This is a genomic window from Mucilaginibacter flavus (assembly GCF_030409315.1).
GTDB classification, from domain to species: Bacteria; Bacteroidota; Bacteroidia; order Sphingobacteriales; family Sphingobacteriaceae; genus Mucilaginibacter; species Mucilaginibacter flavus.
In genome coordinates, this window is the sequence record NZ_JAUFPS010000090.1 from 1 (window position 1) to 57,498 (window position 57,498).

The 57,498-nt window shown below is 42.4% G+C and carries 42 protein-coding genes; 28 read left to right on the forward strand and 14 right to left on the reverse strand.

The window, feature by feature from the left end:
* Window positions 1–85: 85 nt before the first annotated feature.
* Entirely contained in the window at window positions 86–937 is an 852-nt protein-coding gene (locus QWZ17_RS25740; RefSeq protein ID WP_290308209.1) for an SDR family NAD(P)-dependent oxidoreductase, read from the forward strand.
* A gap of 71 nt (window positions 938–1,008) precedes the next feature.
* Window positions 1,009–1,932, forward strand: coding sequence for a helix-turn-helix domain-containing protein (locus QWZ17_RS25745; RefSeq protein WP_290308210.1), 924 nt, complete (start codon window positions 1,009–1,011; stop codon window positions 1,930–1,932).
* A gap of 85 nt (window positions 1,933–2,017) precedes the next feature.
* Here QWZ17_RS25745 and QWZ17_RS25750 read toward each other — a convergent pair whose 3' ends face one another.
* A complete protein-coding gene (locus QWZ17_RS25750) occupies window positions 2,018–3,826 on the reverse strand; it encodes a glycoside hydrolase family 35 protein (protein ID WP_290308211.1) in 1,809 nt (602 codons plus the stop codon).
* A gap of 471 nt (window positions 3,827–4,297) precedes the next feature.
* Between QWZ17_RS25750 and QWZ17_RS25755 the strand changes: the two genes are divergently transcribed.
* The 3 genes from QWZ17_RS25755 (at window position 4,298) to QWZ17_RS25765 (ending at window position 6,747) form a co-directional block, all read left to right on the forward strand.
* A complete protein-coding gene (locus QWZ17_RS25755; protein ID WP_290308212.1) occupies window positions 4,298–4,456 on the forward strand; it encodes a hypothetical protein in 159 nt (52 codons plus the stop codon).
* 6 nt (window positions 4,457–4,462) lie between these two features.
* On the forward strand, window positions 4,463–5,845 hold the full coding sequence (locus QWZ17_RS25760; RefSeq protein ID WP_290308213.1) for a DHA2 family efflux MFS transporter permease subunit: 1,383 nt from the start codon (window positions 4,463–4,465) through the stop codon (window positions 5,843–5,845).
* A gap of 293 nt (window positions 5,846–6,138) precedes the next feature.
* Window positions 6,139–6,747 carry a TetR/AcrR family transcriptional regulator gene (locus QWZ17_RS25765; RefSeq protein WP_290308214.1) on the forward strand — a complete coding sequence of 203 codons (609 nt, stop codon included), beginning with the start codon at window positions 6,139–6,141 and terminating at the stop codon, window positions 6,745–6,747.
* A gap of 393 nt (window positions 6,748–7,140) precedes the next feature.
* Here QWZ17_RS25765 and QWZ17_RS25770 read toward each other — a convergent pair whose 3' ends face one another.
* Window positions 7,141–7,626 (reverse strand): hypothetical protein, encoded by a 486-nt coding sequence (locus tag QWZ17_RS25770; protein ID WP_290308215.1) that lies wholly within the window; start codon window positions 7,624–7,626, stop codon window positions 7,141–7,143.
* On the reverse strand, window positions 7,623–8,960 hold the full coding sequence (gene tilS / locus QWZ17_RS25775; RefSeq protein ID WP_290308216.1) for a tRNA lysidine(34) synthetase TilS: 1,338 nt from the start codon (window positions 8,958–8,960) through the stop codon (window positions 7,623–7,625). The genes QWZ17_RS25770 and tilS overlap by 4 nt, the downstream gene beginning before the upstream one ends.
* 51 nt (window positions 8,961–9,011) lie before the next feature.
* Here tilS and QWZ17_RS25780 point away from each other — a divergent pair, with 51 nt between their 5' ends.
* Window positions 9,012–11,579, forward strand: coding sequence for an OstA-like protein (locus QWZ17_RS25780; RefSeq protein WP_290308217.1), 2,568 nt, complete (start codon window positions 9,012–9,014; stop codon window positions 11,577–11,579).
* An 81-nt stretch (window positions 11,580–11,660) separates the two neighbouring features.
* Here the strand turns inward: QWZ17_RS25780 and QWZ17_RS25785 are convergent, their stop codons facing one another.
* Both QWZ17_RS25785 and QWZ17_RS25790 read right to left on the reverse strand, forming a co-directional pair.
* A complete protein-coding gene (locus tag QWZ17_RS25785; RefSeq protein ID WP_290308218.1) occupies window positions 11,661–12,665 on the reverse strand; it encodes an LLM class flavin-dependent oxidoreductase in 1,005 nt (334 codons plus the stop codon).
* 101 nt (window positions 12,666–12,766) lie between these two features.
* Entirely contained in the window at window positions 12,767–15,136 is a 2,370-nt protein-coding gene (locus QWZ17_RS25790) for a glycoside hydrolase family 127 protein (RefSeq protein WP_290308219.1), read from the reverse strand.
* 327 nt (window positions 15,137–15,463) lie between these two features.
* Between QWZ17_RS25790 and QWZ17_RS25795 the strand changes: the two genes are divergently transcribed.
* The 6 genes from QWZ17_RS25795 to QWZ17_RS25820 all read left to right on the forward strand — a co-directional run bounded on the left by QWZ17_RS25795 (window position 15,464) and on the right by QWZ17_RS25820 (window position 27,405).
* Complete coding sequence (locus QWZ17_RS25795; RefSeq protein WP_290308220.1) at window positions 15,464–18,487, forward strand: SusC/RagA family TonB-linked outer membrane protein; 3,024 nt, start codon at window positions 15,464–15,466, stop codon at window positions 18,485–18,487.
* A 25-nt stretch (window positions 18,488–18,512) separates the two neighbouring features.
* The gene (locus QWZ17_RS25800; protein WP_290308221.1) at window positions 18,513–19,898 is read left to right on the forward strand and encodes a SusD/RagB family nutrient-binding outer membrane lipoprotein; all 1,386 of its coding nucleotides are present in this window, start codon (window positions 18,513–18,515) and stop codon (window positions 19,896–19,898) included.
* 381 nt (window positions 19,899–20,279) lie between these two features.
* Window positions 20,280–21,176, forward strand: a complete 897-nt coding sequence (locus QWZ17_RS25805; protein WP_290308222.1) for an AraC family transcriptional regulator — start codon at window positions 20,280–20,282, stop codon at window positions 21,174–21,176.
* 408 nt (window positions 21,177–21,584) lie between these two features.
* Window positions 21,585–24,587, forward strand: a complete 3,003-nt coding sequence (locus tag QWZ17_RS25810) for a SusC/RagA family TonB-linked outer membrane protein (RefSeq protein WP_290308223.1) — start codon at window positions 21,585–21,587, stop codon at window positions 24,585–24,587.
* A gap of 65 nt (window positions 24,588–24,652) precedes the next feature.
* Window positions 24,653–26,239: a RagB/SusD family nutrient uptake outer membrane protein gene (locus QWZ17_RS25815; protein WP_290308224.1), complete on the forward strand. Its 1,587-nt coding sequence runs from the start codon at window positions 24,653–24,655 to the stop codon at window positions 26,237–26,239.
* A gap of 80 nt (window positions 26,240–26,319) precedes the next feature.
* On the forward strand, window positions 26,320–27,405 hold the full coding sequence (locus QWZ17_RS25820) for a phosphatidylinositol-specific phospholipase C1-like protein (protein WP_290308225.1): 1,086 nt from the start codon (window positions 26,320–26,322) through the stop codon (window positions 27,403–27,405).
* 59 nt (window positions 27,406–27,464) lie between these two features.
* On the opposite strand, the gene QWZ17_RS25825 is transcribed toward QWZ17_RS25820, so the two are convergent.
* Both QWZ17_RS25825 and QWZ17_RS25830 read right to left on the reverse strand, forming a co-directional pair.
* Window positions 27,465–28,625: a trans-sulfuration enzyme family protein gene (locus QWZ17_RS25825; protein WP_290308226.1), complete on the reverse strand. Its 1,161-nt coding sequence runs from the start codon at window positions 28,623–28,625 to the stop codon at window positions 27,465–27,467.
* A 2-nt stretch (window positions 28,626–28,627) separates the two neighbouring features.
* Window positions 28,628–29,962, reverse strand: coding sequence for an APC family permease (locus QWZ17_RS25830; RefSeq protein ID WP_290308227.1), 1,335 nt, complete (start codon window positions 29,960–29,962; stop codon window positions 28,628–28,630).
* Between the two features lie 326 nt (window positions 29,963–30,288).
* Between QWZ17_RS25830 and QWZ17_RS25835 the strand changes: the two genes are divergently transcribed.
* The 9 genes from QWZ17_RS25835 to QWZ17_RS25875 all read left to right on the forward strand — a co-directional run bounded on the left by QWZ17_RS25835 (window position 30,289) and on the right by QWZ17_RS25875 (window position 43,147).
* Window positions 30,289–31,314 carry a LacI family DNA-binding transcriptional regulator gene (locus tag QWZ17_RS25835; RefSeq protein ID WP_290308228.1) on the forward strand — a complete coding sequence of 342 codons (1,026 nt, stop codon included), beginning with the start codon at window positions 30,289–30,291 and terminating at the stop codon, window positions 31,312–31,314.
* Between the two features lie 638 nt (window positions 31,315–31,952).
* Window positions 31,953–35,204, forward strand: coding sequence for a SusC/RagA family TonB-linked outer membrane protein (locus tag QWZ17_RS25840; RefSeq protein ID WP_290308229.1), 3,252 nt, complete (start codon window positions 31,953–31,955; stop codon window positions 35,202–35,204).
* A gap of 30 nt (window positions 35,205–35,234) precedes the next feature.
* Window positions 35,235–36,725, forward strand: coding sequence for a RagB/SusD family nutrient uptake outer membrane protein (locus tag QWZ17_RS25845; protein ID WP_290308230.1), 1,491 nt, complete (start codon window positions 35,235–35,237; stop codon window positions 36,723–36,725).
* 18 nt (window positions 36,726–36,743) lie between these two features.
* Window positions 36,744–37,433, forward strand: coding sequence for a hypothetical protein (locus QWZ17_RS25850; protein ID WP_290308231.1), 690 nt, complete (start codon window positions 36,744–36,746; stop codon window positions 37,431–37,433).
* Between the two features lie 25 nt (window positions 37,434–37,458).
* Entirely contained in the window at window positions 37,459–38,427 is a 969-nt protein-coding gene (locus QWZ17_RS25855; RefSeq protein ID WP_290308232.1) for a DUF5007 domain-containing protein, read from the forward strand.
* An 89-nt stretch (window positions 38,428–38,516) separates the two neighbouring features.
* Entirely contained in the window at window positions 38,517–39,188 is a 672-nt protein-coding gene (locus QWZ17_RS25860; RefSeq protein ID WP_290308233.1) for a basic secretory protein-like protein, read from the forward strand.
* 23 nt (window positions 39,189–39,211) lie between these two features.
* On the forward strand, window positions 39,212–41,509 hold the full coding sequence (locus QWZ17_RS25865) for a GH92 family glycosyl hydrolase (RefSeq protein ID WP_290308234.1): 2,298 nt from the start codon (window positions 39,212–39,214) through the stop codon (window positions 41,507–41,509).
* A 391-nt stretch (window positions 41,510–41,900) separates the two neighbouring features.
* On the forward strand, window positions 41,901–42,350 hold the full coding sequence (locus tag QWZ17_RS25870) for a hypothetical protein (protein ID WP_290308235.1): 450 nt from the start codon (window positions 41,901–41,903) through the stop codon (window positions 42,348–42,350).
* 104 nt (window positions 42,351–42,454) lie between these two features.
* Entirely contained in the window at window positions 42,455–43,147 is a 693-nt protein-coding gene (locus QWZ17_RS25875; protein ID WP_290308236.1) for a head GIN domain-containing protein, read from the forward strand.
* An 80-nt stretch (window positions 43,148–43,227) separates the two neighbouring features.
* Here the strand turns inward: QWZ17_RS25875 and QWZ17_RS25880 are convergent, their stop codons facing one another.
* Genes QWZ17_RS25880 through QWZ17_RS25890 form a run of 3 tightly spaced genes read right to left on the reverse strand, consistent with a single transcriptional unit; the run spans window position 43,228 to window position 45,316 of the window.
* Complete coding sequence (locus QWZ17_RS25880) at window positions 43,228–44,088, reverse strand: Rpn family recombination-promoting nuclease/putative transposase (RefSeq protein ID WP_290308237.1); 861 nt, start codon at window positions 44,086–44,088, stop codon at window positions 43,228–43,230.
* Between the two features lie 54 nt (window positions 44,089–44,142).
* Window positions 44,143–45,018, reverse strand: a complete 876-nt coding sequence (locus QWZ17_RS25885; RefSeq protein ID WP_290308238.1) for a glycoside hydrolase family 25 protein — start codon at window positions 45,016–45,018, stop codon at window positions 44,143–44,145.
* A gap of 49 nt (window positions 45,019–45,067) precedes the next feature.
* Entirely contained in the window at window positions 45,068–45,316 is a 249-nt protein-coding gene (locus tag QWZ17_RS25890; RefSeq protein ID WP_290308239.1) for a group III truncated hemoglobin, read from the reverse strand.
* Between the two features lie 316 nt (window positions 45,317–45,632).
* Here QWZ17_RS25890 and QWZ17_RS25895 point away from each other — a divergent pair, with 316 nt between their 5' ends.
* From QWZ17_RS25895 to QWZ17_RS25905, 3 genes are all read left to right on the forward strand, one after another.
* A complete protein-coding gene (locus QWZ17_RS25895; protein ID WP_290308240.1) occupies window positions 45,633–46,070 on the forward strand; it encodes a MarR family winged helix-turn-helix transcriptional regulator in 438 nt (145 codons plus the stop codon).
* A gap of 29 nt (window positions 46,071–46,099) precedes the next feature.
* Complete coding sequence (locus tag QWZ17_RS25900; protein WP_290308241.1) at window positions 46,100–47,365, forward strand: MFS transporter; 1,266 nt, start codon at window positions 46,100–46,102, stop codon at window positions 47,363–47,365.
* 78 nt (window positions 47,366–47,443) lie between these two features.
* The gene (locus tag QWZ17_RS25905) at window positions 47,444–48,010 is read left to right on the forward strand and encodes an isochorismatase family protein (RefSeq protein WP_290308242.1); all 567 of its coding nucleotides are present in this window, start codon (window positions 47,444–47,446) and stop codon (window positions 48,008–48,010) included.
* Between the two features lie 78 nt (window positions 48,011–48,088).
* Here the strand turns inward: QWZ17_RS25905 and QWZ17_RS25910 are convergent, their stop codons facing one another.
* From QWZ17_RS25910 to nhaA, 3 genes are all read right to left on the reverse strand, one after another.
* Window positions 48,089–48,487, reverse strand: coding sequence for a hypothetical protein (locus QWZ17_RS25910; RefSeq protein WP_290308243.1), 399 nt, complete (start codon window positions 48,485–48,487; stop codon window positions 48,089–48,091).
* Between the two features lie 42 nt (window positions 48,488–48,529).
* Complete coding sequence (locus QWZ17_RS25915; RefSeq protein ID WP_290308244.1) at window positions 48,530–48,691, reverse strand: hypothetical protein; 162 nt, start codon at window positions 48,689–48,691, stop codon at window positions 48,530–48,532.
* Between the two features lie 224 nt (window positions 48,692–48,915).
* On the reverse strand, window positions 48,916–50,214 hold the full coding sequence (gene nhaA / locus QWZ17_RS25920) for a Na+/H+ antiporter NhaA (protein WP_290308245.1): 1,299 nt from the start codon (window positions 50,212–50,214) through the stop codon (window positions 48,916–48,918).
* 152 nt (window positions 50,215–50,366) lie between these two features.
* On the opposite strand from nhaA, the gene QWZ17_RS25925 reads away from it, so the two are divergent.
* From QWZ17_RS25925 to QWZ17_RS25940, 4 genes are read left to right on the forward strand one after another with little or no spacing between them, the layout of a single operon-like run.
* A complete protein-coding gene (locus QWZ17_RS25925) occupies window positions 50,367–51,020 on the forward strand; it encodes an ABC transporter ATP-binding protein (protein WP_290308246.1) in 654 nt (217 codons plus the stop codon).
* Window positions 51,021–51,329: a hypothetical protein gene (locus QWZ17_RS25930; protein ID WP_290308247.1), complete on the forward strand. Its 309-nt coding sequence runs from the start codon at window positions 51,021–51,023 to the stop codon at window positions 51,327–51,329. It abuts the gene before it with no gap.
* Window positions 51,319–51,927, forward strand: coding sequence for an HAD family hydrolase (locus tag QWZ17_RS25935; RefSeq protein ID WP_290308248.1), 609 nt, complete (start codon window positions 51,319–51,321; stop codon window positions 51,925–51,927). The genes QWZ17_RS25930 and QWZ17_RS25935 overlap by 11 nt, the downstream gene beginning before the upstream one ends.
* A gap of 56 nt (window positions 51,928–51,983) precedes the next feature.
* On the forward strand, window positions 51,984–53,495 hold the full coding sequence (locus QWZ17_RS25940) for a S41 family peptidase (RefSeq protein WP_290308249.1): 1,512 nt from the start codon (window positions 51,984–51,986) through the stop codon (window positions 53,493–53,495).
* A 108-nt stretch (window positions 53,496–53,603) separates the two neighbouring features.
* Here the strand turns inward: QWZ17_RS25940 and smc are convergent, their stop codons facing one another.
* A complete protein-coding gene (gene smc / locus QWZ17_RS25945; protein ID WP_290308250.1) occupies window positions 53,604–57,143 on the reverse strand; it encodes a chromosome segregation protein SMC in 3,540 nt (1,179 codons plus the stop codon).
* Between the last annotated feature and the right edge of the window lie 355 nt (window positions 57,144–57,498).

A 57,498-nucleotide genomic window follows, 5' to 3' on the forward strand; every position in this document is an offset into this window, starting at 1 on the left:
CAAATAAAATCACAAATAAAAAACTCATAATCAGGTGGTTAAGCCATAAGGTTTCTAAAGCTTTTAACCCTTGATTCGCATTATTATGGAACAACAAAATGCAATTTCGGAACCTAAAGTTTGGTTTATCACAGGTGCTTCCCGTGGCTTCGGACGCGTTTGGACCGATGCCGCCCTTAAGCGTGGCGATAAAGTAGCGGCTACAGCGCGTAGTTTGGCAAGCATCACCGATCTCAAGGAAAAATACGGCGAAAATATACTTCCCTTGGAGCTTGACGTAACTAAGCCCGAACAGATAAAAGCAGCGGTTGCACAAGCGCATGCTCACTTTGGTAAGCTTGATATAGTGCTTAACAACGCCGGTTATTCACTGGTGGGTACCATAGAGGAGGCTACTGCCGAAGATGTGCGGGCGCTTTATGAAACCAATATTTTTGGCACCCTCGGGGTTATACAAGCCGCTTTGCCGTTTTTGCGCCAGCAGGGGTATGGGCATATATTGGGTACATCAAGCGGGCTTGGTCATGTTACATTGCCGGTTATCGGCTACTATTGCTCGTCAAAATGGGCGTTTGAAGCTATTCACGAAAGCCTCGCGGCAGAGGTTTTGGCCTTCGGGATCAAAGTAACCATTATTGAACCGGGGGCTTATGCTACGGAGTTTGGCAGCCCGGAATCTTTAAAATTTGCACCGGGACTTGACATTTATGCAGATTTTAAAGCGCAATTTGTTGAAAGGCTAAAAAATAGTGAAAGAGGAGATCCGAACGCAACTCCCCAGGCGCTTTTTCAAATTGTAGACGCCGAAAACCCGCCGCTACGGTTTAATCTTGGTAGTCACAATTTGCCTTGGGTGCGCGCTGCCTATGCAGAGCGGTTGTCAACCTGGGAAAAATGGCAGTCGGTTTCTGAGTCGGCGCAGGGGAGTTTAAAGTAATCTATTGGTAAACAATTAACAGTAGCCGGTAGTTTAAAACACTATCGGCTATTATTGTATTAAATTTCAGCATGAAAAAGGAAGAAAATATCCCTCACAGGTTTGATTCTTTGACGGAAGCGCACCGGGCTTTAGGGTTGCCTCAACCAAAGCACCCTTTAATCAGCCTGCTTAATAATACTACTACCAGGGCCGAGTTTAGCAGGCCGCCGCAGGCGCATGTGCTCAACTTTTATAAAATATCGTACCGGCCAAAACTGAGCCCGCCAATAAAATACGGGCAAGGGCATTATGACTTTGACGAAGGCGGCTTACTGTTTGCCGCGCCAAACCAGGTAATCGGTAGTAATAACAACGAAAATGCTGCCGAATGTTCCCTGTACACGCTTTTGATCCACCCTGATTTTTTGTGGAATTATCCTTTGGCCAAAAAAATCAAACAATATGGTTTTTTCTCCTACGCTGCTAATGAAGGCCTGCACCTGTCTGATCAGGAAAAGGCAACTATTATCTCTGTTTTTCAGATGATAGAAGAGGAGTTGAACAGCAGGATAGATGATCTTAGCCAGGATGTCATTATCTCGCAGGTAGAGTTGCTGTTAACCTATGCCGATCGTTTTTACAAACGCCAGTTTATTACCCGCAAAGCAATCGGTAGCAGTTTGTTACAACAACTGGAAGGGATACTGGAGGCGTATTTTAACAATGAAAAGTCGTTAACAGCGGGGATACCCACGGTGCAGTTTCTTGCGGAGAAACTTAACATTTCATCAAGTTATCTGAGTGATATGCTGAGGTCCCTCACCGGGCAAAACGCGCAACAGCATATACATGATAAACTGATTGAAAAAGCGAAAGAAAAATTATCTACCACCAATTTATCAGTGAGTGAGGTGGCCTACGCGCTGGGGTTTGAGCATCCGCAATCGTTCAGCAAGTTGTTTAAAACAAAAACTAATTTTTCCCCGCTTGAGTTCAGGCGCTCGTTTAATTGACGGGATATGGGGAAAGTTAAAGTTAAATGAAGAAAGCCATAGTTCACAAGAACTATGGCTTTCTTCATTTAATGATCAACCCTTATTATTTTAACGTCGCCGAGCTTGTCACAGCAGCAGCTGTTGATGATTGCATATCAAAAACAACAATATCATTTTTACCCTGTTTTAACCATGATGCCGGGCAATATAAATGTTTTTGAGGACCGCGGTTCCAAAACCTACCTAAGTTATGCCTGTTAACAAATACAACGCCTTTGGCATATTTGCTTAAATCAAAATAAGTATCGCCGGTTGTTTTCAAATCAAATTCGCCTTTAAAAAAGGTGGCCTTGTCATTGGGCGCGGTTTCTGTTGTTGATTTAAGGTTGCTTACAAATTGCTCATCAAGCGGGAGTTTGTAGGTATCCCAGTTCATGAGGGTCATGCCGTTAAGTACAACACGGTCGGTAATTCCTTTGCGGTCAATCATATACTGGGCAAAGTTTATATGCCCCATACCTTCTACCAAAATATCCAGCACAGGCTCTTTAACATCGGTTTGCGGTATTTTAACCGACCATTTGCCGCCATCGCGGTACACACTATCAACATATTTTCCGTTAATAAATATCAGCGCGAAATCATGCGGTTCGGTTATGGTAAGCATCCCGCTTTTATGTCCTATTAGTTTGGTGCGATACAGCATTAAGCCCTGGTTTTGATCAAAGGCCTCCATTGGTTTAGGTTGTGCCGTATGGATAGCTGCAGGCAGGTTTTGCCATATATTGGTAAATGACTGCATCTTTATTTCGGGGATAATGATAGTTTTTATTGGCTTGGGTATCTCCGGTATTTTATAGCTAACGTATTGCTTAATAAGCTTACGCATCATCAAATACTTTGGGGTAGCGTTGCCCTGCTCATCTATAGGCGCGTCATAATCGTAGCTGGTAACATCGGGCTGATACTCGGTTTCTTTAAAAGCGTTGGCCCCGGCTGTATACCCAAAGTTTGTGCCACCATGAACCACGTAAAGGTTAAACGAATGCTTGTTTTTTAACAGGAAGGTAAGATCCTTGCGAATGTCGGCGGTATCCGCGCCGGCCCATTTTTCGCCCCAATGGGTAAGCCAGCCGGGATAAGTTTCACTGCTAAAGGCTGGTGCGGTAGGATCGGCCTTTGCCGCTGTAGCAAAATCCGCATCGCTGCCGCCGCTGTCGAGACCAACGGCCGCGCCGGCTACATGCCCGGCATCAAGCATAAAATCTGTAGGGCCATCGGCAGTATAAAAAGGTACCTTTATACCATTACTTAACCATAGTTCTTTTAAGGCGTTTAAATATATTTTATCGTTACCGTAGCTGCCGTACTCATTTTCAACCTGCACCATCAGTATGGGGCCGCCATTTACACATTGCAGGGGCGCTATTTCTTTTGACAGGCTGTTAACATAACGTGTTAGCGGAGCCATATACCTGTCATCCATACAACGTACTTTTATATCAGGTGTTTTTAATAAATAAGATGGCAGGCCGCCAAAATCCCATTCGGCGCATACATATGGTCCGGGGCGTAGCAACACCCACATGCCTTCTTCCTTACAAATCTTTATAAACTCGGCAATGTTGTGGTTGCCGGTGGTGTAATCGAACACCCCGGGGCTGGTTTCCTGGTAGTTCCAAAAAACGTACGCAGCAATGGTATTGCAGCCCATAGCTTTTGCCATTTTTATACGGTGATGCCAGTATTCATGCGGAATGCGTGCAGGATGCATCTCGCCGCTGATGATTTGAAATGGTTTACCATCAAGACTAAAACCCGCGGGGCTTAAAGTAAACTGGTGGCTATCCTGTGCTTTTACTGATATCGAGCATATTAAAAGCGCTAATAGGAGCAGGGTGAGTTTTCTCATTATTAAAACGTAGCTGTGTTTATGTCACCGTCTTTACAGACAATGGTTCAAGTTTATTAAAAATTAAGGTTATTCCTTTGGTAATGTGTCAAAATTATCATCGCCTGGTATTACTGATATACAAATGAAAACATTGCAGGCTAAAAAAGAGTGTAAACTTTTGTGCAAACGTTAGCATAGATAAATTAAGCAGAAAATATTTTGCCGAAAACGACTGATTGTAACGATTATTTGTCGTAGCCAGCGACCACCTACTATCCTAAACTAATAAAATTGACACTCAATCGCTTCAATTCCTTGTATTAAAAATAAAAACACAGTCCAACATTGATCAACCAGCATCATTGCAAACGTTTGCGTAGTGTTTTACCCCAATCAGCCACAAAGTCTGTATCATTCCAATGTAATCATTCTATCAATTGTTTTAAACAATCGATTGATTAATTTTGTGCCGGATTTAATAATTGAACAATGGCAGAAACAGGCTTTAAAAAATGGATAATTACAATTACGGTGATCACAGCATCGTTACTTGAATTAATTGATACCACTATTGTAAACGTTTCTTTGCCCCAGATACAGGGCAATTTAGGGGCTACTTTAACAGACGCAGCGTGGGTGGTTACTTGATATAGTGTGGCCAACGTGATCATTCTCCCCATGTCGGGCTGGCTGGGTAGTTATTTTGGGCGCAAAAATTACTTTTTAACTTCTATAATTATTTTCACCATCGCTTCCTTTTTATGCGGTAACGCGCACAGTCTTTCAGAACTGGTAGCTTTTCGTATTTTACAGGGCATAGCAGGCGGTGGCTTAATTTCTACAGCGCAGGCCATTCTGTTAGATACCTGGCCGAAAGACCAGGTTGGTACCGCCACCGCTTTATTTGGTTTGGGTGCCGTAGTTGGGCCAACATTAGGGCCAACAATTGGTGGTTATATTACAGATCATGCCGCATGGCGCTGGATATTCTATGTGAATTTACCGGTGGGCGCCTTAGCCGCGGTTTTAACCTATATGTTTGTTAAAAGCACCCCTGCCGAAGGAAAAGGTAAACCGATAGACTGGTGGGGCATTTTTTTACTGGCCGTTTCTGTAGGCAGCCTGCAAACTATTTTAGAAAAAGGGGAGGATGAGGATTGGTTTTCAAAGCCATACATCATTGTGTTAACGGTTACCGCTGTGTTTGGCTTATTGCTTTTCATTTGGCGGGAGCTAACGGCATCAAACCCTATTGTTAATTTTCAGATTCTCAAAAAACGAAGCTTCTCTGCAGGCATGATGACTTCTTTTATATTGGGCGTGGGTTTGTACGGGTCTACTTTTGTGTTCCCGGTATTTTGTCAGTCGCTGTTAGGTTTCTCGGCCCAGCAAACTGGCTTGGTATTGCTGCCTGGCGGCTTATTTACTATTATAATGATGCCCTTTGTAGGTAAAATGCTTAACAAAGGTGTACCTGCACAACTGATGGCAACGGTAGGTTTAATCCTGTTCTTCGTTTTCTCCAACATGCTTAGCCATTCAACCTTAACCGTAGGTACAGGCGATTTCTTTTGGCCGTTGGCCATCCGTGGCGTTGGTTTGGCTTTATTGTTTGTTCCGCTAACTACACTTGCCATTGGCGATCTTAAGGGGCACGAGATAGGGCAGGGCACCGGCCTTAACAACATGATGCGGCAGTTGGGCGGTTCATTTGGTATCGCCGGTTTAACTACCCTTATCCACATCAGGCAGGCGGTTCATTGTAGCAACCTGTTAGAGAGCATTAATCAATATAATGGTTTTTTTACGCAACGTTTTAACGCCCTTACAGCAGGCTTTATGGCAAAAGGTAAAAGCGCTTTAGATGCCGCGCATATGGCTTACCAGGGCATTGATAATACCGTGAACAGGCAGGGACTTTTGCTTACTTATAATGATGCTTATTGGATTGTAGGTGTTATTATGATCTGCGCAATTCCCTTGCTTTATCTGGCACCGTTTAAAAAAGGGCAAAAAGCGGTTACGGATGCGCATTGATGATAGGGTGTTTGAACCTACCTCAATTTGCAGGCACCGACTTTCAGATTATCCAGACAGTAGATTATTGGGCTAAAGCCACTTACTATTTATCGCTATTAAACCGTTGGCTGAAGCCAAACGGCAATGAATAAAATAGTGATAACCAAACTCAAAATTCATTGCCGTCCCATTTATAGGGCGGTAAAATAGCAACCCTAAGGTGGCTTTAGCCACAATATACGCTCATTTTTTAAAAAACGATTGCGCTGTTTAAATCGCCCGGCATTGTCTAAATTTGTTACAAATAGCATATGGAGACAGTAGCAGAAGTTTCGGCCGAGGAGCGGATTAAAAAGGCAGCCAAATTAATTTTTACCAGGAAAGGTTTTTTGGCAACAACAGTACGGGATATTGCCACCGAGGCCGATATCAACGTGGCATCTGTCAATTACTATTTTCGTAGTAAGGAAAATTTGTTCCGACTTATTATGGCCGAAACCATCGATAAAACCTTTGCCGAAATAGAGCCGGTATTTTATAATACTTCTTTATCGCTGATACAAAAGATAGAATTAATGGCCGATCATTTTATTGAAAAGGCCTTAAACGACCCCGATTTGCCGCTCTTTTTAGTGCGCGAAGTAATGGCCGGCTCCAACAGTTTACCACTCATCAGGAACCTTCCTGCAATTATGGAATCTGATTTTGCCAACCAGGTACGGGCTTTAAGTACCGATGGCAAAATTCAACATAATCCCTTTCATATTATTTTGAACATGGGCAGCATGATGATTTTTCCGTTTTTAAGCCTGGCGCAGGTAACCAATTTTGGTGACGCTACAAAAGGAGAGTTTTTTGAGTTGATGAAAGAACGCAAAAAGCTGATACCGATGTGGATTGGGCAAATGATTGGGGCTTGAAGGTGATCTACCTGTTTTAATTCCCAGTTCTTCCACTCCTGATAAGTTAAAGAAGCCAGGGGTAGCTTTTAATCCCGCATACTTTGAAGTTGGGAATTACAATCGCTTTATCCTCACTGTCATGCCTATTACTTGTTTCGAATACACTTGCTAAGTATACACCATGCGGGATATTTGTTTCGCAAGCCCCTGAAACAAGCATGATGCCGGGCTTAAAAACTATTGCCATCTCCCTTTCACATTCCCCGGATTTTACAGATCCCTACTACGTTTTCTTTTTTGTGCAGCGCAAACAGTTTCTGAGATTTTAATCGCAGTATACAAAACATCAACAAGTCTTAAAATTAGCTTTTAATAATTGGTGCAATCCGAAAAAATCCGCGACAATTAGTGTTATCGCTTTTTCATTTCATCCTGTATGGCACGTAAAAATTCGTTGGCGTGCTGCGATCCTATGATGTACACCATGCCATCCCTATCGGTTAAGTGAATGGCATCATTGCCGGCGGCGTAAAAACGGATGGTGCCTTTAGTATGCAGGTTGTATACAGGGTTGTTAAACCAGTAGCGACTGTACGATCCCTTTTCGGCTTTAACAATGCCGTTCAGGTCTATTTTTACAATGCGGGTTGTCCACAAGCCGGCAAGGCGGATGCTTTTGTTTTCTACCCGGGTGCTAAAATGGAGCAGGAAACCCATTATAATGGATATAATGATGATGGCAAAGCCTACCAGTACCAGTAAATTGCCGTTATGCTCGCTCTCGTCGGTAAAAAAATAGGCGGCAAAGCAAAACATGGCCAAAACCAGGCGTATGGTTATGGGGATAAATTCCCTGCCCAGGTACTGTTTTTCTACAAATACGTTTTTTTCGCTCATGATAGTTTGTACATTTCGAAGATAGTAACTTTTTTAGTGTTATTGTTTACTTTATACCTTTCGTCGGCCCGGTAGCCGGCTATCCATATAATTTCGCCATTGCCGTTCACCAATAAGGGAATTTCCTCTTTCTGATGCAAGGCTATTTTCTGATTGATAAAATAATCGCTCAGTTTTTTACGTCCTTTCATACCCAGCGGGCAAAAATAATCTCCTTCCTGCCAGGCCCGTACCGTTAAGGGATAAATGAGCAAAGCCGCGTCAACCGATGTTGCCATGGGGTTATCTTTTACAATCAGCGGGCTATCGTCATGTAGTAAATTAAGCTTATAAGAACCGTAATTTATTTCATAATCCTGCTCGTTTATCATAACCGCCTGCTGCCCTCCGGCTTTTCTCGGCTTAATGATTAAATTATGCCTGTCAAGCACCAACAGGTGCCCACCCGATTCAAACACCCGTCCAGAATGTTTATCCAAAACCGATAGCACATCATCAACGGTGGTTTCGTTAAAACCGTATGGCTGTAATAACTTAAACAGCAACAGGCGGGCGGGGTTTAAGTTCTTGACATCAGCAATGGGCAAAAAAGTTTCATCACCTTGTTGCTTCAACATGCTTTTTCTAAGCCTGGTAACCTGGTTTTCTAATAAGATTTCCAGATCACGAAAATGTTTCAGGTTGTTCTCAAATGTTTTTTCGAGCGATGGGTTAAGCTCCTTCAGTTTGGGTACCACCTCCAGCCTTATTTTATTACGGGCGTACTTTGCCGATGCGTTTGAACTATCCTCCACAAAATCGAGCTTATCTTTAACCACAATGCTGGCAATTTCATCACGACCTAAAAACAATAGCGGACGCACCAGTCTTCCGTTTTTGGGCAATATACCATGTAAACCCGCTATACCCGTGCCGCGGGTAAGGTTTAACAATATAGTTTCAATAGTATCGTTTTGGTGGTGTGCAAGCGCAATGGTCTCGCAGCCTGTTTGTTTACATATGGTATCAAACCATTGGTAGCGCAGTTCGCGGGCGGCCATCTGGATAGATATTTTGTTGCCTGCGGCGTAGGCCGTGGTATCAAAATTGATGGTATGGAAAGGTATCCGCAGTTTGGTGGCCAGGTTATTGCAAAACTCCTGGTCGCGCAGGGCTTCATTGCCACGCAATTGAAAATTACAGTGGGCAATGCTAAAATCAATGCCGGCGGCTTTTAACAGATGCACCATTAAAACAGAATCCATGCCACCACTCACCGCAGCTAAAACCTTGCTGCCGGGTGCAAACAAGGCATTTTGTTCCATAAAATTAACAAACCGGGTAACTGGCAGCATTCATCAAAATTATTAATTTAATAACCCCAACAAAAAACTAATTTTGCCGCAGTGAGAAAATATGTTTTAAGCCTTCTGTTATTGACTGTTGCGGCCACTGTTATGGGGCAAAAAAAGTCGATTGTAAATCTGATACAATCGGAAGTAAGCACCGTTACCAAAATTAACGGGCGCGATGTTATTAAAGTTTATAAGGGCGTTTTTAAACAGGATTATTCCATTCTGAGATCGGACAGCGCCTACTTTTATCCGCAGGATAACGCCTTTGATGCATTCAGCAATGTAAACATTAACCAGGGCGATACCCTGAACATTTATTCAGATAAGTTAAATTACAACGGCAATACCAAAATTGCCATCCTTACCAATAATGTAAGGATGATTGATAGGGACGCCATTCTTACTACCAATTATTTAACATACAACACCGCTACCCGCATTGGCACTTACACAGGCGGCGGTAAGCTGGTAAATAAAGACAACGTGCTGGTGAGTAAAAACGGTTACTACTTTGCTCAATCGCGCGATTCTTATTTTAGGTACGATGTGGTTTTAACCACGGTTGATGCCATTATTAAAACCGATACCATGAAGTATAATACCGGCACCCGTATAGCATACTTTTATGGCCCTACCAATATCTACGGCAAAAAAGATAAAGATACCCTGTATACCGAAAACGGACTTTATAATACGGTTGTTGAGCAGGCCTTTTTTGGTAAAAAAAATCAATATAAACAGGGTACAAAATCATTAAAGGGTGATAGCTTGTTTTACGATAAGCTGAAAGGATACGGCCGCGCGGTTAAAAACGTAACTTTTGCTGATAAGGAACAAAAGATAACCATGAAGGGCGATTTAGCCACTTATTTCAGGGCAGATGAGCGCACCGTGGTTACCCAAAACGCTTACATGGTATTGGTTACTGAGCAAAAGGATACCACCCAAACCGACTCGGTACAGCCTAAGCCTTTACCTGCTACAACGAAAGCTAAAAGCAAGGAAATGCAGGCACCGCCCAATACCATGAAAATAACCAACATGGGCAATTTGGCCGGGCAGATAAAGCCAACAGGGATGGTAAGCAAAAAGGATTCAACCCGATTGGATTCGGTCGCGAGGAAAATATCATTAACCGATAACATGGTAACGCCCGGCAAAATTAAAAGCATAACCGATTTAGCAAACATAGCCAGCCAGGTAAAGCCCAATTTAAGCAAGAAGGATTCTGCAAAATCAGATTCGGCGGTTAAAAGTTTATCCAAGCAGGTCAAAAATATGAAGCCTGCCGATGCCGCAAGCAAAATAGGTAACCTGGCACAGGTTGCCGCGGCGGTTAAACCGGGTACCAAAGGTTCAAATAATGTAAAAGCCCCGGCAGATACTACCAAACCTGCAAAAATGAAACGCGACTCGGTTTTCATGACGGCAGATACGCTGGAAACCTGGATTACAACCTACAAAGACCAGAAGATATACCAGGAAAAACAACGCCAGGCTTATGCCTATGTGCGGGATACATCGGCAGCGGCAAGGAAGCAGGTACTTGAAAATAAAAAGAATGATAAAAAACTGGTAGCCCACAGTCTTGTTATCCCCAGGGATACCTCTTATAGACATCCATTGTTTTTTGGTCCGCCTAAAAAGGTGCCGGTAGATTCGGCGCAGATCAAGAAGGATAAGCTTTCGGCGATAAGAAAAGCCAGGCAGGATAGTGTGCGGGCCGAAGAGTATAAACGCGACCCGGTATTTGCTCAGCCCGTGATAAACCTGAAAGATACCGCCCGTGTAAGGATCGTTTTAGCACACCATCATGCTAAAATATTTAAGTCGGATTTACAGGGCAAAGCCGATTCTATATTTTACAGCAACAGCGACTCCACCATCAGGTGCTATGTAAAACCCATGTTTTGGACGCAGGGTTCACAGCTATCCGGCGATACCATTTACGTGCAGATGAAGAACAAGAAAATGGACAATATGGAATTGTTCCCTTCGGCCTTTGTGGTAAATATAGAAAAAGAAGATTCGTTGCATTTTAACCAGATGGGGGGCAAAAAGATGCGTGGTTTCTTTAAAAACGACAAACTGGACAGACTGTTTACCGTAGGCAACGCCGAAAGTATTTACTTTAAGCGCGATAGTGCCACCAATAGGGTGGAGGGCATGCAACGCTCGCTCAGCAGCCGTATGGTTGTTTCCTTTAAAGACAGCAAGCTGGTAAAAATCCGTTTTTTAACCAAGCCCGAAAATCGCTACCTTCCTTTGAAAAAGGTTGTGGAGGATGATAAAATCCTTAAAGGCTTCATCTGGAAACCGAAAGACAGGCCGGTATCTAAAGAATCTATTATTCCATCACATAAAAAAACTTCGCCTATAAAGGCACCGGCTGTAAAAGGCAAACCGGGAGCATTACCAGGTAAATCTAACAAAGGTGCCGTGCCCGATAGTCTCAATAAAAAGCTCCCGCTAAAAATGGGGAAAGACAGCATGCTAAAGGTTGATACCGCAAGGCATCAAGGCCCTAAAGTTGGCAAAGACACTGTTGCAAAACAGCCTGCCCAGGTAAAGGCTGTGAAGGATACTACTAAACAGGTTGTTAAAAAACAGGATAATTAACCACATAACACTGTTTTATTTTCTGAATTGTGATTTCCATTTTCGGAGTTTGTAGATTTTTAAACTTAGTGTCCCCCGTGCTTATTCCACTCCAACTTTATTCAACTCACCAATCACCTCAGAGAAAAGCTCATAAGAGTGCAACCTTGCGGTCTGATCAAATATGTGCGATGTGGCCATAATTTCGTTAACGCCGGTATGTTCAACAAAAGTATCCAGCTTGGTTTTAAGTTTTTCTTTGCCGCCAATAAAGCTGTAGGCAAGCATCTGGTTAACGGCCTGTTCTTCTAACGGGTCCCAGGTCATGTCGTCTGTGGGTGGTTGTAGTAATTTGCGTTGGCCGGTGATAACGCCTATAAACAGTCGTTTTAAGGAGGTTGCCAGTTTCTCGGCTTCGTGGTCGGTATCGGCGGCAACTACGTTTACGCAAGCCATTACATAAGGCTCTGCCAGATGTTTGGATGGCCTGAATAGCCGGCGGTAAATTTCAATAGCCTCTAAAAAATGAGCAGGCGCAAAGTGGCTTGCAAAAGCATAAGGTAAACCCAATGCAGCCGCTACTCTGGCACTATCGGTACTTGAGCCTAATATCCATATAGGCACATCAAGCCCTTCGCCGGGGATTGCCCTTACTTTGGCACCGGCGTTCTCGGCCGAAAACAGGGTTTGCAGCTTTTGAATATCGGCAGGAAAATTATGTTGCTGGTAATAATTTTGACCCCTGATCTCCAAAGAGGTCAATTGATCTGAACCCGGTGCACGGCCCAAACCCAAATCAATACGATTTGGATAAAGCGAGGCCAGGGTTCCAAATTGTTCGGCTACAATCAACGGCGCGTGATTAGGGAGCATAATACCGCCCGAGCCAACGCGGATGGTAGAGGTACCACCAGCTATATAACCTATTAAAACAGCCGTTGCCGAACTTGCAACGCTGATCATATTATGATGTTCGGCCAGCCAGAAACGGCTATACCCTAATTTTTCTGCAGTTTTTGCAAGCTCCAGGCTGCGCGGAAAAGTATCAGCGGGAGTGTGGCCCTGTATTACAGTGGCCAAATCAAGAACAGAATATTTGATGTCCATAATCAAAATTAATACGAATCAATTTGATTATGGACATCGCGGCCGTTATATGACACCCAATCCATAATGTTAGCAAAGAGCTGTTTTACAGCCGCCTTAAATTAGTTTTTTACAATCCGGCTGCCGTAAACAGGACCAGCGCTATTGTCCTTTTTAGGTAATAGTTTGATAACAACCTTTTGCTTTCCCTTGGTTAGTTCAATGGGCAGGGTATAACTGATATCGTAAAAACGGCTTTCTTTGTATTGGTTTAAATCTTCGGTAGCCAGTTTTATGCCATCAACCATAATATCAAACACCCGGCCGCGGTTGTCCATACCCCAATAGGTATTGATAAGTGTGTTTTGACCGTTGGCATCAACCTTCATATCATATTGCAGGTACCCGCCATTTTCTGTCGACCGCCATTTCTTTTGGTGATCCTCGCCGGTTGTAGCGTTCTCGCTTACAAAATTATGGTCACGCTCGGGCTGCATTTCGCCGGTGCGCAAAATATCCATGGTGCGGGCTTCCAGTTCCTGTTGTTTTTTGCGTTGCTCGTCGTAGGCTTTTTGCTGCACTACCCAGGCATCAGGCGTAAAAACATCCCAGTAAACCGAGTAATATTCGTTTTTGGTTTGATTGAAAGGAATCAACGTTACCTCGTTAGGTTTTGAAATGCCGTTAGCGCTAAAGCTCAGCCGTTTTTTATCAACCATTTGCAGCCATTTGTTGGGGTCGGTTTCGCTGGTAACAAAAACGGGTACACCTTTAAGCGGATCGGGCTCAGTATTGCCCAAAACGCCCGCTAACAATACCGGGCCGTAAAATACCGCGCGCCTGTTGGCATTATCAGGCATGGCTTCGGTGTAAAGGCTTTCTGGGGTGGTTAGTGTTATTTTATCGTTGTTTTTCCATTTGCGGTTTAAAACAAGGTAGCCCTGCGCGTCAATTACAACAGGCTGTGTTTTACCGTTTATACTGATGCTTACATTACCGGCCCATTTTGGTTTACGGATGCGGACAGCGAACGCTACCGGTTTTTTACTGTTGATGGTAAATGTGCTTAGGTCTGATGATGGCAGGCTACTTTGCTGCGTTACCGAAATTCCTTTATCGGCCCATTTTAATACCGATGGAATAAACAGGTTAACATATAGGCTTCCATCCGCACCGCGGAAGTAAATGTTTTCGTTATACTTTACATGGTTTTCCATGCCAGTGCCTACGCAACAGGTGAAATCATCAAATGGGGTGCTATAGCTTTTTTTGCCGCCCATGCGCAAGGGTACAAAATAACATACCATACCTGTTTCATGGTTTTGCGATGCCAGGATGTGGTTGTATAAAGCCTTCTCATAATAATCCATCAACATGGCCGATGGCTGCACCGCAAATAAATGCCTGGTTAACTTTAGCATGTTATAGGTATTGCAGGTTTCGGTAGTGTTTTCGGTAAGGCGGTCGTTTAGTTTACGGGGTTCGCTCAGGTATTCGTAATTGCTGTTACCACCGGTAGCATAGGAGTGATCGTTGGTAACGGTTTGCCAAAAGAAACCTGCAATGGCCTGGTCTTTTTTATCGCCGGTAAGTTCATAACGGCGCGCGCTGGCAATTATTTTGGGGATCTGGGTGTTAGAGTGTTTACCCGGCAAAATATCTTTACCCTCGGCCAGCGGATCAAGGATGCGCTTGTCATAAAATTTGTAAGATAGATCGAGGTATTTTTTATTGCCGGTAAAAGCGTACAGGTTAACCAGGGTTTCGGCCATGCCGCCGTATTCGCAAAGCAGCATTTTTTGCAGTTTTTCGTCATCAAGGTTTTTGATGGTTTCGCCTGTCCAGTTGGCCATGCCTTCGCAAATTTTCAGGGCCTGGGTATTGTTGGTATATAAATAGGCATCAACTAAACCGGCCATTACTTTATGTACCGTATACCAGGGCGACCAGCCGCCATTGAGATCAAAACCATGTGAGCGGATTTCGCCTTTGGCCACTTCGGCCCACAGGGTATCCTCTTTAGGGATAGCGCCAACATAGCCTGTTTTGCGGGCTACCTGGCATTCGCCCAATTCGGCAACAATATAGTTTACACGTTTTAAAAACTCGGGGTTGCGGGTAGATGCATAATGCATGGATATTGCCGATAGGTAGTGACCAAGCGTATGCCCTGCCACACCCGACGATTCCCAGCCCTCATACATTTTGCCTTTTGCTTTTAAACCAGAATGGGAACGGAAGGCTGATAGCAACCTGTCTGGTTCTATCGTTAACAAATAAGCCTCATCTACCCGCATGGCTTGTTTAAACGGGCTTTCGAGCAGGCTTACATCCTTCAGATCAAAGCTATATGCTTTAATAGGTGTAGCATAAGCTACTTTTACCCTTTTATCCTGCCACTCGGGCACATATGATTGCGCCTTTACAGCCTGCACTCCCAACAGACCAGCTACCGCGCAAGCTGTTATTTTAAAATACTGATTTACCGACATACCTTTTTTACTACTATGGTTTCAAGTTATAAAATTAGCGGTACGTGTTTAATAATGAGTAGTAATAATTTGCCGGTTATACCCATATTTTATCCGGTTTTATAAAAATGCTTTAAAAAGGCTGTTAAATAATGGTATATGCTGATGTGGTGGGCCCACCTATTTTATATAAGCATCATTATTAATTAACACCATTGTAACAACAAAGTTAATATCCGGCAAGCTTTGGCAAGTTTTTGATAAAATGGAAAAGCAGGGGCAAATAGATTTACATATCTGAAAATCAGAGACGTGAATGATAAAATTTTTAACCCCAACAATTAGTTTATGAAGCTAAAGCGACTATTCAAAAAGTTCATTTTATCTTTAACTTGTATGGTGCTGTTTTGCGCGGTTACGCAGGCGCAAACCACCGTATTAAAAGGAAAAGTATCAGATGATAAAGGTTTTCCCCTCCCCGGTGTAACCGTACGCCTTAAAGGCACCAATAAAGGTGTAAGTACCGATCTTAATGGTAAATATACTATTAGCTACCCCGGCACCGGCGTAATCAGTTTTTCGGCTATTGGTTATACTTCAAAAGAAGTTAAACTAACGGGCCAAACTGAAATTGACGCGGTTTTGGCCGAAGACAATAAAACCCTTAGCGAGGTTGTAGTAACGGCCCTTGGTATTAAGCGCGACAAACGTGTGCTTACCTACAGCAGCCAGGAAGTAAAAGGCAGCGAGTTGGTACAGGGCAAAGATCCAAACATTGTTAACGATATTGCCGGTAAGGTATCTGGCGTACAAATTACCAGTTCATCGGGCAATCCTGGTAGCTCAACCCGTATTGTGATCAGGGGCGCGTCGTCATTTTATGGCGATAATAACGCTCTGATGGTTATTGACGGTATCCCGGTTGATAACAGCGAAACAGGTAACCTAAACTCGGGCCCGGGTACAAGCCGTATTGCCGATTTAGACCCCAACATTGTTGAAAACATCAACGTGTTGAAAGGCGCGGCTGCCACTGCATTGTATGGTTCGTTAGGAGCCAATGGTGTTATTATCATTACTACTAAAACAGGGTCTGCAAACAAAAAGCCTACTATTAATTTTTCGTCAGATCTTTCGTTTGAGAACCCTTTGCTGCCGCAAATACAAAGCAAATACGCGCAAGGTACAAACGGCATTTATTACGATGGTGTTACCAAAAAAACAAGTACCTCATGGGGCCCTTTAATGGATACCCTTAAAATAAACGGACAGGCAGCTAAAAAATATAACCAGTCTGATTTGTTTTTCAGAACAGGTCATACCTATAATAACGTAGTAAGTATTAATGGCGGTGGTCCGGCTTCCAATTATTATGTATCGTACTCAAACTTTAACCAGCAGGGTACAGTGCCAACAACATCATTTATCCGTAACAGCATCTTTGCCAAATACGGCGCGCAGATACTGCCCAACTTAACTACTACTTTCCAGTTAAATTATACCAATTCGCAAAATCACCGCCTGCCTGAAGGCTACGCGCTGGAAAGCCCGGTATGGACTATTTTTACCGCCCCTATATCATACAACCTGCAACCTTATGAAAATGCCGATGGAACACAACGACTTTACCGTTACTCACGCAACAACCCTTATTGGGTGCTAAATAATATCTCCAATACATCGGCCATAAACCGGTTTATGCCAACTTTTACCGCCGATTATAAGCCTTTAAAATGGATTACCATTACAGAGCGTTTTGGTGCCGATGTTTATACCGAACAGGATAATTACCACGAATCGGCGCAATCGGTATCTAACCCCAACGGGCGTATTGTGGTGAACAATGCCAATTTCAGGCAGATCAATAACGATTTGATTGTGAGCGCTAATCACCAGTTTGGCGATTTTAACATCGATGCTATATTGGGTAACAACATATTTTCGCAGTATACCGAAGATTCTTACGCCAACGGTGTCGGTCTTTCGGTGGCCGATTTGAATAACATCAGTTCTGCTTCAACTGTAAGTTATTCGGAAAGCCACGCGCTTATCCGCAGAATAGGGTTTTATCTGCAAACCAATATCGACTACAAAAAATTCCTTGTATTATCATTAACCGGCAGGTATGATGGCAGCTCGGTATTATCAACCTCCCATAACTTTTATCCATACGGATCTGCCGCGGGTAGCTTCATTTTCTCGGAGTTTTTCTCAAAAGATTTCCAGGATATTATGAACCTGGGTAAACTACGTGTATCATACGCTACGGTAGGTGGCAGTAACGTAGGCGCATATTCGCTTACTACGCCTTACTATAGCCAAACCATCCGTAATATCACCTTCCCATACCAGGGACAATCGGGCTTTTTGTTGAGTTCAACATTGGGTAACCCGTTCCTGAAAAACGAAAGGATCAACGAGTTTGAGGCAGGTTTTGAAACAGGTTTCTTTAATAACCGCATCAGCCTGGAGGCATCTTATTTTGCCAAAAAAACAGTTGATGGTATTATTCCCGGTGTAAGTATCGCGCCATCAACCGGCTATAGCGGTACTACGGTAAATACCGGCGTAATGCAAAATAAGGGTGTGGAGTTATTGTTATCTGTAGTGCCGGTTAAAAGCAGGGATTTTACCTGGAACATGACCGTAAACTTTACCCGCACCCGCAACAAAGTGTTAAACCTTTACGGCGATTTGCAGCAATTGGGTAACGGCTTTACATCGCTTATTGTAGGGCAGCCTTATGGCATTATTTATGGTACCCGTTATGCCCGTAACGCGGCAGGCAAATTATTAATTGGCGACGATGGCTTGCCTTATGCCGATGCAACACAGGGCATAATTGGCAACACCAACCCTAAATGGACTGGCGGAGTTACCAATACTTTAAAATACAAACAGTTGAGCCTTAGCTTCTTTTTTGACGTGAAAAAAGGTGGCGATATACAGAACAACGTAGACGGTTACGGCTATTTTTACGGCACACCAAAGGTTACCGAAAACCGTGGGCCAAGGGTTGTTGATGGTGTAAATGCCACAACCGGTTTGCCAAATACCGTATCTGTTAGTGGCCAGGCCTACTATCAGCGCATAAACGGTATTACCGAATCTGTGATACAGGATGGTACCTATCTTAAACTGCGCAACGTAAGTTTGGGTTACAGCTTAACACCATCATGGTTAAAGGGCAGTCCGTTTAAAACAGTTAATTTAAGTGTAACCGGTCGCAATTTGTGGATCTACGCGCCACACTTTACCGGCGGCGATCCGGAAGTAAGTTCATTTGGAGCCTCAAACGGCTCGCAGGGGATCTATTCATTCTCAACCCCAACCTCCAGATCATTTGACCTTAGTTTAAAACTCACACTTTAATTATCATTTATCAAACAAAAATATCATGAAAAAAATATTAATGATTTTAACGTCATGTGTCCTGATAAGTGCTTCGGGGTGTAAAAAATATATCGACGTAAATAAAAACCCCAACCAACCCATTGATGTTGCCGAAGCGCAGATTCTGGCCCCGGTTGAGCTGGATATATCATCAAGTGTATTTGCAGGTAACGTAGCCGTTATTGCGCAGGAATATATGCAGGTTGCCGCATTAAACCAGGTAGCACCCAACGCTGGTACCTATTTAATGTACAACTCAGATATGGATGGCGATTGGACCAATCTGTATGTTACCTGTTTAAACAACCTGGTAACCTTAAATACAAAAGCCGTGGTCGATGGCAAATCAAACTACGCGGGTATTGCCAAAATATTAACCGCTTACTGCCTTGGTACCGGTACCGATTTATGGGGAGATATCCCGTATTCGCAGGCGTTTAAAGGCAGCGCCAACTTTACCCCGGTGTACGATGCGCAGAAAGACATCTATACCAATATTCAAAGCTTACTGGATGCCGGTATTGCCGATATTGCAAAAGCCGGAACCACCACACCAGCTGGCGATGATTATTTTTATGCCGGCGATATGAGCAAATGGACTAAACTGGCCTATACGTTAAAGGCACGTTATTACATGCACTTGACCAAAGCAACAGGTTATACCGCCGCCGCGCAAGCCCAACTGGCGCTTACCGCTTTAACAAAAGGCATGCAATCAAATGATGACGATTTTAAAATGGCCTACAGCGGCGCGGCAGGTGCCGAGAACCCATGGCAGCAAAATTTCATTTCGGCCAGCACGGTGGTATTGGCTAATACTTTTGTTAATGGTTTTAAAACCCGCAACGATCCGCGTTTAAGCGTAATGGTAGCACCTGCTACAGCTACCGGTTTGTACACCGGCCTTGGCGAAGGTTTAAATACTATTGGGCAATTGGAAGAGTACTCGCGTCCCGGTGATTTTTACGGTGCCGCAGGCGCAACCAACTATGTTGTAAATTACTCCGAAGCCTTGTTCATTAAAGCGGAAGCTACTTTAATTACCTCTGGTTTTGCAACTGCCGCACCGGTTTATCAAAGCGCGGTGTCATCGCACATGACCAAATTGGGTATAAGTACAACTAATGCAATCACTTACCTGGCTACAAGGGTATTAACGGCCGCTAATGCCGAGCAGTTGATCATTGAAGAAAAGCAGATAGCCAACTTCCTGTCGCTGGAAAATTATACCGACTACAGGCGTACCGGTTATCCTGTTTTGCCGGCCGTGCCTAACGCGCTTTCGGCCGTGCCACGTAGGGTGTTGTATCCCGAGGCCGAAATTATATCGAACCCACAACCGCAACAAACGGCTAAGTTGACCGATAGGTTGTGGTGGGATGTGAAGTAATTCTTTTTCCCCTAATATTTTGTTGTACCCGTCTGTTTATAAAGCAGGCGGGTATTTTTATGGATACTAATTGGGCGAATTTTTTCGAATTTCACGAATTAGGGCCTATCCAATTTAAAAATGAGTTATAATTTATTAATTGTGTTATTAACATTAATTATTGTTTTATGTCTTGTTTAATAAATTTTTATAGGTAAAATTTGTTTAATTATTGTATATATAACATTTATTTATTAAGTGTAAATTATCGTTTTTTTAATTTTTAGAGCCTGGTATGTGCAAAAAATTAACAGATACTTACCGTAAATTATCCGGTTGGGCGTAATAATTGGTTTTTAGGGTTAAGTAATTGTAAATTAAGGGTGGATTTAAAGATTTAAGATGAAGGTTTTACAATTTACCATCCCGGTGCCCCACGATAAAAGTGTGATAGTAGAGAAAGTTGTTTTACCCTATCACTACCCGTACTTACATAGGCACAAAGAAATTCAGATTACCTGGATACAAAATGGCGAAGGTACCCTGGTGGCTGGCAATAACATGCACGACTATTCGCCCGGTGACGTATTTGTTTTGGGGGCCAATTTGCCGCACGTATTTAAAAGTAATCCCGAGTATTTTAACGGCAATAAGCAAATAGAGGCCTTAACCATATTTTTTAGCACCGAAGGCTCGCTGGCTCATTTGTTTGACCTGCCCGAGCTTAAAGCCAACAAAATGTTTCTGCAACAACACCAGCAGGGTTTTAAAGTGCCCCACCCGGTTGCCGATAAGGTTTGCAGCATCATGACCATGCTTAAAAACGCTACCGGTACCACGCAGCTTGCCGAATTTTTTAACCTGCTGAATAGTTTATCGGGCATAAAAAAACGGCTCGATCCACTATCAACCTATGGTAACCTGCCGGGGATCACCGAAAACGAGGGCATAAGGATAGGTAATATTTACAACTTTATTATGCAGCACTACGGCAAACAAATTACGCTTGAGGATGTAGCCAAAGTGGCCTTCATGACGCCCGAATCATTTTGCCGTTACTTTAAAAAACATACCGGGCATACCTTTATTTCGTTTTTAAACGAGGTGCGGATTAACGAGGCATGCAAAAAACTGATAGCGCACAAGTTTGAGAGTATCAACATAGTAGCGTCCAATTGCGGCTTTAAAAGTATTACCAATTTTAACCGGGTTTTTAAAAGCGTGATAGGCAGTTCGCCAAGTGGTTACCTGGAGGCTTACCACAATAACCTCATTAGCTTAAACAGGGCAGCAGGTTAAAATAAAAAAATAGCTTAGGCTTATACGATTATGTTTTGGTTGATTAGAAGGCCGTTCCGTAAGGACGGTCTTTTTTTGTTACACTCAATTTTGGGGATGGGTTTTGCCCCGAAAAGCGTTAGGTAGTAATAGTAACCCATTTTAAAATTGCATTAATCAATGATTAATTTACTGTAATTCTTTTATTGGGGGCTTTCTCCTATCGGTAAATATGGTATCTGATTATCAATTTGGTAGTAATTCTGTTCAAGTTATTCAAGTGTTAAGTTTTCTGATAAGTTAATGTGTGCTTGATTTACAATTAACACCATAAATGTTACTTTGCACCCAAATGTCGCCGGGCTACCACTCTGGTAACGGGCAGTATTCTTACAGGTTAAAAGGGTTTAAACAATTTATTTGAGACTTATGAAAAAAAATTACCGGTTTAATTTAAGGCTATTTTATGATTTGAAGCAAAAGGGCATTTTGCTTTTTTTATTGATGCTGATAGCCTCGGCAACTACCTTCGCTCAGCAAGGTAAAACAATAAAAGGAACAGTAACTGATGAAAACAACGCGCCCCTGCCAGGTGTGGTGGTTACTGTAAAAAGTTCGGGCAAGGGCACATCAACCACGGTTAACGGTACTTACCAGGTTACGGTAAGTGGTCCGGAAGACGAGATCAAATTTGCTTTTTTAGGGTCGGTACCTAAAGAGATTACCGTGGGTACAAAAACTACAGTAAACGTTACCCTGGTAACAGATACCAAACAATTAAAAGACGTAGTAGTCATTGGTTACGGTACTGCAAGCCGTAAAGATGTTACCGGCGCTATTACATCTGTAAAAGCCGAAGATTTTAACGCGGGTGTTTTAACTACTCCTGCCGAATTATTGCAAGGTAAAGTAGCTGGCTTAAACATCACCAAAAGTGGTGACCCCAACAAACAACCTGCTACCATTTTAAGGGGACCATCAACCCTGCGCGAAGGTGCTGCTCAACAACCGTTTTATGTAATTGACGGTGTACCGGGCGCTTCTATTGATCTGCTTGCTCCGGCAGATATTGAAAGTATTGATGTGTTAAAAGACGCGTCATCAACCGCTATTTACGGTTCACGTGCTGCTAATGGTGTAATCATCGTTACTACCCGCCGCGCAAAAGCAGGTCAAACCAGGTTAACTTATAGCGCCTACGCCGCGGTTGAAAACGTATCAAAAAATATCGACGTACTTACCGGCGATCAGTTGCGTCAATACTTAACTGCCAATGGTGTAAAACCATTGGCCAATCCAACTGATGATGACGGTTCCAATACCAACTGGCAAAAACTGGCCGAAAGAACCGGTTACTCTCAAAACCATAACCTTTCATACGGTGGTGCCAGTAACAATTCGGAGTATGGTGCAAGTGTAAACTACATGAAAAACAATGGTATATTAAGAAATACCAGCCTTGAGCGTACTATTTACAAGGGCTATATTAACCAGCGTTTTTTTAATGACCGTTTAAAATTGGGCATCACCCTTACCAACAGTGCTACCAAAAACAACGATATATTTCAAAGCCAGGTGTTATCGGGTATTTTATTTTACCTGCCAACGGTTAGTCCGTACAATCCGGATGGCACTTATAAAGAAAACTACTCGCGTACCGGCAGCGGCCCGCTAAACCCGCTAAGCTTAATTAATAACAACTTTACCAAAACCGAGAATAACAAAACGCTTATTAATGGTTTTGCTTCTGTTGATATATTAAACGGTTTAAAGTTCACCGTATCAGGATCTACCCAAAAAGAACAAAATAACGTTAACACATACTCTACCAGCCAATCGGGTATATATGTTAACGCGGGTGGTGTGGCTGTACGCAGCGCTTATACCAATACCAGCAACGTGGTTGAGGCGTATTTTAACTATGATCGTGTTTTTGGTAAACACTCAGTTAAATTATTAGGTGGTTACTCTTACCAGCAAGATCGTAACAACGATGGCTTTGGTGTACAAACCCAGGGCTTCTCAAACGATGCTTTAACTTACAACTACCTGGCGCTAAGTAACCCTACCCAGTTGTCGCAAATAGTTTTCAATCCTAACTATATCTCAACGTTAAGGTTTGTGTCTTTTTACGCGCGTGGTCAGTACGAGTTTTCTGATAAATACCTGTTACAGGCTTCATTAAGGGAAGATGGTTCATCGGCATTTGGTATTAACCAGCGCCATGGTTACTTCCCGGCTGTTTCTGCGGGATGGAAAATCACTAACGAAGACTTCATGAAATCCATCTCCTTTATCAGCGACCTGAAATTACGGGCTGGTTACGGTGTATCTGGTAACAGCTTGGGTTTTGATGCCTTTACTGCAAGGTTAATTTATGGTGTTCCTCCGGGCGGTGGTAAATTTTTAAGCAATGGTAACATTGTTAACCCTATTGGCCCGGTACGTAATGATAATCCCGATTTGAAATGGGAAAGTACAGCAACCACCAACATTGGTTTGGATTTTGGTTTGTTTAATAACCGTTTAACAGGTTCGGTAGATTACTATATCAAAAAAACATCTGATTTGATTTATACCTACCCGGTATCAACTACATTATATTTTTACCCTTTTTACACTGCTAACGTAGGTAAAATTAAAAACAGCGGTCTTGAAGTTGTTATTAACGCCGTACCGGTAAAAACACGCGACTTTACCTGGCGTACTTCGTTCAACGTTTCGCATAACAAAAACGTGGTGCAAAGTTTATCAAACAGCCAGTTTGGTCTAAACTTTATTCAAACAGCTCAATTAGGTGGTAAAGGTCAGTCGGGTAATTACAGCCAGATCATCCAGCCGGGATATGCTATCGGTACTTTTGATTTGTGGCACTATTTGGGTAAAAACGCTAACGGCGTAAGTACCTATGAAAAGGCAGACGGATCAACAACCGCTACCCAGCCGCTTACTACAGATCAGTTCATTAAATACGATGCACAGCCTAAACTGATTTACGGCTGGAGCAACAGTTTCTTCTATAAAAACTTCGATCTTAACTTCCTGGTACGCGGTGTATATGGCAACAAAATCCTGAACGCGACCCTTGCGTCATTGAACAACCCTGCCGACTCAAAACTGCAGAATATTCCAACTTATACTTTAGGTGAATCATTTAAGGATATCAATGCCTACCTGATCTCTGATCGTTTCCTGGAGAGCGGCTCATACCTGCGTTTGGATAACGCTACACTGGGCTATACCATTAAGCCACACGTGCAGGCTATCAAAAGTTTGCGTTTTTACGCGTCGGGCAATAACATCTTTATCATTACCAAATATCGCGGTGTTGATCCCGAAGTTAATATCGGTGGCTTAACCCCTGGTATTGATAATAAAGATTTTTACCCTAAAACGCGCACGTTTAGCTTAGGTATTACTGCACAATTCTAAAAAAATCAGAAGGAGATAAAAAGATGAAAAAGATAATGATAATATGTGCCGCAATTGCTGTGATCATGAGCACATATTCATGTACAAAATTAGATGTACCTGTTGAATCACAATACGTAAAATCAAACTTCCCGGTTACCGATGCCGATTATACCGCATTGCTGGGCACTATTTATTCAAACCTGTCGTCAAGTTACGCGGTGCCATACTGGCGCATGCAGGATATGAGTACAGATGAGGCCATACTACCCGCCCGCGACGGTAACTTTGACGATGGCGGCCAGTACAGACAATTACACTACCACACCTGGACATTTGACCACCCTAACGTAATTGGTGTTTGGCAATGGGGCTTTGGCGGTATCAATACCTGTAACCGTATCATCAGCGTAATTAACGCTTCATCATCATCGGCTGCAAAAAAAGCGTCGTCAGTTGCCGAAGTTAGAGCCATGCGTGCCTTGTACCTTTATTTTATGATGGATTTGTATGGCAACGTACCTATCATCACCGATTTCCCGGTAACTACACAGCCAAGCAATCAGCCGCGTGCCCAGGTATACGCGTTTATAGAAAGCGAGCTTAAAGCCGTATTACCATTATTGCCTGCTAAAAGCGCCAACGCGGCAACAAACGTATCGCAGTATGGCAGGCCTACAAAAGGTATGGTGTTTGCCCTGCTTGCAAAAATGTACCTTAACTCTGGCGTATATGTAGGTACCACCCGCTACCAGGAAACTGTAACCATGTGCGATAGCGTTCAAGCCAATACCAACTATTTTTTAGATGCTAAATACAGGGATATATTTTTGCCAACCAATGGCCCGGCAATTAACGAAACCATATTTGCTGTACCTTATGATCAGCAAATACCGGGTAACCAGTTTACCCGTTTCGGTTTCTTTTATTACCTGGCCAATGCATACGGCTTTAATGTAGGCTTAAGTATTGCCATGAGCACTACGCCCGAGTTTTACAACCGTTTCAACATCCCAGGCGACGATCGTACCAAAACCTGGCTGGCCGGTCCGCAATATTATCCCGATGGTAATGGCGGCTTTACCAATCAGCCTGTTTACTACCCTGTAGGGGCTGCAGGCGTGCCACCAAACACACAAATTAATATTATCCCTACACTAACCTTAACCGGGTTAAAACCAATGGATTTGGGTAACGATGTGCTTAACGCGCAATCTGAAGGTGTAAGGTCACTTAAATACTACCCGGATGTTAATATCATCCAGGCAACCCGTTTAAACAGTAACGATGTGCCGGTATTCCGTTTAGCTGATGTTTACCTGATGAAAGCTGAGGCTATATTGCGTGGTGCAACCCCAACAACTATAAACGGCGAGCTACAAATTCCGCTTACTTTGGTAAACAAACTGCGTAACCGTGCGCATGCGCAGGTTGCAGCATCTATTGATTTGGATGGTTTGTTGGATGAGCGCGCACGTGAGCTTTCATGGGAAGCATGGCGTCGTAATGATTTGATCCGTTTTGGTTTGTTTGAAAAAGAGTATCCACTGCCTGTTGCCGGTGGTAAAACCGACGATCTGAAAATGAATACCGATATTACCCGCAGGTTGTACCCAATTCCATCAACCGAGTTAAAAACAAATCCTAACCTGAAACAAAACCCGGGTTATTAATTGATGTTATACCATAAGCGCATTGGTTTTATACTTTTGCGCTTATGGTATTTTATTGAATACCTCCAATACAAAAACCTATGAAACTTATTAGCGGGCTATTGGTAAGTCTTTTATTCCCTATGTCGCTTTTTAAAACCGGCGGGGATGATATTACCATCAATAAAATACAGGTAATAGGATCGCACAATAGCTATAAACGTGCTATTGATCCTAAATTATTCAAGTTTTTGCAATCAAGGGATTCTTTGTCAATGAGCAAAATTGACTATGAGCACATCGGGCTTACAGATCAGCTTAATCTTGGTTTAGGTGCTTTAGAAATTGATGTGTATGCCGACGCCAAAGGCGGCAAATACGCGCACCCTAACGGACTTACCTGGGTACCTGGCCAACCTGCGTTTGATACCGAAGGGGTAATGAAAGAACCTGGTTTTAAGGTTTTTCATATACAAGACATTGATTACCGCAGCAACTGCCTAACCTTTAAACTTTGTCTGCAGGAGCTAAAAAAATGGAGCGATGCGCATCCCGATCATAATCCTATTTTTATTACCATGAACGCCAAGGATGAAGCCATGGATAAACCCGGCTTTAAGGTACCTGAAAAGTTTACATCCAAAGTATTTGCCCAGCTTGATCAGGCTATATTAGATAACCTTGGCCGCTCATACCTTATTACGCCTGATGATGTGCGTGGTAAATATAAAACGTTGGAAACAGCCGTATTGCACAACAACTGGCCAACTTTAAAAGCAGCGAAAGGTAAATTCATTTTTATTTTGGACGAAAAAGGAGCTAAAAGAGCCGCTTATATAGCCGGTCATCCCTCGCTTAAAGGGCGCGTGCTTTTTGCTGATGCTATGCCCGGCACGCCAGAGGCGGCTATTCATATCATGAACAATGCTAAAAAAGATCTGGCTGCTATAAAAAGTCTGGTGAAGAAAGGATACATTATCCGTACGCGTGCCGATTCTGATACCGAAGAAGCCCGCAACAACGATAAATCATCATTTGTGGCTGCTCAAAAATCTGGCGCGCAAATTATCAGTACCGATTATTATCAAAAAAGCACTCACTTTAAATCGGACTATGTGATTAGTTTTGCCGATGGTACTTATTTTAAAACTGATCCATTATTTACCACCGCAGTTGGTAACAAATAAAACCCGGTTTTAAAGTTTACACTGTTATTTAAGCCCTGGATTAAACAATCCGGGGCTTTTTAATACGCTAAAGCCTGCTGCAAATCGGCTATTAAATATTGTGGATCTTCTAAACCAATGTACATCCTGATGAGTTGATGCGATGGATTGTTAACGTCATACTGATCCGCGCTGATTGACGCTATAGAAGGCACAATCAAACTTTCATGGCCTCCCCATGAAACCGCTATGAGGATGTGCTGCAATCGATCACAAAAGTTTTCGATCTTTTTTAACGAGGAGTTTTTCAAAACAAAGCTGAATAAACCGCCGCAGCCCTGCATTTGTTCCTGTGCAAGTTTGGCTTGTTCAAAACCGGCACTAAAAGGCCATAGCACTTTTTCGATATCCTCATGTGCCGAAAGCCATTTGGTAACAATTCCGGTACTTTCAAAGCTTCGTTGTAAACGTAATGGTAACGTACGTAATCCCCTTAATAGTAACCAGGCAGAGTGCGGCGATAATGCCGGGCCAAGGTTCATAAACTCATTACTGAAAATCTGTTTAATAAGCGCTGTGCTGCCTGTTATTACGCCGGCCACCACATCTGAGTGCCCGCCAATATATTTAGTGGCCGATTGCGCCACCACGTCTATCCCCATTTTTATGGGTTGCTGGTATAGCGGCGTGCAATAGCTGTTATCAATCATGGTAATAATACCCCGCGATTTTGCAAGCGTTGCTACCTTTTTTAAATCCTGTAACTGGTAGGTAAAGGTATTGGGGCTTTCTAAAAATATGAGCCGGGTTTCGGGTTTTATCGCGGTTTCAAAATTGTTAAAATCGCTGCCGTCAATAAACGTAGTGGTGATACCAAATTTAGGTAGAAAGTCATTGAATAACTTTTCTGTCCAGCTATAGGGATCGGCAATGGTAATCACATGGTCGCCGGTCTTAAGCAACGAAATCGCGGTTACGCTGATAGCGCTTATGCCGCTGTTAAACAACAGGGCATCTTCCGCGCCATCTAAAGCGGCCAGTTTTTTTCTGAGAATGGTAAGCGTTGGGTTTTGCCCGCGCGAGTACAAAGTGCTGGTATCAAATTCATCGGCCATGGCTACCCTTAAATCGGCAACGGTTTTAAAAGCAAAATTTGTTGATTGCATGATAGGCGGCGAAACAGCGTTAAAGTAATTCTCCCGGTCTTCGCCCAGTTCATTTAATATAAACGAAAGATCCATAATTAAGGTGTTGCTTTTTGTTTTTGGCTGAATTTGGTGATAAAATATATAACAAGGCCTACCGCGAATGTGCAAACGCATATAAGCGCGGCCGTTGGGTTTTCAATAAAAATGGATAGGGTAACCAACCAATACGTGGTTATAAATATGATAGGGATAAATGGGTACCATTTTATAGTGTAAATACTATTTACATCAATGTGTTTTGTTTTTTTACGTAAAATAAATATGGATAGGGCAGCTGTTGAAAGGCCTACGGTATCAAAAAACATCACATAGCTCATCATCTTTTCAAACGAGCCTACAAAAAACAGGATGATTAGAACCGCGGCAACAAAAAAGCTCAAGCCAAATTCCTGCACCTGCGTTTTGGGGTTAATATGCTTAAATATAGCCGGCAGGATACCATCATCGGCCATGGCGTAATAAACCCTGGGGTTTGCCATAATATTTACGTTGATGAAGGCCAGTACAGAAACAAACATCAACAACGAGATTACTTTATATCCCGTGGCTCCAAATAAAACGCCCGCCAAAGTTGCAGCCAGCGCAGGCCTGTGCTGTATGCCATCAATACCTAAAACATAGTAATAGGCAAAATTAATGATCATATATAAACTGATTACCACAAGCATCCCCCTGAAAATAGCTTTAGGTACGTTTATTTTAGCATTGATGCTGTCGCCGCCAAAGTTGATGGTTTGCTGATACCCGCCATAGGTGAAAAATATGGCGATAAGACTTACGCCAAAGCCAACCAAATTATTACGGCTGGCATGCGGGTGATTTAGATGGCTAATGGCAAAAGGCGCATTACTTTTAAATACCGCTGTGCAAAGCAGCAGTATCATCCCAATTTTAAACAAGGTAAGCACATTTTGTGTGCGGGCGCTCATTTTGATGCCAAGCAGGCTTATCACATATAGTATAAGTACAGATGTGATGGAAATTATTTTTACACCGGTATCATTTTGCAAGGCCGGTGGCATAATAACGGGATTCATATATTCGGCACCTATGAGGGCTACCGCGGCTACCGAGGCGGCGTTACTGATTACCAGTATCCAATTGATCATGAACGCGAAGGCCGGGTGAAAACAATAGGAAAACGCCTTATAGAAGCCACCGGTAGTAGGGTAGCGGGCACCTATCTCGGCAAAGGTAAGCGCGCCGCACATGCTTATCATGCCGCCAAAAAACCAGGCCGCAAAGTATAAAAATGGATTGCTTAAACTCACAGATACTTCGGCAGGGGTTGCAAATATTCCCATCCCGATTACCAGGCTGATAACAATCATTGAAAGGTCAAAACGGCTAAGCTTTGGGATTATGTCCATAATGCTTTTAAAGGTATCATCTATAAACTCCGTTTTTTATTAACCGCAAGGTAAGTTAACATTTTGATAAAATAATAATTATATGGGTAAACGGTTTTATCAATTTTTTGAATTGGTGAGTTAAAGTTTTTGCTATATTTAACAAAACGCTGTTAATAAACGCCATTATAAGCTAAAAGAGCCAATGCTCTTTACATAAAACGTTAAAAATTGTTAACATATACCGGCCTGTTATTTATAAAATGCCGGGCTGTGGCATAAATTCATATTTTTGAAACTAAATGTACCTGCTTAAGCCAGGGAATAGTTGAAACAGATAATAGAACATGGTCAAAAAGAAGATCTCGATAAAGGATATTGCGCGGCTTACCAATACGTCTATCACCACGGTATCGTTTGTATTAAACGGCAAGGGGCGTATAAGTAAAGAGATCAGTAAAAAAATATTAGAGGTAGCCCAAAAAAACGGCTACGAACCCAACAGGATGGCTATTGGCCTGCGTACAGGTGTATCAAAAGTTATTGGCCTTATTGTAGAAACTATTGGCGGTCCGTTTTTTGGAGCCATGGCCAAAGTTATTGAAGAAGAAGCCGAAAAGGCGGGATACGGTGTTATTTACTGCAGCACCAATAACAATATTCAAAAAGGCAAAGATGTAATCAAAATGCTTTCACAGCAATTGGTTGATGGTTACATTATAACGCCGATGAAAGGTTTGGAAAAAGAAATTCAAAACCTGGTGGCCAATGAAAAGCCGGTAGTGTTGATTGACGGCTATTTTCCGGGTATTGATATTCCGCATGTGCTGGTTGATAATTATGGCAGTACTTACAATGCTATTGAGTTTTTAATTAAGGCAGGCTACAAAAATATTGGTTTTGTAACAGCCGATCTGGACCTTGTTCAGCTTAATGACAGGATGCAGGGTTATAAGGATGCATTAAAAGCGGGTGGCATTAAAGAAGAGAAAAAGAAGCTGTTTAAATTACCGTTTGATGCCGAACAGGGCGACGCGGTAGATGCCATAAAAACATTTATCAGCCATCAAAAACAGATAGATGCCGTGTTTTTTACCACCAATTATCTGGGCACGCTGGGCCTGCAGGCCATTAACGCGCTTAAGCTTAACATCCCTGATGAGCTTGCCGTGATCAGTTTTGATGATAACGAAATTTTTAGCCTGTATCCGCCGGGTATCACTACGGTACGGCAGCCTACGTACGAGATAGCCAAATCGGCAATTGACATGTTGTTATCCCAAATGACGGCAGAAAAGTACAATATTTCCAAAATAAAACTCCAGATTCCGGCTAAACTTATTGAGCGGGGATCAACAATATCTTCAAAGTAAAAATTTCTTCCTTAAAGTCTTTAAAAGCTTAAAAACGGCATTTGCTTTTGCCCGTTTTTAGGCTTTTGTGCTTTTTGATGAGTTTTTCACAATAATTTCTCTTTAGGTGTAACTATTTTAATAATAAAGTGTCTTGTAAAAAGTAAATAGTGTAATAATTAATGTTTATTGATAAAAATAATTTGAAAATTTTGGTAAAACATTTTAGTATATTATATTTGGATTATTCTATTGTTAAAAACATGTGTCCTTATAGATAAAACGTTTTATCTGAACCCGTTTTATCATCACATCATAAGGATAGTATACTTTGAAAAGCAGCATTTGATTATTTAAGCAGGAGGGAGGATTGTCACCTTCGCCAGGCGTTTTTGATCTTTCATTTTTTACCGGCTTTCATTTTTTAGCCGGCCACTATTTTTTGTTCTTTATAATTTGCAAGGTGCTGCATCTATTTACAATTGTTGATAAAACGTTTTATTGAAGCGTATAATTATTTTTAACTAAAACCTACTGAATGGAGAAATAAACTACAAAGCCTAATGAAAACGACAGCGATGCTGTTAAAACCTTTTATAATACAGATATATCTCATCATCTGTATCAACAATTATTAACTGCTCATTTATTTATTACTTATGATTGAATTTTTTTACAAAAAAAAGATCTTCTATTACACGTGTGTAATTCCAATTTTGCTTTTTTTGGGAACGCTTACCGTGCAAGCTCAAAATACCCCGACAGGTAACCAGGTTACGGTTTCGGGTGTGGTTAAAGATGCCAGCGGACCACTGCCTGGCGCTTCCATTTTATTAACAGGCTCAACCTCTGGTATTTCTTCCAATACATCAGGGGCTTTTACCATTAAGGTAGAAACCGGTAAATCCATTACCGTAAGGATGCTGGGTTATATTGCCCAAACCATTAAGATTACCGAGGCAAAATCAAACCTCATTGTGGTACTGAAAACAGATCAGCAAACTTTAAAGGATGTTGTGGTAATTGGTTACCAGCAGGTATCGCGCAGAACGGTGAGTGCCGCAGTAACTTCTGTTGATCCTAAAAGCATCGCGGATATCCCTGCCCCAACTTTCGACGCTTTATTACAAGGCCGTGTTGCCGGCTTAAACGTACAGAACTTTTCTGGCGAGCCTGGCGTACGTAGTAATGTTGTTTTAAGGGGTAATACCGCTGTAAGCCGTAATATTGATAATAACACCGGATCGGCTTCGGGCAAACAAAGCTTAGCCAGGGCGCTTTCGGGTCCCTTATACGTTATTGATGGCGTACCACAAAGTACAGAGGATATTGCAGCTATAAACTATGGCAGCGGTACCAGTACAGATGTGTTGGCAGGTATCCCTATTGGCGATATTGATAACATCGATATATTGAAAGATGCCTCGGCAGCTGCGGTTTACGGTTCAAGGGGAGCAAATGGTGTGGTATTGATTACTACCAAAAAAGGTGTAGCCGGCAAAACCAGGATCAATTTTTCAACCTATCATGGTATAACCGATCAACCTAATTTAGATAAAGTACTTACCGGTGCCGAAGAAACCAGGGCTAAACTGGCTTTAATTCAGCACTACGGTAACTATGATAACCTTAAAAACATCCCACAAATATTAACGGATACCTTAAACCCGGCATTTAACAACGCTAATGATTATCGCGGGCAATTATACCAAACCGGTGTAGTTGACAACTACGAGTTATCAATGACCGGTGGCAGCGATATTGTAACCTACCGTTATGGGTTAAACTACTATAACGAAAGCGGTATTATCAAAAAAACAGGTTTACAGCGTTATGCAGTAAACAGTACCGTTGGTATCAACATATCGCCAAAATTAAAAATAAGCACTCAGATCAGGTTTTACCGTGTTGACAGGCCTACATCGCTAAGCGATATCAGCGGTAACGTAAATCCGTTTACAGGTGGTTATTATGCCAACAGCCCGCTGCCGCCATCAAACTTATATTTAACACAGGATAATAAAGATTTTCTTTTTGGCAGCACCAGCAACTCAACCGATAATAATACCAATAACAGCATCACCATTAGTCCCACTATCGATTGGAAAATATCCGACCATTTTTCATTCAACAGTATCATATCTTATGAAAGTGCCGGCAGCCGTAAGGATACATTTACACCGGGCATAGTAAGGCAAAGTGGTTATGGTTATGCATCAAGTTTTGTTGATAACTCTGCCAACTATTTATTCAGCAGTAACTTCCAGTACAGCACTACGCTTAATAAAGTTCATCACATCAACGTATTATTAGGTCAAAACACCGAGTATCACTCATATAGGGCAACAAGTGCTTCGGCCGATGGAATCCCTAATGATCAGATCTCTGTAGTTAAGGTGTTAGACAAAAACAGCTCAACCGCTTTTTCTGATTTGATTGAAAGCGGCATTTCTACCGAGTTTGTGCGCGTAAACTATGATTACAAAGGCCGTTACCTGATATCTGGTGTAATGAATGCCGATGCATCATCAAAATTCGGTCCTGGTAACAGGGTGGGTTATTTCCCTTCGGTATCTGCCGGTTGGATCATAAGCGATGAGCCTTTCATGAAATTTGCCAAAAACTGGTTAACCCTATTTAAACTGCGCGGTAGCTACGGTATCACCGGCAGGCAGCCCGATGGTGGCGATAACTACCTGTCATTTAACTCGTACAATATTGGCGCTGGTGGCTTCGCAGGTAGTAGCAGCCCGCAAACAGGCGCAAACCTGTCAACAACTTATAATGGCGTTGCAGCTATCTCGCCTAACTTTGGTGCTGGCTTGAGTAATAAAGATCTTACCTGGGAGCATTCAAAACAATTAAACGTTGGTTTTGATATGACTTTCCTTGATGGTAGGTTCAATTTTGTTGCCGATGCTTATGTTAAAAATACAAGCAAAGGTATTTTTACCTTAAATCTGCCTGTTACTACCGGTTACCAAACCATTGTAACCAACTCCATTGGCACACAAAACCGTGGTTTGGAGGCTTCGTTCATAGCGCATTATTTTAATCCTAAAAGCGCTTTTCAGTGGGAAACTGATTTCAACATCGCCTATAACCAAAATGAGATCACAGCGTTGCCAAACGGTGGCCGCGATATTTATTTAGATAAGTTTTTATTAAGGCAGGGACAACCTATTAACGAGTACAACCTGTTTAAACAAACCGGCATTTATAAAACCGATAAGGATGTGCCAGTTAACCCGGTTACCGGTGCGCCAATTAACTTTTATGGTTATCCGTTTAAGGGGGGCGACCCAATCTGGAAAGATTCAAACGGTGATGGCACCCTTGATCAAACAGATTATGTACCGGCAGGCAACCCTAACCCTAAATTTACAGGCGGTTTCAATAACGTATTCGGATACAAAAACTGGACGTTCTCCGTGTTCTGTACGTTTACTTTGGGTAGGGATATTTATAATGATTACCTGGTTGGTAAGCTATCGCACCTGGTACCAAATGACGATGGCGATCCTGATCCCTACCATGATATTACCCACAATGCCTTCCCGGATCTTTCTGGCATCAATTACTGGAAAAACCCTGGCGACAATGCGCAATATCCGTCTTTAAGCTCGGTAAGCGGTACTCATTACAAATACGCGGCGGTTAGTTCGGCCTGGGTAGAAAACGGCGCCTATCTGCGTATCAAAACGGTATCATTGGGTTATACATTCAATCAAAGCATTTTGCAAAAACTGCACATCAGCCGCCTGCGCATTTATGGTATGGTTGATAACCTGCATATTTTCCAAAAATCAAATGTGCCGGATGCCGAGGAGGTTGATGCTTTTGGTATTTACAACGGTAGTGGCTACCCGGTTCCTAAGAAATTTACTTTAGGACTTGACGTAAGCCTATAATATTTACACAGGTTGATAAAAAGAAAAGAAATGAAAAGAAAAATATTAAAATATACAGCCGGGTTAGTGCTTGTATCGGGCCTTATAGGTGGTATTACATCTTGTAAAAAGGTGCTTGATCTTGAGCCTCATAACTCCACATTTACTAATGCTTATTTTACCAATGGTAATGATGCCAACACCGCTATAGCAGGTGCATACGCGCTTTTGCGTTCGGTGTTGCTTAACAACACATCGTTCCATGTATATGGAGATGCAACTGCAAAGGAGTTTAATATCAACTCTGGTCAGGATGATGCAAACTATAACATCTCCAATGGCGAATTTACCGGGCTAAACGTAGGATCGGGCTATTGGAACTGGCAAAACTATTACCAGTTATTGCAGCAAATCAATTTAATTATTGTTAAAGTTCCAAACATTCCAATCAATACCTTCACCAACCAGGATGATAAAAATAAGATCATTGGCGAAGCCTATTTTTTAAGGGCCTTCACTTATTTTTATATGAGTAGGGTATGGGGCGATGTGCCTTTGAAATTGGCGCCTGATTTGGATATCAGCCAGGCAAAAAATCTTCCGCGCACACCGGCTGCTGATGTAATGAAACAATGCCTTGCCGATTTAAAAATTGCCGAAGCTAACCTGGTATATGGTTACACTGATGATAATCAGCGTGCCGTTAGGGCAAATAAAGGCAGCGCGTTTGCATTAGAAGCTCATATCCAGGCCTGGATACATAATTACAGCGCAAGCGAGCAGGCTGCAGCTCAGGTTATTAATAACGGAGGTTATAGCCTGGTTACCGACACTTCTCAATTCAGCAAAGTGTTTGTAGGTAAATCAATTGAAGGTATTTTTGAAATTAACATCAGCTACGGTCAAAGCGAAGGTATAGCCATTAATAATGGTGGTTACGTGCCAACCTTACGTTATCCTTACGTTTATTCGAAAACAAACCTTGAATGGCCGTTGAACAGGGATTATGTGAATAAATTGTACACCGATACATTAGACTTAAGGTACGCCAAGTACTTTTTCCAGGCACAATCTGATGGTAACGGGCAAACGGTTAAATACAGCAATATTACTTATGCCGATGGATCTGCCAAAAATGATCCGCGTTTATCAAACAACCTGATCATTTTCCGTTTGGCTGATATTATGTTATTACGTGCCGAAGCTTTAAATCATTTAGGACGCGACGCCGAAGCTTTAGTATTGCTCAATAAAGTGAGGGAGAGAGCTAAAATTGCTGATTATTCCGGAGCCGGCGACGCGCTTGCCCGCACTATTCTGGAAGAACGCTTGCGCGAGTTGTTTTATGAAGGTCAGTCATTTTATGACCTGGTGCGTACCAAACACATTGGCAGCACAAATTCAAGCTTCATTGCAGATTATAACGAAAGCTTTGACGATACCAGGATTAACGCCGGGGGTAACTACTGGCCAATTGACCCAACCATGTTTAAAGACGATTTTGTATTAACACAAACGCCTTACTGGCAAGGTAAGTTATAACCATTTAACTATTTTAAAATGAAAACATTAAAAATATTTATACTCGCCTTATTTGCAGCAACGGCTTTTTTCTCGTGCAAAAAGGACTATACCATAGGCGGCGACTTGTTTAAAGCCAATGTGAACATGACCACATATGATTACCTTAAAACCAACCACGCGTTTGATACCCTGGTAATTATGATTAACAAAATGCAGTTAAAGGATGAGGTGAATGGCAGTGGTACGTTTTTCGCGCTTACCAACTATTCTATCCATAATTACGTACAGGCAAAACAGGCCCAATTACGTATCAGTACAAACAACGAAAATTTGGTTTACACGTTTGACTCATTGAACTTTGTAACACTTAAAGATTCGTTAAGAGCCTACATGTTTAAAGATAAATTCACTTTAGATAAGTTGACTCAAACAGGTGTTTACGTAAAAGCTAACGATGGTGAATACAGGTTGATCAACAAACGCCCAACTACCGATTATACCAACAGCATCTTCACTACCGATCCGCAGTATATCTTTTTAACCAAGGTTGTTCCTTTAAAACCAGGAGGCCCTGTACCGGTAGATATTACCGGCGTAAGCGCCGCTGATCCGCGGCAGTTGGTATCCGATCTTTGCCAAACAACGGGAATAATTACAACAACAGGTATACTACACGTGCTTAACAATAATCACACGTTTACCTATTTTGTTCAATCGGCCAATTAATTAATTTTTTAGACAGATTAAGGAAATGAAAAGAAATTATAAGATTTTGCTTGTTGCTTTGGCGGTAACGAGCGTTGCAGCCTGCGTTAAGGCCCCTCATGGTTTTTTAAGTACGCAAATAAGGTACAGGGATAGCCCCATCCAGATAGTGCGCGGAAACGTGGTAGAGACATCAGCAGTAGATAATGATGGATCGAGCGCCCCGGTTACCTATAAATTATTGGATATAAGAGACGCGGTGACGCACAAACACGCCGATTCAATTTACAAAAACAGGGATAGGTATGTATACATCTCGCAGTTTGATCCTAATGTTGATACAACCGTGGCTTTGCTTAACAGCACCCGTAAGGTCGTAAGCTCACCTGCTTTTGAATTTAACGAACATACTGGTGGTTTTACCTTCTTCGGTTCATCTGCCAATGCCCCAGTTGGGCTTTATGAGTTCGATATTAGTGCTACGAACGAAAACGGCACAAAAACTTATAAAAACGTGGCCAATTTTAACCTGTATGATGGGCCGGTTGCCGAAATTGATGCCGGAGGCGGTGCCTGGTTTAAAGATGGAACTACCACAAGCGGCGATATTGGTGAGCCAAAAGTTACTGTAACAAAATTATCACCTCGTGGAACGCTTGCCATTTTAAAAATTGTTGATAAAAACGGCGTTGCTTTCGACCCTAAAAATGGCGAATACATTAAACGTGGCGACAGAAGCGATTTTACAACCTTTGCAAAGTTTCACCCGGTTGTGGTTTCTGATACATCATTAACCTGTAATTTTGAGGTGATTCCGTTCCCGTTTCAGGGTGCAGCTCAGGGCTTTACAATTTATTACCGTATCCCGGGCAAATTTGCCAAAATAGATCCGGGCTTTACGCCGACGCCGGATAGGGGTTATAGCGCCAACCCTAGGTTTACGGTGAGGGTTTTCCAGGAAGGTACTTACCTTATAACTGTAAAACTACAACACGTTACCCGCGATCCTATATAATAAAGCAAAACAATTATTACCCGGCATAGCCGTTTACGCTATGCCGGGTATTTTATTTTAAACATAAGCTCTATATTTACCCAACAACAATGAAAAAAACATTTTTATTAAGTTCATTATTAGTAACAGCTTTTTGTACAGCCGGTCATGCTCAGTCTCAAGATGTGATCAGCAAAAATGGTTATAAATTAACCGTTATTAACCAGGACCCTGCTTTTGATAAAGCCGAGATTAGCAAATTAGAAGAAACCTTTTTTGTAGTTTATCCTAAACTGGAAAAAGAGTACAACAAAAAAACATTAAAGGACGTAACTTTTTTAATTGATACCGCTTACGGAGGCGTAGCCGAAACCGGTGGTGGTGTAGTAAAGTTTAGTTCAAAATACATGACCAAACATCCTAAAGATATTGATGTGGTTACCCACGAGGTAATGCACATTGTACAAGGTTATGGTGATGGTGCTGGTCCGGGGTGGTTAACCGAAGGTATTGCCGATTATGCACGTAACAAATACGGTGTTGATAATGCAGGCGCGCATTGGGCTTTACCAGAATTTAAGGCCACACAAAACTACGATAACGCCTATCGTGTTACCGCCCGTTTTTTAGTTTGGGTTGAAAAAAACTACAAAAAAGACCTGGTAAAAACTTTCGACAAACAATTACGCGATCATACTTTTACAGATGATAACTGGAAAAAGGAAACCGGCAAAACTGTAGATGAGCTTTGGAAGGCTTATGCTGCCAATCCAGCTATATAACAATAGTTCTCTTTAAACATAAAATGAAGAAATTTCTTTTTACAATCCTTTTAAGCCCTGCTCTTTCTTTGCAGGCTCAAACACATTCCCCGGAGAATTTAGTTCAATACGTTCACCCAATTATCGGTACAGCGCGGATGGGGCATGTGTATCCGGGAGCAACGGTTCCATTTGGGATGGTACAGCTAAGCCCGGAAACGGATACGGCCAGCTACGAGCTTAACGGTAAGTATAATCCCGATGTATATAAATACTGCGCGGGTTATCAGTATGAGGATAAAACCATCACCGGCTTTAGTCATACGCATTTTAGCGGTACGGGCCACTCAGACCTGGGCGACTTTTTGATTATGCCGACAACGGGAGCATTACAACTAAACCCCGGTACAGCCGATAAACCCGGCAGCGGCTACCGCTCAGCGTTCTCGCACCAGAATGAAGTGAGCCAGGCAAACTACTACAAAGTAAAACTGGACGACCATAATATTTTGGCCGAAATGACCACTACGGCAAGAGTAGGCTTTCACCAGTATACATTCCCCAAATCAGATGAGTCGCATATCATCCTTGATCTGATGGCTGGTATCTACAACTATCCCGATAAAAACGTATGGACGTATTTAAGGGTAGTGAATGATAGTACGGTTATGGGCTTCCGCCAAACCAACGGTTGGGCCAGGACCAGAACATTGTATTTTGCCATGAGCTTTAACAAAGCGTTTTTTAAACACGGCTACAAAAAATACGACAAAAGAGAAGTTTACGGCGGTTTCTGGGGTAAATTCAACCAAACCAAAAACTTCCCCGAGATAGCAGGCAAACAGCTTCGCGCTTACTTCGATTTTAAAACCGAAGAAGGCGAAAAGATCAAAATCAAGTTTGCCATTTCGCCGGTAAGCATGGCCGGTGCCATGAATAATATGCAAACCGAGATACCCGGCTGGGACTTTGAAAAAGTAAAGAACGAAGGCCAGCAACAATGGGAACAGGAACTGCATAAAATTGAGATCAAAGGCAATAAAGAAACCAAAGAGAACTTTTATACCTCCATGTACCATACGATGATCAACCCGACCATCTACATGGATGCCGACGGCCAGTACAAAGGCCTCGACCAAAACGTGCACAAAGCCGAAGGGTTTACCAATTATACCACATTTTCATTATGGGATACCTACCGTGCGCTGCATCCGCTGTTCAATATCATCGAACCTAAACGGAACGCGGATATTGTACAAAGCATGCTGGCTCACTATGACCAAAGCCCGGAGCATATGCTGCCTATCTGGTCAAACTCTGGTAACGAAAACTGGTGTATGAGCGGTTATCATAGCGTAGCTGTATTAGCCGACGCGATAGTAAAAGGAACGGTAACAGACCAAACTATAGCCAACAAAGCACTGGATGCCTGTATAGCTACCGCCACCCATAGGGATTACGAAGGCATAGGCGAATACATGGATCATGGCTATATTCCCGATGAAAAAAGCGGTGTATCGGTATCATCAACCTTAGAGTACGCTTTTGATGACTGGTCGATAGCCCAATTAGCCAAAAAGTTAAACCGCATGGATGTATATGAAACGTTCATGAAAAGATCAGCGAACTACAAAAACGTGTACGATCCTAAAGTAGGTTTCATGCGTCCGAAACTGGCAAACGGCGAGTTCAGGAAAGGTTTTGACCCTCTGACTACGATCAACGAAGGCTTTATAGAAGGCAACAGCTGGAACTATACCCTTTTTGCACCACAGGACCCCAAATCATTGATACAATTGATGGGTGGCAACAAAAGATTTACCAGGTACCTGGATTCGTTGTTTACCATGAACCTGCCGGATAAATACTTTGCCGAAACAGAAGACATTACCCGGGATGGTATTATTGGTAATTACGTACACGGTAACGAACCATCGCACCACGTAGCCTACCTGTACAACTGGACAAACGAGCCATGGAAAACGCAGGAGCGCATCCGTATGATACTGCCGAGAATGTACAAACCAACATCAGACGGTTTGGGTGGTAATGATGATACAGGCCAAATGAGTGCCTGGTACATTTTCAGCTCATTGGGTTTTTACCCGGTAGCACCAGGCTCTGACCAATACTCAACCGGTAGTCCGGCAGTAGATGGCGCTACGATCAACCTGGATAACGGCAAAACTTTTACCATCAACGTAAAAAATCAAAGCGCGAAGAATGTTTATGTACAAAAGATGGTATTGAACGGTAAACAGCTAACCGACCTGTTCATCAGCCATGCTGACATTATGAACGGCGGTGAGATCACTTTTTATATGGGAAGTAAACACCGGTAGATGTGCAGATGTGCGGATTACAGATGTGCAGATGATTTTTTGATTTGAAGATTGGAAAATGAAGAAGGATGCAAATAAAAATCCTGTCTATCTGATAAATCTGTTCAATCCCGGTTCAGATAAAATCCCGGTTTAGATAAAAGAAAGCTTCGCATGAAAATGCGGGGCTTTCTTTGTATATATGTGCTGCAACAAATACATCTATGAAACCTATTTATCTTATTACATTATTAGCGCTGTTTGGTGCCGGGTGTACTACTAAGACAAAAACCGCTAATAAGGATACTTAGCACACGATACATCTACTAAAAAAAACGGTACAGCATCTTTATATAAGCCTGTTTTAAAAGCAGAGCCGGATACCTTAATTATTGATACTACAAAAAAGTTATTGAGCTACTCGGCAGATGAGTTGTTTTCTGATACTGTATTTAAAGATCATTTCAGTATAACACTTTATGGCGAAAGCATAGCTAAGGGAGGGATTATCATTGCTATACGTAACCATAATAACAAGCTTCTATATAAAGAAAAATCCTGGTCGACAGATTTGTTGGGCGACTCAGAACTATCAGATAATAAACAAATTGAAGATAGTGTCAAAGTGAGAATGGTACACTTTTTTGATAAAAGCAATTTTTTTAAACCGGCGATAGCTAAGGACGAAAAAATAGAAGATAGCTTTGATGATCCCGATCCTGCGGATAAGCAAAACTGGCTGGATATTAAAGCAGACCCTACTGCCGGTAGTTTTAGCTACAATATTGGTTACGAAACCACTTTGGGAATTGCGTTCTCCAAAAAAACAAATAGGGTAGTCACCATATTTGCGCAGGATTAAAGCGGGTACCGTTTGTTGATCTTATTTATGTTTTCTTTTGATTAATCGCCCACCTGTGCAACTATTCAATTACTACCGGCGTCTTTTCATAAAACAACCAAATTATGAAAAGAAAAGCATTCATCTTATTAGCATCAGCTTTCGCGCTGATGACCTTAAATAGCGTTGCCCAGGAAAACAGGGCGGTTTCGGGCTTTAGCAAAATTGAATCTGGCGGTCCGTTTAACGTACACGTTAAAATAAACGGCACCGAAAGCCTGAAGCTTGATGTGGATGCAGACGTTTTAAAAGACATAAGAACCGAAGTAGTAGGCGGCGTTTTAAAAATTGATTTTAAGAACCATTTCTCGTGGAACCGTAATATTAAAAAGACCGATATTTATATCACTGCAAAATCGCTTAACGGTTTAGCAAACAGTGGCTCAGGTAGTGTAGACCTGGACGGTGTATTAACCGGCAACGATGTAGATGTGCGGCTAAGTGGCTCTGGTAATATGGATGTAGCGGTTAAATCAAATTCACTGGATGCCAAAGTAAGTGGCTCCGGGTCTATTAATATTAAAGGTAGCGCTGATGTAGCCAATCTTCGTATTTCAGGTTCAGGAAATATCTCCGGAAAATCTTTACGTACTCAAACCACGAATGCAGGAATCACCGGCTCGGGCGGTGTTGATGTTATAGCCGAAAAAAGTATCTCGGGCCATATCACTGGCTCTGGTGGCATTAACTACAGCGGCAACGCGGTTATTGCAGAGGCAAGGTATACAGGTTCGGGCAGGATCAATAAGGAGGATTAACTCCGCTGACCTAATTGAGAAAAGAGAAAGCCCCTGCTGAGATGAATCGGCAGGGGCTTTTAAATTATGTTTATATTCAATTAAAGTTTTTCTATCTCTTCAATGGAGAGCTTTGTGAATTTTGCTATTTGGGCAAGCGGTAAACCATCATTTTTCATTTCTCGGGCAATTTTTCTCGCCTCCTCTAATTTCCCTTCTTTTACCGCATAATCCAACACATTTTGGTTATCCCATTTATATTTCATACTGCTATCATACATGGTTCGTTCCTCCTTTGTTAGATTTGTATATTCAGCTATGCTGAATAATTTCTCAAATATAGGCTTTCTGAGATAGGTGGGGATTTTATCCATGCGGCTCATGTTTTTTAAAACATACAACCATTTGTCTAAATCCGTTTCTAAATCTTTATCCTCTTTTACAAATTTACTTAATTCAATATAAGTATAACCCAGTTTATCGTAAAATATTTTACCAGTAGCGGTATTGCACAATGAAATATCGTGCACGTAAGCATCTGCCGGACTGTCTTCTAAAGTAAAATCTTCTAATAACGCTATCAAGTATACTTCGGCAATGTTGTAGCCCCAGGCGTTTCGTTTACCTTTGGGGGCCTGGTCGCTAATGAGGCGGCTGGTATAAAATAGCGCCCTTTCTTTAAAGTAGCCTTGTTTAGCACGTTGTACTTCAATTAAAAACCGCTCACCTCTATCGCCAGTGCAAAGCAGATCGAAAATTGCTGATCCTTCATCCTTGATCTCGCCGGGGTGTTCATTTTTGTTATAGGTGAGGTCCACGATGAGTTTTCGGCCCCTGAAAACTTCATTTAAAAATGCTATTAATAAATCTTTGTTTGGCTCATTGCCGAATATCTTTTTAAAAGCAAAATCAACTAAAGGATCGATATATTTTCCCGGAACAGGTGGATTGGTATCAGGCATCACCAAATATAAAGTTTTCAAAAACGAGAATCGACTGGTAGGGAAATTATCAATTTATTTCACTAATAATTTTTCAAACGCAACGGTATCACCCCTAAAAATACTCATATCAACCTTTTGGTTAATACCGTTAATTCGGGCTTTATCAGAGTGTTGCCAAAACTGCCAGTTGGTTTTGGCGCCGATGTTAAGCTGGGGCTGATAATAGTGTGCTATCCAGAGCGGGTATTCATCAAAATAGCCTTGCAGGTAATCCTGATAAAAGCTGATGTTGGTGTAAATAATGGGCTTTACACCTGTTTTTGATTCAACCTGGTTAATAAACAGGGTGAGCTGGGCGCGCATTTTCTCGGGTGTGGTACGGTAAAGCTTTTCAACGTCAACAACCATCGGCAGGTCGCCTTTTTCTACTTTAACGGTTTGCAAAAAGAACCGGGCCTGCCATAAACCACTTTTTTGAGGCAAAAAGAAATGGTAAGCACCACAGGTAATACCAGCCCTGGCGGCCTCGCGCCAGTTGCGCTGAAAGTAGGGGTCGCTTAATAAAACACCTTCAGTAGCTTTAATAAATGCGAATTTGATCTGTACACCATCTTCTTCCATGGCTTTTACCTTTTGCCAGTTTATTTTACCCTGGTACGATGATACATCAATACCATGAACGGTATACCCGCCCGGGATGCGTACATTGAAGCTTTTGTAAGTGCGGTATTTGGTATCCTGCCCAATATCTAATATCCATCGCCAGGTGGCGCTGCCAAATCTTAAAATATAACCGTAATAAAAAGGGGATAACAAGATGAGTAATAAGCCGACCAACGCAATTTTCCATCCCCATGAAGTGCCTGCGGGTGCTTTCTTTTTAGCTACAGGTTTCCTCTTTACGGGTGACGGGGTTTTTGCAGGTGTTTTTTTTACAGGAGGCGGCACGTGGTAAAATTACAAAAAACGACCTGTATATCTGCCTGCGAATTTACAGCTACAATATATTCAGCGGGTTATTTTTAAAGTAGGCTATTTTGTGCTGAAACATCTGGGCCATTTTAGCGGCCCGCCATTTGGCTTCATTGGCTTTATCGCCGGTAAACAGGGTATCTACGGTTTGTGCGAACAAATTAAGCCATTGGTTAAAGTGATTTTCATCAACCGATAACCTGGCATGTGGCGGAAATGGCGCGCCGTTGTAAGTATATTCTTCCAACAGGACAGTTTGCCAAAAAGTATACATTTTTGTAGATGCGGTAACCAGTTATCTCCCAAGCGATCGATAAAAATTGGCGCAAGCAGTGCATCTTCGGCTACTTTATTGTAAAAAGTATCAACCAATAGCTTAACATCATCAAGGGTTAATATATCGTGGCGTTGATCCATATTGATATTACAAATTGACGCATTTTGAGTTGGATTTTAATAATAGCCATGCAATTTTTATGCAGAGTAACGACTGCATTGGGCTTAAAGCCTAAATAATGTTATGACAATAGAAAGATAAAACAATTCATATATTTGTAAGGTAAACTTACAAGTTTACTTGATAAATAAAAATGGAGCAGCAAAAAGACATTCAACTGGCGGTTGATTTACGCACTGTGGTTACCCGCCTTATTAAAATATTGCGCAAGCATTCGGTAACCGCCGATAAGCTGTCATTAACCGAACGTTCTGTGATAGCGGCGCTTGATCTGCATAAAGAATTGCTTCCTAACGAGCTTGCCACCATGGAGAAGATCACCACGCAAAGTATGTCGCAGATATTGGCTAACCTGCAGCAACGCGGATTAATTAAAAGGCGCATTTCTGAAACAGATAAGCGTAAAGCTATTATCACCTTATCAGAAACCGGCAGCCAGATGCTGTACCAGGTGCGTACCGAACGCAATGCATGGCTCAATGAAGCCATTGAAGCAACTTGTACCACTGAAGAGCAGGAGTTGCTAAAACAGGCCATAGGGCCGTTAACAAAAATTGTAAATTTTGAATAAGTCCCCGGTAAGGGGAAGATAGGTGAGGAATGAATATCAGCACATTTAATGCTTTTAAAAGCCGTAACTACAGGCTTTATTTTACCGGCCAATCCATATCATTGGTTGGTACCTGGATGCAAAAAACAGCCGTGAGCTGGGTTATCTATTCGCAAACACACTCTAAATTTTTATTGGGCGTTACATTGTTTGCCAGCTTGTTTCCGTCGTTCATGCTTTCGTTTTTGGGAGGGGTGGTATCTGACAGGTATGATCGTTATAAACTGCTGTTGGCTACCCAGGCCGCGTCAATGATCCAGGCGGTTTTGCTTACCGGTTTTATATTCTTTGGTTATTATAATGTTTGGATAATTATTGGGTTGAGCGCTTTACTTGGCGTAATCAACGCCTTTGATGTCCCTGCCCGGCAATCGCTCGTTTACGAAATGGTGGATGATAAATCCGACCTGCCTAATGCCCTCGCCCTAAATTCATCAATGGTAAATTTATCCCGGTTGGTTGGTCCGGGTATTGCAGGATTGGTTTTAGAGAAATTTGGCGATACCATATGTTTTGGTGCGAATGCCGCGAGTTTTATAGCGGTGATTGGCTCATTGCTCATGATGAGGTTGCCAAAGTCTGAAGCTAAACCGCATAACCACAATATCTTTTTTGAGCTGAAAGAAGGCTTCTCCTATATCAAAAACACACCTTCTATAAAGTTTGTGTTGATTATGCTGGCCATGATCAGTCTGTTTGTACTGCCCTTCAGTACGCTCATCCCGGTGTATGCCAAGGATATTTTTAAAGGAACAGCATCTACCTTTGGGGTTATTGATAGCCTGATTGGTTTAGGTGCTTTATCGGGGGCGATATTCCTGGCGTCGTTAAAACCAGGGCACGATCTTAAAAAGATCCTGGCTATCAACACACTTGTGTTTGGAGCCGGATTGGTCATTTTCTCTCACATGCCCAATTATCCGCTCGCTTTGCTATTTGCAGCAGTAACCGGGTTTGGGATGATGTCGCAGATCACCATTAGTAATACTTTGATTCAAACCACGGTAGATCCGGCTATGCGCGGGCGGGTGATCAGCTTTTATGCCATGGCCTTTTTTGGGATGCAGCCGCTTGGTGGTTTGCTGGTAGGAGGGATCTCCCAAAAAATAGGCGTGCCTGATACCGTTTTAGGCGAAGGTGTGGTGGCTTTAATTATTGGCCTGCTGCACATGCGTTTTTTAAAGAAAAGGAAATTGGAGAAGGCTACTGAGGATACTTTGCAGCATTCACCGATAAATACGTTGGCGTCCAACTGATGCACACAAATTGCACGAATTTGATCTAATTACACGAATTGAAAAACTATATAAACAATACTAAGTAAACATCTTCATATGATAACTACAATTGATAAAAATACCGCTTTGGTATTAATAGATCTGCAAAATATGGTTGTTAAATTGCCTGTGGCGCACCCGGTTGCAGGGGTGTTGGCTAATGCCGCTAAACTGGTTGCCGCTTTCAGGGAGGCGGGACTGCCGATAGTATTGGTAAATGTTAATCCTATAGGTTCCAAAGCTTTTGGGGTACGTAAAGACAGGAACCCGCCTGCAGGTGGTGCACCCGCGGCCGACTGGCTGGATATAGTGCCGGAAATTGAAACAAGTGATGAGGATATCCGCATAACCAAACACACCTGGGGTGCTTTTTATGAAACTGCTCTGCACCAGGAATTGCAAAAAAGAAATATAACACAGATTGTATTAGCCGGTATTGCTACCAGCGTGGGCGTTGAAGGAACAGCCCGCCAGGCTAATGAGTTTGGCTATAACATCGCTTTTGCCAGCGATGCCATGAGCGATATGTTTTTAGATGCGCATGAGAGCAGCTTCAAAAATATTTTCCCAAGGTTGGGCGAGGTTGGTACTACAGAGGATATTATAGCGAAGTTGCCGGCGTAACAAACAGAGCCAGATTTACGAAGTTTTTAAAACTTCGTAAATCTTTCTTGGTATCTTAAAGATAATCCTCACCAAAACCTACGGCGCTTTCACCGCTGTCACCTTTGAGCCATCAACACCCATACTTTCAAAAATAATATTGGTATCGGTAAGCTCTGACACATAAAAAACAAAATCACGGGTTTTGCCATCTGGTAATACCTCGGTCATGTTCATGTTGCTGCCGTTAAGGGTGTAACTACCGTGCGACAGAAATTTGCCTCCCCAAACAATAACCCATTTTCGTTCGGGCGAAAACTGGATGTAAGGTGCTACCTCGGCCAGTTCTGCGGTTTTCATCGTATCCGGCGGGTTGGCATTTGGATGCGCCACTTTGGCGTAATGCCATTTACCGGTAAGTGCCGTTACGCTAAGTGATGGCTTGCATGCAGCTATGCAAAACAAAATGGGGATAATCAAATAACTTAGTTTTTTCATAATTGTAATGGTTACGCTAAGCTATGCAATTATGGTCAAAAATTATTTCCCTTTTGCCTGTTTCCTCATCTGTTCTTCCGCTTTTTTTATCTCGTCTTTTTCGCTCATCGGGAAATCGGTTTTCAATTCTTTACTGCCTTGGGTTGCAGTGCTGCCTTCTTTTTTTACGGTTTTGGGTTGAGGTGTTGATGCTGATGTTTTCATAATCGTAAGGCTTTAAAAATGCTATTAGGTTAACTCATCGTTAATTGAAATTGTTTCGATCAATTGTAAGTCGCCAGTATAAAGAGTTTGTCCGAACCCGAATTTGTCGAATTAAGGAATTTTTTGAATTGAATTTTTGTTAATTCTCTAATTCGACGATTTCGGGTTCAGACAACAATTCTGTTCATTTTTAAATTCTGAAAATTCTGATTCCGACAAAACACTTACGCCCTCTTCAATACAATCACCCCTAACGCGCCTGCTAACAATGATGCCAGCAAAATGCCATACTTGGCCTGGTCAACCATTTCGGGACTGCTAAAGGCCAGCCCCGATATAAAGAGCGACATAGTAAAACCAACCCCAGCCAACAAGGCCACGCCAATAATTTGTTTCCAGTTTGATTTTGCGGGCAGTTGCACTCCAAATTTAACCATGAGCCAGGTGGCGGATAGCACGCCTATAAATTTACCAACCAACAGGCCAACGGCAACACCTATACTTACCGGGTTTAGCAGCGATGAAAAGAAGTTAGCGCCTATCAATATGCCGGCATTGGCCAATGCAAATAGGGGCATTATCACAAATGCTACCCAGGGATGCAGGGCGTATTCTACCTTTTGCAGCGGGGTTTCGGCATAGGTGCTTAGTTCTTTTATTTTTTCTATAGTATGGTGTTGTTCGGGCGTTGTAAGGGTGCTGTTGTTGGGGATTTGTTTTTCAAAATCAAACAGCAGTTTGCGCAAATTATCGGCATAACTTTTTTCGTTAATACGGGTGCGGGCAGGTATGGTGAATGCAACCAGTACTCCCGCTATAGTAGCATGTATGCCCGATAGCAAGAATGCTACCCAAACCGCGAAGCCGATTACCAGGTAAAAAATAATACTGCGTACACCCATTTTATTGCCAATCAACAGTATTACCAATAGCCAAATACCTATGGTAAGCGGTATTAAATCAATATGCGAACTGTAAAATATGGCGATAACCAATACTGCCCCCAGATCATCGGCCACGGCTAAAGCCGATAAAAAAACTTTTACGGATGATGGGATACGCTTGCCTGCCAACGAAAGTAAAGCCAGCGCGAATGCGATATCGGTAGCCATGGGGATGCCCCAGCCATGTTCTGATTCGGCCCCTTTATTAATCAAAAAATAAATGATGGCGGGTATAAGCATTCCACCCAGGGCGGCTACCATGGGAAGCGACGCTTTTTTGATGGATGATAGTTCGCCGGCCATAAATTCCCGTTTCAGCTCCAGGCCTATCACAAAGAAAAATATGGCCATTAGTCCATCGTTGATCCATAGGTGCAGTGAATGATTAAGCGCATAACGGCCAATACCAATAGATAATTTAAGGTCCCAAACCTGGTGATAGGAGTGCGCGAAAGGCGAGTTTACCCAGATAATAGCCACCAATACACTGATGAAAAGTACGATGCCGCTGGTATGCTCCTGGTGTATAAACTTGTTTACCGGATCGGTGATTTTATCAATAGGTAGCTTTTGCCTCATTGCCTCTAAATTACGTTTTTGGGATGAAGGATGGAAAGATAAAGGATAGAAAGATAAAGGATGGAAAGATAAAGGACAAAAGACTTTTAGCTTTTCACTTGTAAAGGTTAGCCTCCTCACAATAAAATCAGCCAAAATATTAACTTTGTGTTATGCTGAAGGCAAAATCTATCCATAAATCATACGGGCAGCTGCAAATACTTAAAGGCGTTGATCTTGAGGTTAAGCGCGGCGAAATTGTGACCATTGTTGGCGCGTCCGGCGCTGGTAAAAGTTCATTGCTTAATATTTTGGGCACACTGGATAGACCCGATTCCGGGCAATTGTATATCAATGATATTGAGCTCAGCGGCCTTAATAATAAACACCTCAGCGATTTCAGGAACCGTAAAATTGGCTTTATCTTCCAATTTCACCATTTACTGGCCGAATTTACGGCTATTGAAAATGTTTGCATCCCGGCATTTATTGCAGGTGTATCTAAATCAGATGCCGAGCGTAAAGCTAAAGAACTGCTTGATCTGCTGGGCCTGTCCGAAAGGATGAGCCATAAACCCAACCAGCTTTCCGGGGGCGAGCAGCAAAGGGTTGCCGTGGCCAGGGCGCTTATCAATAACCCGGCTTTAATATTTGCCGACGAGCCATCGGGTAACCTCGATTCGGTAAACGCGCTTGAATTGCATGAACTTTTCATTAAGTTGAGGAAAGATTTTAATCAAACCTTTGTAATTGTTACCCATAATGAAGACCTTGCCAACTTATCAGATCGTACGGTTACGATGAAGGATGGCTTAATTGTACAATAGTTGAAGATACTGATCACCGCGGCAAACGCCGCACCCGCCTATCGTTTAAAAAATAAACTAAATGGCGATAATATTATCATGGGCGATTATATGGATCTGCCCGATTTTATGCTGAAGCCAGGCCAACTGGTACGCCTGCCCAATCCTGCATCGGCAAGCTACACGCATGAAATGCTGGCTTTATGCCTGGACCTTGGTGTTGAACTGGTGTACGTTTTTCGCGACCAGGAGATTGCGCTGCTGCAGCAATCTGAAGTGTTATTTAATGAATACAATATAAAAATAGTGGCCGGTGCCGATGAAGTATAAGGATATTGACAAGCGTAAAACCGCGTTCATTTTGGAGCTGGATGACGTACTTTACCCGGTTAAAGATTATATATACCAGGTTTATTACCTATTTGCCAATATGTTGGAGTATGTTGAATTGGTTGACGCCAAAAAGACAACCAAGTTGATGACAGATACGTATATAAACCAGGGAGCCGACGAGGTATTTGATACATTGGCCAAAGAGTACCCGGTTGCCGAAGGCTACCGCGATAAATTTGAAAACCTTTTTATAACCGCCAAGCTCCCGTTAAAATTGCTCTTGTATCAGAATATGCTTACCTTACTCCAGGAGGTTGTTGTTGACAGGAAAAAACTGTTCATTGTAACCAACGGAAATGTGGCTCAACAGGTTAATAAAATTAAACAGGTTGAATGGCATAAACTGGAACCGTACCTTACCTGCTATTTGGCGGAAGAAACCGCCCCCAAACCCGAGCCGGACGTTATTCACCTGTTGATGCAGGAGCATAACCTGCAACGCCGGGATATTTTGATGATAGGAAATTCTGCTGTTGATAATTTATGTGCCGAAACTGTTGGAATTGACTATTTAAGTGTAGAGAAGTTTTTATAGCGTTTTTTGTAAGATACTCGTTTTTATTTCGTTAAGTCCTTGTAATTCATTTATCCATGAAAAAAATATTTTACTTTACCCTGGTTGCCGTTGCCGGTTTAATAAGTGCTTGTTCAAAAAGCAAAAATGTAATTAAGCCTGTTGATACCGTAGCTACAGTGAAACCATCAACGCTTGATTTGATCAAAGATTCGGTTTACCTGTATACCAAAGAAACCTATTTGTGGTATGATGCCATTCCCGATTATAAAACTTTTGCGCCACGTACCTTTACCGGCTCAACAGATGCTGCCGCGCTTACCAGCGAGGTTGATGCGCTATCGCAATACAAAATAAACCCGGCAACCAACCTGCCTTATGAATATTATGCTGCTGCCCCCGGCGAAGCTAAATATTCTTTTATCGACGATGGCTCCGTATCAACAGAACTGGGTGGTACCAATGGCGATTTTGGTTTTTCGGTATTGTACCAGGAAACTACAGATCTGCGGGTAAAATACGTATACCCAGGATCGCCTGCCGATAAGGCCGGCCTAAAACGCGGCTACCAGATTACCAAGCTAAATGGCCGTACCGCTTTGGATTATGACAATGGCACAAACACAAATTTTGTTGTAAATGCCGTATTTGGTAGTAGCCCAATTACCATGACCGTGAAAAAGCCCGATGGAACTTCTGCCGATGTAAACCTTTCGACCGCTACTTACACTATCAATCCGGTTTTAACCTATAAAGTATTTACCGAAGGAACCAAAAAAGTGGGTTATGTGGTGTTCAATACATTTACTTCGCCAACCAATGCCGGGCCGCAATTGCTTACCGCGTTCAAAGCGTTTACAGATGCGGGCATTACAGATTTGGTTGTTGATTTACGTTACAATGGCGGCGGGTATGTAGCAACTGCTGAATACCTGGATAACCTGATTGTACCAAGCGCCAAAAGCGGAAGCCTGATGTATACTTATTATTATAACGATAAACTACAGGCCGATAACCACCCATTACTGAGCGCTATTTACAACATTAATAAAGGCGACTTTTTACCGGCCAACAACCAAACCAAGTTTGCCAAAAACGGCACCTTAGATATCAGTAGGGTGTTTTTTATTGTAACGGGCTCTACTGCATCTGCCAGCGAGTTGACTATTAACAATCTGCGCCCCGAGATGGATGTTAAGTTTATTGGGCGTACCAGTTATGGTAAACCGGTAGGTTTCTTCGCTATCGATATAAATAAATACCAGTTATATGTGCCGCAGTTTGAAACTAAAAACTCGGCCAGCCAGGGCGGTTATTATTCGGGCATGAACCCAGGAACAGCCGATTACCCGGGTTTTAACGATTATGACGACGTAACTAAAGATTTTGGCGATAGCACAGAGGTGTTGCTGCAACACGCGCTTAATTATATCAAAACGGGTACTTACGCTGTAACCGGCCCTAAAGTTCAAAGTCTTTCGCGCACCAAAACGATGTCTGAGCAGCAAATTAATACGATGACTACCACGCTTGATAAACGTAGGTTTACCGGTATGATTGGCGGCAGAAGTATTAAAGCGAAAAAATAAGCTGAAAGCCGAAGGCTCAAGGCAGAAAGCCAATCTCTTTTTTAAACAGCAAGAAGGCCAATGATTATCGTCATTGGCCTTCTTGCTGTTTGTAGCAATATTTATTGTTTAATCTGCAAGTTCCCTTAAATCCACAGGCACCACGCGCGAGATGCCCTGCTCAACCATGGTTACGCCGTAAATTACATCGGTACTCGCTATGGTGCGCTTGTTGTGCGATACAATGATGAATTGCGAATCTTTAGAGAACGTACGGATGATGTTATTGAACTTATCAATATTGGTATCATCAAGCGGGGCGTCAACCTCATCAAAAATACAGAAGGGGGCGGGCTTTAACAGGTAAAGTGAGAACAGTATGGCGGTGGCAGTCAACGTTTTTTCGCCGCCGGATAGTTGGTTGATGGAAAGCGGACGTTTACCTTTCGGCTTGGCGATAATATCGATATCAGATTCCAGCGGGTGGTTAGGATCTGTCAGGATCAAATCGCAGGAGTCCTCGTCATTAAACAGCGAGCGGAATACCTTGATGAAATTTTCGCGCACCATAATAAAGGCATGCATAAATTTCTCTTTGGCGGTGTCGTCAATCTCCTGTATGGTGGCTAATAACGATGCTTTGGCTTCGCTCAAATCTTTCTTTTGAGCCTGTATAAAGGTATAACGCTCATTCATTTCGTTATAGGCCTCAACCGCCATGGGGTTTATGGCACCAAAATCATCCAGTTGTTTTTTTAGTTTATCCGCCTTTTCGCGTAGTTCCTGTTCACTTTCGGCAGGAGGCTCGGTTTCGGGCAGATCTTCTATATCGATGTTAAACTCAACAGAAAGACGCTCTTTAAGGGCATTAAGTTCTAACTTCAGGTTATTGCGTTCATCACGCAATTCGTTTTCAATAACCTCGTGGTTGTCTTTTTTCCTGCGCAGGGCGGTAACCTCATTTTCGCTTTCGGTAATCTGTCCGCGCCATTGGTAGTATTCCTGTTCGGCCTGTTGGGTGGCTTTTTCCAGGTTTTCTTTTTGCTCGTACATTTCCAGCAGGTCATCGTCGGAGTTATCGGCTTGTTTCAGGTTATCCTGAATGGCTATTTTAACTTTTTCCAGCTCGTTGCTGTTATGGCGGATGCGGCTTTCCAGGCTTTCCTGTTGGGTATCGCGATAATCTAAATCTTTTAGCAGGCCCGATACTTTATTTTGCTGCTGGTGAAACTTAATATTTTCCTGGTTATAAGCGTTTGATTGTACCGATACGTATTCGTTCAATTCATTAAACGCGGCCTGCTTATCAACCAGTAATTCGTTTTGAATTTGCTTTTGCGTTTTTAAATCGGCCAGCAGGGGGTGCAGGTTCATCATTTCCTCGTTGATGCCCGCAATTTTTCGGGCAATATCCTCCTTGCGGTTAAGGCTGTTTTCAATAAAGGTTTGATATTGCTCCTGGCGTGTTTTAACGGTGATCAGCTCGGTATTTAAACGGTTAATGATCATTTGCTGCTCATTGATCTCGGCGGCCTTGGTAGATGCTTTTAGGGCACTCAGGCGACTTTGCAATTCGTCGGATTTTGCCCTCTGCTGATTTACATTAACCTCGATTCCCTTTATCTCTTTGGCCAGATTTTCTAAGTTTTTGGCCCTGCCAATCCTTTTCCCCTCAAACAAACCTACCGACCCGCCGGCCATGGTATGTTTTGATTTATTGAATTTACCGCTCTTACCAATCAGCACCACGCCATCGGGCAGGGCGGCATTGTTAATTTGCTGGTCTTTATCGTCGTCAACCAGGTAAACGTTTTTTAATAAATGGTTACAAAGCCGTGTGTATCGTTTATCAACCTCAATAACCTTTAATGCGGATACCGCGCCCGCGTTTTCAAATGCCGGGTTGGTTGGATGTTCTTCGGTATAGTTTTCAAGAATAAAGAAATGTGCCCTGCCGCGGGCCGCGTTGCTCAATAACTGAATAGCCTTGATAGCTTCATCGTAGTTTTCAACCACGTAGTAGTTCATCAGCGGTTCCAGGTAGTTTTCAATGGCTACACGGTATTCTTCCTTACAAAATAATACATCGCTAAACAGCGGGGCGTTTTTAGCCCAGTCGGTATTTTTCTTTAAAAAGCGGATAGACTCCGGGAAACCTTCCAGGTTATCTACCATGCTTTTGGTTAGGTTGTACTCGTTTTGCTTGGCATCCAGCTTGCGGCTTTCTTTGATAATGGTATCTTTTACCGAAGCCAGTTCCGCGTCAGTTTCGGCAATCTGTTCTTTTAGCTTGTTCTCAAAATCAAGGGCCGATTGATAATCATAATCCAGCGTTTCCTTTCGGTTGCTTAGTTCGGCTACTACCTGGTTAAAGTGCGAAAGTTCCACCTCTTTGTTGGTGGTATCTTCCATGTTGCGTTGGCTTTCCTGCTCCAAAGCCTGTTGCTGAATTTGCAGGATGTCGATATCCTTTTCGGCCTTGTAGGCCTGGTTTTGCAGGCGGGTATTAACACCAGTAATCTCGGTTAACTCGTTACGCGCTTCGGCCTGTTGTCCGCGCAATTCATCAACGGCTTCCTTCAGTTCAAAAAGCCTGCTTTGAATTTTTTGCAGGTTTTCATCATCCAAAGCTTTCTCTTCGCTAAGGCGTTTAATATTATATAGTACGTGGTTAAGCTGGTTTTTGTCTTTATCCAGTTCGTCGGTTAACCGTGCTTCCTTATCCTGTTGAAATTTGAGTTGTTCGTTTTTGATCTTTTTATCGCTTTCATAAGCGCGTATCTTGGACACAAACTCGTTGGTGGTTTTTTGTTGTACCGATAGGTTTTTCTCCCGCGTAATGCTGTCCAGCTTTTGTTGCTGTAAAGCGGCCTCTAAAGTATCTATTTGAGCAACAATGCCACTTTTGTCGGCCTTTTGCTGTTGCTCCAGGTTTTCAATTTTCTTTAACGATTCGCTGAAGGATACAATACGGAAAGAGGCCAGCATAACGCTGAGCGTTTTGTATTGCTCCTTAATGCGATAATAGCGCTCCGTTTTTTTAGCCTGGTTCTCCAGCGATTTAAGGTTCTTTTCAATTTCAAAAAGCAAATCCTCCACACGCTCCAAATCGGCCTCGGTATCCTTTAGCTTGTTAAATGTTTGTTTTTTGCGAAGCTTGTATTTTGATATGCCCGATGCCTCCTCAAACAAATTACGGCGCGAGCCTTCCTTGTTGGTGATGATCTCGTCGATCATCCGCAGCTCGATGATGGAGTACGAATCTGACCCGATACCCGTATCCAAAAACAGATCGGTAATATCTTTTAAGCGGCACTGCACATCGTTAAGGCGGTACTCACTTTCGCCGGTACGGTAAAGCTTGCGCGTAAGGGTAACCTGCGAATAATCTGTAGGTAGTACGTTTTTGGTGTTATTAAAAGTGAGGGAAACCTCGGCAAGGTTGGCAGGTTTACGACTCTTGCTACCGTTAAATATTACGTTATCCATCTTTTCAGATCGTAACATCTTGGTGCTCTGTTCGCCCAAAACCCAGCGGATAGAATCCACCACGTTTGATTTACCGCAGCCGTTAGGTCCTACAATAGCAGTTACACCCTCATTGAAATTAATGGTGATCTTATCTCCGAAACTTTTAAAGCCCTTGATTTCTAAGCGGGTAAGCTGCATTTATCCTGTTGTATCCTTGCAAAAATTTAACCTTCAAAGTAATCATATTTTTTTGATTTATGGAAGAGATTTTTGGACTGTAAGACTTTTGGGATTTTTGGACTTTTGAGACAAAGGACTTTTGGACAAAAGATAAAAGACTGAAAGCTATACCGCATTTAGGGATTTTTTCAGAACCGGGATTTCTCACATTTTAATTTTTTTAAGGCGTTCGAGAAGACTTCGTAGTTAAGCAGATTTATCGAATTTTGACTTACAACGTGTTTGTGAATAATGTCTCGTCCTGAAATAGGTTTACTAAATTAGTAAATCATTTAAATCATGATCAGGCGAGAAATAGTATCAAAGAAGCAGC

What these genes read in the sequence shown, in the direction of transcription:
- QWZ17_RS25770 (WP_290308215.1), bottom strand. Translation starts at nt 7,626, where the DNA reads ATGAGCGAAAAAAACGTATTTGTAGAAAAACAGTACCTGGGCAGGGAA.
- smc (WP_290308250.1), bottom strand. Translation starts at nt 57,143, where the DNA reads ATGCAGCTTACCCGCTTAGAAATCAAGGGCTTTAAAAGTTTCGGAGAT.
- QWZ17_RS25925 (WP_290308246.1), top strand. Translation starts at nt 50,367, where the DNA reads ATGCTGAAGGCAAAATCTATCCATAAATCATACGGGCAGCTGCAAATA.
- QWZ17_RS25835 (WP_290308228.1), top strand. Translation starts at nt 30,289, where the DNA reads ATGGTCAAAAAGAAGATCTCGATAAAGGATATTGCGCGGCTTACCAAT.
- QWZ17_RS25915 (WP_290308244.1), bottom strand. Translation starts at nt 48,691, where the DNA reads ATGAAAACATCAGCATCAACACCTCAACCCAAAACCGTAAAAAAAGAA.
- QWZ17_RS25935 (WP_290308248.1), top strand. Translation starts at nt 51,319, where the DNA reads ATGAAGTATAAGGATATTGACAAGCGTAAAACCGCGTTCATTTTGGAG.
- QWZ17_RS25850 (WP_290308231.1), top strand. Translation starts at nt 36,744, where the DNA reads ATGAAAACATTAAAAATATTTATACTCGCCTTATTTGCAGCAACGGCT.
- QWZ17_RS25825 (WP_290308226.1), bottom strand. Translation starts at nt 28,625, where the DNA reads ATGGATCTTTCGTTTATATTAAATGAACTGGGCGAAGACCGGGAGAAT.
- QWZ17_RS25880 (WP_290308237.1), bottom strand. Translation starts at nt 44,088, where the DNA reads ATGCCTGATACCAATCCACCTGTTCCGGGAAAATATATCGATCCTTTA.
- QWZ17_RS25820 (WP_290308225.1), top strand. Translation starts at nt 26,320, where the DNA reads ATGAAACTTATTAGCGGGCTATTGGTAAGTCTTTTATTCCCTATGTCG.
- QWZ17_RS25750 (WP_290308211.1), bottom strand. Translation starts at nt 3,826, where the DNA reads ATGAGAAAACTCACCCTGCTCCTATTAGCGCTTTTAATATGCTCGATA.
- QWZ17_RS25890 (WP_290308239.1), bottom strand. Translation starts at nt 45,316, where the DNA reads ATGTATACTTTTTGGCAAACTGTCCTGTTGGAAGAATATACTTACAAC.
- QWZ17_RS25895 (WP_290308240.1), top strand. Translation starts at nt 45,633, where the DNA reads ATGGAGCAGCAAAAAGACATTCAACTGGCGGTTGATTTACGCACTGTG.
- QWZ17_RS25795 (WP_290308220.1), top strand. Translation starts at nt 15,464, where the DNA reads ATGAAGCTAAAGCGACTATTCAAAAAGTTCATTTTATCTTTAACTTGT.
- QWZ17_RS25765 (WP_290308214.1), top strand. Translation starts at nt 6,139, where the DNA reads ATGGAGACAGTAGCAGAAGTTTCGGCCGAGGAGCGGATTAAAAAGGCA.
- QWZ17_RS25740 (WP_290308209.1), top strand. Translation starts at nt 86, where the DNA reads ATGGAACAACAAAATGCAATTTCGGAACCTAAAGTTTGGTTTATCACA.
- QWZ17_RS25755 (WP_290308212.1), top strand. Translation starts at nt 4,298, where the DNA reads ATGGCAGAAACAGGCTTTAAAAAATGGATAATTACAATTACGGTGATC.
- QWZ17_RS25940 (WP_290308249.1), top strand. Translation starts at nt 51,984, where the DNA reads ATGAAAAAAATATTTTACTTTACCCTGGTTGCCGTTGCCGGTTTAATA.
- QWZ17_RS25810 (WP_290308223.1), top strand. Translation starts at nt 21,585, where the DNA reads ATGAAAAAAAATTACCGGTTTAATTTAAGGCTATTTTATGATTTGAAG.
- QWZ17_RS25805 (WP_290308222.1), top strand. Translation starts at nt 20,280, where the DNA reads ATGAAGGTTTTACAATTTACCATCCCGGTGCCCCACGATAAAAGTGTG.
- QWZ17_RS25845 (WP_290308230.1), top strand. Translation starts at nt 35,235, where the DNA reads ATGAAAAGAAAAATATTAAAATATACAGCCGGGTTAGTGCTTGTATCG.
- tilS (WP_290308216.1), bottom strand. Translation starts at nt 8,960, where the DNA reads ATGCTGCCAGTTACCCGGTTTGTTAATTTTATGGAACAAAATGCCTTG.
- QWZ17_RS25840 (WP_290308229.1), top strand. Translation starts at nt 31,953, where the DNA reads ATGATTGAATTTTTTTACAAAAAAAAGATCTTCTATTACACGTGTGTA.
- QWZ17_RS25900 (WP_290308241.1), top strand. Translation starts at nt 46,100, where the DNA reads ATGAATATCAGCACATTTAATGCTTTTAAAAGCCGTAACTACAGGCTT.
- QWZ17_RS25785 (WP_290308218.1), bottom strand. Translation starts at nt 12,665, where the DNA reads ATGGACATCAAATATTCTGTTCTTGATTTGGCCACTGTAATACAGGGC.
- QWZ17_RS25910 (WP_290308243.1), bottom strand. Translation starts at nt 48,487, where the DNA reads ATGAAAAAACTAAGTTATTTGATTATCCCCATTTTGTTTTGCATAGCT.
- nhaA (WP_290308245.1), bottom strand. Translation starts at nt 50,214, where the DNA reads ATGAGGCAAAAGCTACCTATTGATAAAATCACCGATCCGGTAAACAAG.
- QWZ17_RS25830 (WP_290308227.1), bottom strand. Translation starts at nt 29,962, where the DNA reads ATGGACATAATCCCAAAGCTTAGCCGTTTTGACCTTTCAATGATTGTT.
- QWZ17_RS25865 (WP_290308234.1), top strand. Translation starts at nt 39,212, where the DNA reads ATGAAGAAATTTCTTTTTACAATCCTTTTAAGCCCTGCTCTTTCTTTG.
- QWZ17_RS25800 (WP_290308221.1), top strand. Translation starts at nt 18,513, where the DNA reads ATGAAAAAAATATTAATGATTTTAACGTCATGTGTCCTGATAAGTGCT.
- QWZ17_RS25905 (WP_290308242.1), top strand. Translation starts at nt 47,444, where the DNA reads ATGATAACTACAATTGATAAAAATACCGCTTTGGTATTAATAGATCTG.
- QWZ17_RS25815 (WP_290308224.1), top strand. Translation starts at nt 24,653, where the DNA reads ATGAGCACATATTCATGTACAAAATTAGATGTACCTGTTGAATCACAA.
- QWZ17_RS25855 (WP_290308232.1), top strand. Translation starts at nt 37,459, where the DNA reads ATGAAAAGAAATTATAAGATTTTGCTTGTTGCTTTGGCGGTAACGAGC.
- QWZ17_RS25745 (WP_290308210.1), top strand. Translation starts at nt 1,009, where the DNA reads ATGAAAAAGGAAGAAAATATCCCTCACAGGTTTGATTCTTTGACGGAA.
- QWZ17_RS25860 (WP_290308233.1), top strand. Translation starts at nt 38,517, where the DNA reads ATGAAAAAAACATTTTTATTAAGTTCATTATTAGTAACAGCTTTTTGT.
- QWZ17_RS25875 (WP_290308236.1), top strand. Translation starts at nt 42,455, where the DNA reads ATGAAAAGAAAAGCATTCATCTTATTAGCATCAGCTTTCGCGCTGATG.
- QWZ17_RS25790 (WP_290308219.1), bottom strand. Translation starts at nt 15,136, where the DNA reads ATGTCGGTAAATCAGTATTTTAAAATAACAGCTTGCGCGGTAGCTGGT.